At 49.3% G+C, this 57,671-nt stretch carries 43 protein-coding genes (1 of these 43 running past the window's edge); 6 read left to right on the top strand and 37 right to left on the bottom strand.

Going from position 1 to position 57,671, the window contains the following annotated elements; all coding sequences use genetic code 11:
• A protein-coding gene (locus tag HYR79_03355) for a hypothetical protein (GenBank protein ID MBI1820726.1) crosses the window boundary here: on the bottom strand, window positions 1–446 show its 5' end (the start). 2,128 nt of this gene lie to the left of the window's left edge; the window shows 446 of its 2,574 coding nt (coding positions 1–446); it begins with the start codon at window positions 444–446; the stop codon falls past the left edge of the window.
• Window positions 447–758: 312 nt separating this feature from the next.
• Here HYR79_03355 and HYR79_03350 point away from each other — a divergent pair, with 312 nt between their 5' ends.
• Entirely contained in the window at window positions 759–1,721 is a 963-nt protein-coding gene (locus tag HYR79_03350) for a transposase (protein ID MBI1820725.1), read from the top strand.
• Window positions 1,722–1,885: 164 nt separating this feature from the next.
• Here HYR79_03350 and HYR79_03345 read toward each other — a convergent pair whose 3' ends face one another.
• From HYR79_03345 to moaA, 22 genes are all read right to left on the bottom strand, one after another.
• Entirely contained in the window at window positions 1,886–2,338 is a 453-nt protein-coding gene (locus HYR79_03345) for an RNA-directed DNA polymerase (GenBank protein ID MBI1820724.1), read from the bottom strand.
• Between the two features lie 349 nt (window positions 2,339–2,687).
• Window positions 2,688–3,890 (bottom strand): ATP-binding protein, encoded by a 1,203-nt coding sequence (locus tag HYR79_03340; GenBank protein MBI1820723.1) that lies wholly within the window; start codon window positions 3,888–3,890, stop codon window positions 2,688–2,690.
• A gap of 299 nt (window positions 3,891–4,189) precedes the next feature.
• Complete coding sequence (locus HYR79_03335; GenBank protein ID MBI1820722.1) at window positions 4,190–5,602, bottom strand: serine/threonine protein kinase; 1,413 nt, start codon at window positions 5,600–5,602, stop codon at window positions 4,190–4,192.
• Between the two features lie 38 nt (window positions 5,603–5,640).
• Window positions 5,641–6,474, bottom strand: a complete 834-nt coding sequence (locus HYR79_03330) for a type II secretion system F family protein (GenBank protein MBI1820721.1) — start codon at window positions 6,472–6,474, stop codon at window positions 5,641–5,643.
• A gap of 3 nt (window positions 6,475–6,477) precedes the next feature.
• Window positions 6,478–7,245, bottom strand: a complete 768-nt coding sequence (locus tag HYR79_03325; protein ID MBI1820720.1) for a type II secretion system F family protein — start codon at window positions 7,243–7,245, stop codon at window positions 6,478–6,480.
• 109 nt (window positions 7,246–7,354) lie between these two features.
• Window positions 7,355–7,684 (bottom strand): hypothetical protein, encoded by a 330-nt coding sequence (locus HYR79_03320; GenBank protein MBI1820719.1) that lies wholly within the window; start codon window positions 7,682–7,684, stop codon window positions 7,355–7,357.
• A gap of 515 nt (window positions 7,685–8,199) precedes the next feature.
• Window positions 8,200–8,430, bottom strand: a complete 231-nt coding sequence (locus HYR79_03315) for a hypothetical protein (GenBank protein ID MBI1820718.1) — start codon at window positions 8,428–8,430, stop codon at window positions 8,200–8,202.
• Window positions 8,431–8,780: 350 nt separating this feature from the next.
• The gene (locus tag HYR79_03310; protein MBI1820717.1) at window positions 8,781–10,163 is read right to left on the bottom strand and encodes a sigma-54-dependent Fis family transcriptional regulator; all 1,383 of its coding nucleotides are present in this window, start codon (window positions 10,161–10,163) and stop codon (window positions 8,781–8,783) included.
• 23 nt (window positions 10,164–10,186) lie between these two features.
• Complete coding sequence (locus HYR79_03305; GenBank protein MBI1820716.1) at window positions 10,187–11,689, bottom strand: HAMP domain-containing protein; 1,503 nt, start codon at window positions 11,687–11,689, stop codon at window positions 10,187–10,189.
• A gap of 62 nt (window positions 11,690–11,751) precedes the next feature.
• A complete protein-coding gene (locus tag HYR79_03300) occupies window positions 11,752–12,366 on the bottom strand; it encodes a threonylcarbamoyl-AMP synthase (protein MBI1820715.1) in 615 nt (204 codons plus the stop codon).
• Window positions 12,344–12,859, bottom strand: coding sequence for a 5-(carboxyamino)imidazole ribonucleotide mutase (purE, locus tag HYR79_03295; GenBank protein ID MBI1820714.1), 516 nt, complete (start codon window positions 12,857–12,859; stop codon window positions 12,344–12,346). Before purE ends, HYR79_03300 begins: the two co-directional genes overlap by 23 nt.
• A gap of 94 nt (window positions 12,860–12,953) precedes the next feature.
• Complete coding sequence (locus HYR79_03290) at window positions 12,954–13,844, bottom strand: 50S ribosomal protein L11 methyltransferase (GenBank protein MBI1820713.1); 891 nt, start codon at window positions 13,842–13,844, stop codon at window positions 12,954–12,956.
• 67 nt (window positions 13,845–13,911) lie between these two features.
• A complete protein-coding gene (locus HYR79_03285; GenBank protein MBI1820712.1) occupies window positions 13,912–14,505 on the bottom strand; it encodes a transposase in 594 nt (197 codons plus the stop codon).
• Between the two features lie 39 nt (window positions 14,506–14,544).
• Window positions 14,545–15,051 (bottom strand): gamma carbonic anhydrase family protein, encoded by a 507-nt coding sequence (locus HYR79_03280; GenBank protein MBI1820711.1) that lies wholly within the window; start codon window positions 15,049–15,051, stop codon window positions 14,545–14,547.
• 160 nt (window positions 15,052–15,211) lie between these two features.
• The gene (locus HYR79_03275) at window positions 15,212–15,922 is read right to left on the bottom strand and encodes an HAD-IA family hydrolase (GenBank protein ID MBI1820710.1); all 711 of its coding nucleotides are present in this window, start codon (window positions 15,920–15,922) and stop codon (window positions 15,212–15,214) included.
• A gap of 25 nt (window positions 15,923–15,947) precedes the next feature.
• The gene (locus tag HYR79_03270) at window positions 15,948–17,465 is read right to left on the bottom strand and encodes a fused MFS/spermidine synthase (GenBank protein MBI1820709.1); all 1,518 of its coding nucleotides are present in this window, start codon (window positions 17,463–17,465) and stop codon (window positions 15,948–15,950) included.
• A 271-nt stretch (window positions 17,466–17,736) separates the two neighbouring features.
• Window positions 17,737–21,696 carry a VCBS repeat-containing protein gene (locus HYR79_03265; GenBank protein ID MBI1820708.1) on the bottom strand — a complete coding sequence of 1,320 codons (3,960 nt, stop codon included), beginning with the start codon at window positions 21,694–21,696 and terminating at the stop codon, window positions 17,737–17,739.
• A gap of 212 nt (window positions 21,697–21,908) precedes the next feature.
• On the bottom strand, window positions 21,909–23,264 hold the full coding sequence (locus HYR79_03260) for a hypothetical protein (protein MBI1820707.1): 1,356 nt from the start codon (window positions 23,262–23,264) through the stop codon (window positions 21,909–21,911).
• Window positions 23,265–23,372: 108 nt separating this feature from the next.
• Window positions 23,373–26,966: a tetratricopeptide repeat protein gene (locus HYR79_03255; GenBank protein ID MBI1820706.1), complete on the bottom strand. Its 3,594-nt coding sequence runs from the start codon at window positions 26,964–26,966 to the stop codon at window positions 23,373–23,375.
• 248 nt (window positions 26,967–27,214) lie between these two features.
• Complete coding sequence (locus HYR79_03250) at window positions 27,215–28,339, bottom strand: hypothetical protein (protein MBI1820705.1); 1,125 nt, start codon at window positions 28,337–28,339, stop codon at window positions 27,215–27,217.
• Window positions 28,340–28,608: 269 nt separating this feature from the next.
• Window positions 28,609–29,226, bottom strand: coding sequence for a hypothetical protein (locus HYR79_03245; GenBank protein ID MBI1820704.1), 618 nt, complete (start codon window positions 29,224–29,226; stop codon window positions 28,609–28,611).
• A gap of 476 nt (window positions 29,227–29,702) precedes the next feature.
• Entirely contained in the window at window positions 29,703–30,722 is a 1,020-nt protein-coding gene (moaA, locus tag HYR79_03240; GenBank protein ID MBI1820703.1) for a GTP 3',8-cyclase MoaA, read from the bottom strand.
• 872 nt (window positions 30,723–31,594) lie between these two features.
• Here moaA and HYR79_03235 point away from each other — a divergent pair.
• The 4 genes from HYR79_03235 (at window position 31,595) to HYR79_03220 (ending at window position 36,874) form a co-directional block, all read left to right on the top strand.
• Entirely contained in the window at window positions 31,595–32,911 is a 1,317-nt protein-coding gene (locus HYR79_03235) for a hypothetical protein (protein ID MBI1820702.1), read from the top strand.
• 66 nt (window positions 32,912–32,977) lie between these two features.
• Window positions 32,978–34,318 carry a hypothetical protein gene (locus HYR79_03230; protein MBI1820701.1) on the top strand — a complete coding sequence of 447 codons (1,341 nt, stop codon included), beginning with the start codon at window positions 32,978–32,980 and terminating at the stop codon, window positions 34,316–34,318.
• A 25-nt stretch (window positions 34,319–34,343) separates the two neighbouring features.
• Complete coding sequence (locus HYR79_03225; protein ID MBI1820700.1) at window positions 34,344–35,588, top strand: hypothetical protein; 1,245 nt, start codon at window positions 34,344–34,346, stop codon at window positions 35,586–35,588.
• The gene (locus HYR79_03220) at window positions 35,585–36,874 is read left to right on the top strand and encodes a hypothetical protein (GenBank protein MBI1820699.1); all 1,290 of its coding nucleotides are present in this window, start codon (window positions 35,585–35,587) and stop codon (window positions 36,872–36,874) included. The genes HYR79_03225 and HYR79_03220 overlap by 4 nt, the downstream gene beginning before the upstream one ends.
• Window positions 36,875–37,045: 171 nt before the next feature.
• Here HYR79_03220 and HYR79_03215 read toward each other — a convergent pair whose 3' ends face one another.
• The 4 genes from HYR79_03215 to HYR79_03200 form a co-directional block, all read right to left on the bottom strand.
• Entirely contained in the window at window positions 37,046–38,392 is a 1,347-nt protein-coding gene (locus HYR79_03215) for a hypothetical protein (protein ID MBI1820698.1), read from the bottom strand.
• Window positions 38,376–39,728, bottom strand: coding sequence for a hypothetical protein (locus tag HYR79_03210; GenBank protein ID MBI1820697.1), 1,353 nt, complete (start codon window positions 39,726–39,728; stop codon window positions 38,376–38,378). The genes HYR79_03215 and HYR79_03210 overlap by 17 nt, the downstream gene beginning before the upstream one ends.
• A 1-nt stretch (window position 39,729) precedes the next feature.
• Window positions 39,730–43,806, bottom strand: coding sequence for a VCBS repeat-containing protein (locus HYR79_03205; protein ID MBI1820696.1), 4,077 nt, complete (start codon window positions 43,804–43,806; stop codon window positions 39,730–39,732).
• A gap of 626 nt (window positions 43,807–44,432) precedes the next feature.
• Complete coding sequence (locus HYR79_03200) at window positions 44,433–45,386, bottom strand: hypothetical protein (protein ID MBI1820695.1); 954 nt, start codon at window positions 45,384–45,386, stop codon at window positions 44,433–44,435.
• A 25-nt stretch (window positions 45,387–45,411) separates the two neighbouring features.
• On the opposite strand from HYR79_03200, the gene HYR79_03195 reads away from it, so the two are divergent.
• Window positions 45,412–45,606, top strand: coding sequence for a hypothetical protein (locus tag HYR79_03195; GenBank protein MBI1820694.1), 195 nt, complete (start codon window positions 45,412–45,414; stop codon window positions 45,604–45,606).
• Between the two features lie 108 nt (window positions 45,607–45,714).
• Here HYR79_03195 and HYR79_03190 read toward each other — a convergent pair whose 3' ends face one another.
• From HYR79_03190 to moaC, 10 genes are all read right to left on the bottom strand, one after another.
• Window positions 45,715–48,456 (bottom strand): MMPL family transporter, encoded by a 2,742-nt coding sequence (locus HYR79_03190; protein MBI1820693.1) that lies wholly within the window; start codon window positions 48,454–48,456, stop codon window positions 45,715–45,717.
• A 302-nt stretch (window positions 48,457–48,758) separates the two neighbouring features.
• The gene (locus tag HYR79_03185; protein ID MBI1820692.1) at window positions 48,759–49,190 is read right to left on the bottom strand and encodes a DUF3842 family protein; all 432 of its coding nucleotides are present in this window, start codon (window positions 49,188–49,190) and stop codon (window positions 48,759–48,761) included.
• Between the two features lie 227 nt (window positions 49,191–49,417).
• Window positions 49,418–50,677 carry a hypothetical protein gene (locus HYR79_03180; protein MBI1820691.1) on the bottom strand — a complete coding sequence of 420 codons (1,260 nt, stop codon included), beginning with the start codon at window positions 50,675–50,677 and terminating at the stop codon, window positions 49,418–49,420.
• Window positions 50,678–50,806: 129 nt separating this feature from the next.
• Window positions 50,807–51,613 carry an outer membrane lipoprotein-sorting protein gene (locus tag HYR79_03175; protein ID MBI1820690.1) on the bottom strand — a complete coding sequence of 269 codons (807 nt, stop codon included), beginning with the start codon at window positions 51,611–51,613 and terminating at the stop codon, window positions 50,807–50,809.
• 164 nt (window positions 51,614–51,777) lie between these two features.
• On the bottom strand, window positions 51,778–52,812 hold the full coding sequence (locus tag HYR79_03170; GenBank protein MBI1820689.1) for a hypothetical protein: 1,035 nt from the start codon (window positions 52,810–52,812) through the stop codon (window positions 51,778–51,780).
• Between the two features lie 311 nt (window positions 52,813–53,123).
• Entirely contained in the window at window positions 53,124–53,558 is a 435-nt protein-coding gene (locus HYR79_03165) for a hypothetical protein (protein ID MBI1820688.1), read from the bottom strand.
• A 66-nt stretch (window positions 53,559–53,624) separates the two neighbouring features.
• Window positions 53,625–54,266: a histidine phosphatase family protein gene (locus HYR79_03160; GenBank protein MBI1820687.1), complete on the bottom strand. Its 642-nt coding sequence runs from the start codon at window positions 54,264–54,266 to the stop codon at window positions 53,625–53,627.
• Window positions 54,267–54,378: 112 nt separating this feature from the next.
• Window positions 54,379–55,146 carry an ABC transporter permease gene (locus HYR79_03155; GenBank protein MBI1820686.1) on the bottom strand — a complete coding sequence of 256 codons (768 nt, stop codon included), beginning with the start codon at window positions 55,144–55,146 and terminating at the stop codon, window positions 54,379–54,381.
• Window positions 55,147–55,269: 123 nt separating this feature from the next.
• Window positions 55,270–56,553: an ATP-binding cassette domain-containing protein gene (locus HYR79_03150; protein ID MBI1820685.1), complete on the bottom strand. Its 1,284-nt coding sequence runs from the start codon at window positions 56,551–56,553 to the stop codon at window positions 55,270–55,272.
• A gap of 220 nt (window positions 56,554–56,773) precedes the next feature.
• Window positions 56,774–57,277 (bottom strand): cyclic pyranopterin monophosphate synthase MoaC, encoded by a 504-nt coding sequence (gene moaC / locus HYR79_03145; GenBank protein ID MBI1820684.1) that lies wholly within the window; start codon window positions 57,275–57,277, stop codon window positions 56,774–56,776.
• Window positions 57,278–57,671 lie beyond the last annotated feature (394 nt).

Below are 57,671 nucleotides of genomic sequence, written 5' to 3'. Positions count from 1 at the left end.
GCAGAATCAGAAAAAGAGGTGAGCCCTCCGGTTAAATTAAGGGGGTAGGTTGTCAAAATATTGATGCCGAAAAGATGGGTGACATCGTTATTGGCTTCATCGATGGCGGTAAAAATAGATTTCCCTGAATTGATCCTGGCTCCGGCCAGTTTCGCGGCGATTGTGGTGAGCGGGGTAATCATCAAAGATCCGATATCTTTCCCCCCCTCAATATATTTAATGGCCGAAAGAAACTGATCGCGGGTCAAAGAAGTGACCGCTCCGGTCGCTTCATCTACGTAAGTTCCGCCCCGAAGTTCAAGATAAACCGGACCGGAATAACTTTTAATCGTTAAGGAGTATAACCCCTGAGTGTCGGTTTGCGCTGACCCCAGGACCTCTCCTATTTGGCCTGTATTAAAAGAGTAAGCGGTGACATTCCCTCCCTGAACGAGGGAGTCAATCACATTCCCCCGTATTTGAACAGAGAAATCAGGTGCGCTGCTACTGTTGTTTTTAGCGCATCCGGCCAATAATAAAAAAGTCAGAGGTAGAAAAATAAAAAAAGAACGCAACATCATTAAAAATTAAGGTGATGGTTTAAAAATGGATTGAATGAAAAATTTCGATGATCCTAGCGAAGTTATCGAAGGGTGTCAATTGTCAATTTTTGTCACCCCCTTCTTTATATATTTCTCCTTACTTAATCATAAGTTACATGATAACTAAAGAAAGGGTCAGTTCTTGACTTTCCTCTTCTAGTGATATAAAGTCTCTTCATGGCAAGACCATTACGCATAGAATATCCGGGAGCGCTCTATCATCTGACTGCGCGTGGGAACCGTCAGCAGGACATCTATCTTGATGATCAAGATCGGGAGTTTTTTTTAAAATTCCTGGGCCGTGAGATTCAACAACAGGGCTGGAAGTGCTATGCTTATTGCCTCATGACCAATCATTATCACATACTGATTGAAACTCCGGAAGGCAATTTAGTGGATGGAATGCGCAGACTCAATGGGGTCTACACACAAGCGTTTAACCGCCGTCATGGGATGGTTGGGCATGTATTCCAGGGGCGATACAAAAGCATCATTGTTGATCGAGAGAACTATCTTCTTGAGTTATGCCGGTATATTGTGCTCAATCCAATTCGAGCGGGAATCGTTGCGAAAATAGAAGAATGGCCCTGGAGCAGTCTTCTTCCAACAATGGGTTTAGAAAAACCACCGGAATGGTTAGAAACAAAATGGGTATTGAGTCAATTTGGAAGAGGAGAAGGATCAGCCAGAGTGGCTTATCAGAGATTTGTGAAAGAAGGAATAAGGATGAGTTCTCCATGGGAGAATTTACGGGGGCAAATCTGGTTGGGGAAAGAAGAATTTTTAAAGGAAAGCGAAAAACAGATTGAGCATTATTCCTTAAGTGAGGTACCAAAAGAGCAGAGTCAGCCCATGAGGCCCCAAAAAGAAGAAGTTTTAAACAAAATATGTCAGGTATACGGGGTTGGTCAAAAGGATATTTTTAAACGTCACCATCAGGAAGCGTATCATGCTACGGTGTATCTCTTCAGACAGGTGGTTAATTTAAGGTTAAAGGAGGTGGCGAAGATGTTTGGTATTTCTTCCTCACGGGTATCTCACCTTCAACGTCAGGCAGAAAGAAGAAATCCTGATCAGTCTTTACAAAAGTTGATGAGGTTGTATAAAGGTCGAGTAGACCGGTTTCTTCAGGTGTTATAGGTTGAGATTCGTCTTCTCCGTTGCCGCCTGGTTTCCCGGCGGTGCCACAGTATTTCAACCCTACACCCGTTGGCCCCGGCCCCTCACAGAACCGTGCTTGCGCAATTAACGCACACGGCTCCTCAAAATGTCACTTCGCAGGTCAAAATAGCCTAACCTGAATTCTAGGTTGGGGATGAGGATACCGTTTGAGCAAAAGCTGAAACCAGTCCCGCCTGTACCAGTTTATCTTCAAGGCTGGGTATCCCTATTGGCCGTTGTTTATGACTTCCCGGCTTGGGGATATAGACCCTTCTTACCCCTTGCGGTCTGTAAGCCATCCGGTGGAGCCGTTCTACAAGCTCTTCCAGATGTTCCTCCAGTTTATAGCCGTACTGCTCCTTGGTCACCCCGTCAATGCCTGAGGCCGCATCTTTTCGCAACGCCTCAAAACATTCCCGTAATAATTCCCGGTTCATCAGATGATATAAACTGGTGAACCGAAAAGCCGGTTCCCTTCGAGCTTTCTCCGCGATGCGACACAATTTCGTTCCCACCCCTTCCCCGCTTCTGTGAACGGTGAGTGTCTCCTCATGTCGCTGTTCACTTTGTGGCTTCCTTATCCTGATGTCAAACATGCCATGGTCTCCGACCCCGGGGAAGTGGCCTCTTCTTGGCCGTTACGAAGAGAAATCCATTTTGACTTCCGCTTCTTGAACAGCGTCGTCCTTCCCATCGCGTCACTTTCGAGGCTCCGGCCTGTTTGCTTGCTATCCTACGCTTAAAGTCAGAGGTTACCCTCCTCCCTCCAAGGACTTGCTACCCGGTGGCTTGCCTGCCTTCCGGGACGGGATTCTCACCCGCTGGATGATGCGACCTTGCCCGGCCGCACTCAAGAACTGATATAAATTTGCTATAAATTTGTTAGAGCGGAATGCAAGAGAAAAAACCGTCTTGTTGAATTGGATTTTTAAAAAACGAAAAACACTACAGGCTGGCCCAATGAGCCGCGGGGGCTGACAGGAATTCTTCAAGAGGTATCCCCTGTTCGCCAACTAAAAGCGCTTTTGCCGGTTTGAAAAGGTGTAAAAAAGATTCCATTCCGGGATGGCTCTCTTTTTTCAGGCCACTTTTGACTTCAATCGCCACCACGGTCTTGCCTAAACGGAGGATGAAATCCACTTCCTTTCCCCGCTCTCGCCAATAGAATACCTCGACTTTTGTTCCCATTGCACTATTCACCAGATGTGCCCCCACCGCAGATTCCACCACTCTTCCCCAGAAGGCACTCTCCTTCCTGGCCTGAACAAGCGTATAGGAAGAAGAGGCTGTCAGGAGAGCGGTATCAAGGACCAGAAGCTTTGGGCTAGAACCTCGTTGGCGAACTCGCTGGCCTGCAAACTTGGAGAGGCCGGTTAACATTCCGGCCCCTGAAAGGAGTTCCAGGTAATGGGCCAACGTGGTCGTGTTTCCCGCATCCTGCATTTGCCCGATCATTTTTTGATAGGAGAGAACTTGACCGGAATAGTCGCACCCCAGTTGAAAGAGACGGCGAAAAAGAGCCGGTTTGTCAACCCGTGTCAGGAGGAGAATATCCCGGGAAATGGTCGTTTCTACGAGCGAATCCACGATATAGCGCGACCAGCGTTCGGGGTCCTTTATCAAATCCACTCCTCCGGGGTAACCCCCATAGAATAGAAATTGATCAATGTTCCACCCGAAGGCTTTTTGCATCTCCGAAAAAGACCAGTGGGTCACATGAATCAACTCAAAACGTCCTGCCAGACTCTCTGTTAAACCTCTTTGGATCAGCCATGGCGCGGAGCCGAGGAGAACCACCTTAAGAGAAACCTTGTTGGCTGTATCCTGATCCCACAAATGCTTGATCAACCCGGACCAGCCGGGGATCTTCTGAATCTCATCTAATACGATCAATGCGCCCTTGCGCTTTCGGTCTTCTCTTGCCTGTAATCTTCCGATATTCCATTGCTGTTCGATCCAGGCCCGGTCGCGCAGGGTCGGCTCGTCTGCCGATGCATAATGTGTGGAAATCGCCAGATCTTCCATCGCCTGACGGGATAGTATGGTTTTCCCTGTCTGCCGGGGGCCGGACAGGATTTGAATGAAGCGGCGCGGCTCCTGAAGACGGGAAAGAAGGGTTTGGTAAACCCGGCGTTTAAAAACTTTCATAACATTTTACTCAATAAATTAAGTAATTTTACTCAATATACTAAGTCATTGTCAAGCCCAAGATCAGCGATAGACTTCGCACCCACTTATTAATCATGTCATTGCGAGCACCGAAGGGTGCGTGGCAATCTTATCGTAAAGTCTTGAGATTGCTTCACTTTGTTCGCAATGACAGCTTTCTAACTCTGTTCTTGGGTCAAGAATGAAAAGTAAAGACCTGGCCGTTTTGGCACAACACTGCGAGAAGAATAAAAAGAAAAGGGGTCTGCGTTTGCATTGATGATCAGAATTTTTTGCAATCAATTGAGTTGCCAGGTCCCATTCTGGAATACAAGGATTTCCTCGTTTTCAATGGCCGCGGATTTAACCGGAAATTCCCCGCTCACCTTGTTTAAAAGAAGATGATAATGAACGGTAATCGTCGGCCCTTCGCGTTGGATTTGCAGGAACGCCACCTCGAGTTTTGGATTGGTCTCAAAAATCTTTTGGAAATGGGAAAGTTTGTCCGGCGAAAACTGAATGGTTTCCTCAAGGGTTTTGAGGTTCTTGATTTCAGCGTTTGACTTAAAATGATTTAAAAAACTCTCAAGTTCATCATCATCAGGCACCCGTAACGAGGCGTTATTGCTCAGCGGCTCCACCCTTTTTTTCTCTTTTTTCAGATGAGGTATTTCAATGACGGGATCGAGGTTATGGCTTACAGATTCGTTTAATGTCCGAGGCTCCGGCTTGTCCACGCGAGTTTCATTGTTGCTTGAATTTCCTGCGGGCGGAAGGAAGGCGGAGGGAGAAGAAACTAATTCCGGCCCGAAACCGGCGCTCAAGTAAAGAATCAACACCAGGACCGCACCCGCTGCCAGAATCACCCATTTTTCTGAAATTTTCCGGTTGGGGAGATCTGCTTTTAAATCGGAAAGGCGAGGGGGAGCTTTAGCTTCGGGGGCCGAAAAGCGCCGGTGAAATTCAAGCAGGAGGGTTTTCACATCCGGATAACGGTCGCCGGCGGCTTTATTGACTAATTTTCGAATGATGTTTTGAAAAAAACCAGGCGTCTCTTCAGGAAAGGTTAAGTTAAAAGGAGCGGCCTCATAAACCAGCTTTCCCCAGATGACCTGTTTTTCAGCCCCTTCAAAAAAACCCTTACCGTTTAAAAGCGCGTAGAGAACCATTCCCAGAGAATAAAGATCGCTCCTCCCGCCTGGCTTTTCTCCCTTCAACTGTTCCGGAGCGCTATATTCAAGGCTTCCGATCGGGTCACCCAGGGGCGCGGTGTTCCCGTTTGCGCTCTCAATTGCCGAAATCCCGAAATCGGTCAAAAAAAGCTTTTCCCCTTTCGTCATGAGGATATTTTCAGGCTTTAAATCAAAATGGAAAATCCGGTTCTGGTGAAGGTAGGCCAGGGCCCCGCACAAATCTAAAAACATCGGAACAAGTTTTTCAAAAGGAAGCGAACCCCTGAGTTTTAACCACTCTTTTAAATTTACCCCCTCGATATACTCCATGATTAAGCAGAATTCTTTTTGATGATTGGATTCGATTAAATCGCAGCCGATATACGAAACAATATTGGGATGTTTCAACCGGGAGAGGAGTTGAGCCTCTTTTTTGATCTGGCTTTGATAGGCCGGATCGACGGCCAAGGCAGGGTGGACTTTCTTTAAAACGACGCACCGTTTCAGATCGGGGCAATAGGCTTTATAGACAATGCCCATACCCCCTCTTCCGATTTCTTCCACCTGAAGATATTGCATTACAAGAGCCGCAGAAAGCGCAAGACCAACGGTTCAAACAGGAGGATAAAAACCGCGGGAAAGATACAACCGAGAAGAGGGATTAACATTTTCACCGGCATCTGGTAGGCCCGTTTTTCAGCCAGTTGAAACCGGGTGGTTTTCATTTCATCCGACAATTGACGGAGGGTTTTGGTCAACGGGCTTCCGGTTTGATCGGTTTGAATAAATGCCAGGATCACCGAATGAATCTCCGGAAGGTCGATTCGGCCGGAAAATTCCCTCCACGCTTCAGAACGGCTTTTACCCATCTGAACCTGTTGAAGCATCGTTTCCAACTCTTCCTTTAAAGGGCCTTGTTTTGAGTTTTGAAGAATTTTCTGTAAAACAGCTGAATAATCGAGCCCTGCTTCCACCCCCAGCACCATCAAATCGAGATAAAAGGAAAAATCCCTGACCATGTTTTTTTGCCGGGACCGAACGGCGGTGTTTAACTTCACAACAGGAAAAATGAATCCCAGACCAAAAAAGATTAAAACGTAAAACAAAACCCCGCTCCAATCAGGCCAGCTCCCGGATAAAAGAACCAGGCTTAAATTTCCCGCCATTATCAATCCAGTCCCGCTGATGACTTGAATCCATATAAACTCCCGCGGCTCAAATCGCCATCGGGCGGTCGTCATCTTTCGCCGGAGATAGGCGAGATAAGGGGTGACTTGAGGAAAAGGATCCCATGAATAAAATCGGGATGTTTTAATCCGCTCCAGGTTAAATTTGAATTGAGCTTGAAACAAATGATTGGTCAGCCAGGCGACGGAGATAAAAATTAAAAAATCAAGGAGAAGGGGCAACACGATTTAAGCCTCCCCCTGAACAATTCTTTTTATCAGGAAAAATCCGGACATTTCCAGCAGAAGAATCGCAAAAAGTCCGATCCCTCCGGACAGGCTGGTCCAAAAGGGGGTCATTAGCCCGGGGTCAATGAGAAACAGGACAACCCCTAACAAAAACGGGAGACATCCGACCACCCACCCCTGCATTTTCCCCTGCGCGGTCAAGGCGTCAATTTTTCCTTTTAACCGTTTTCTTTCCTCGATAGTCCGCTCCAACCGTTCCAAAACAGAGGTTAATGATCCTCCCGCTTCATTTGAAAGAATAATAGCTGACACCACCAGGCTGATCTCTTCCAAATTCAGCCGGCGGTCCAAATATTTAAAACTCTCTTCAAAACTCTCTCCCATTTTAATTTTCTTTAATACCAGACCAAGCTCCTGCGAAAGAGGCGGCGGAATCTCCTGCACAGCCTTTTTCATCGCCTCCGATACGCTTAACCCGGCGCGAAGCGCACCCAAAATCATTTTAAGAAAATCTGGAATTTGCCGTTCTATTTCCTTTAATCTTTTTTGGGAAATAGCGCGAATGACTTTTTTAGGCAGGTGATAGCCCCCTATCCCAAAAAAGAGGGCGCCCAGTAATCCGGCTCTCCATGAAAGACTCACTCCCAAAAAAAAACCTAAAAAAAGAAACCCAATGGTAGAAAGGGTATAAATAACCGCCGCCTGACTTTCGGTAAGAAACAAAAACTGTTCATCTAGAGAAGAAACCGTTTCGGTTATAACTTTCATTCGGTATTTTTGATAAAAAGGGAGAGCTTTAATGCAGAAAAAAAAAGCTCCAGAGGAAACGGCTGAAAACAGGATGAGTGAAAGAAAAAGGTTAATCACGCGCAGGGTCCTAAGCCGGGTGTTTTCCTTTTTTTGTTTTCTTCTTCTTTGCCGGCGCCTTTTTTACCGGTTTTTTTACAGGTTTTTTCTTAAGAGATTCAATCTGCTTTTTAAGAGAACTATTTTCATTCTGAAGAGAAGCGGTTTTCTCCTTGATTTGTTCGTTTTCTTTTTTAAATTGATCCACTTCATTGAGAAGCGACTTGTTTTCTTCGGTCATTTTTTCAAACTGCTGTTTGAGCTTTGTATTTTCTTCTTTTAACTTTTTCGATTCACAACCCGATATTAAGGGAAGAAATACGACTAACAATAAAACTAAAAAGAACGATGATTTTCTCATTTAAATGACCTTTCTTATTTATATTCGATTCTTAAATGATGGTCTCTTAAAAAGTCTGTGACGGACTTTGGAATGGTCGTCCTTAGACCGTGACGGACTTTGGAATGGTCGTAGTTAGACCGAAAAAAGGGACAGCTTATCATGTTAAAGGTCGTCATTGCGAACGAAGTGAAGCAATCTCGTTGCTTAGCTGACATAAAAAAGGGATTGCTTCGTCGCTCCGCTCCTCGCAATGACACATTACTTATTACGTTTGCTATAGATTCCCGCTTTCGCGGGAATGACGACTTTTTACGAGACCATAAAATAATTTATTTTAGATTTTGTCATAAAGAAATTTATTTATCAACGTCAAAAAAAAAGCACGGTAAAGATACCGTGCTTTTTTGCTGTAAGCTGTATTTTGATCATTCCGGTCTAAGGACGACCATTCCAAAGTCCGTCACGGTCTAAGGACGACCATTCCAAAGTCCGTCACGGTCTAAGGACGACCATTCCAAAGTCCGTCAAAAAAACTATTTCGCCGCTGGCGCAGCTTCTTTCATTTCTTCTTTCTTTTCTTCTTTTTTAGCTTTTTTTTGGGCTTTTTTCTTCTTCATTTTCTTTACAGTTTTTGAAGAAGCTTCAGCCTTAGGAGTTTCTGATGCGGCCGGAGCAGCTGGAGCAGCGGCGTCAGCGGCAAAGGTCACTGTACCGAAAGCAACCAACATCATCATGGCAATAACCAAAGAGTAGATTTTTTTCATTTATTTTCACCCCCTTCCAGGTTTATTTTATTAGTTAAACTCGAAGTAGTATGAGTGCAATAATAATACCATTAAAAAAAATAGATCGTAAAAATAATTTTATTATATTTTTCAAATAGTTATAAAAATAAAACCCTTAGCCATGTCCTTATGAACACCTGTTATAAGGTAGTTTATACCCTAAATAAGGTATGTTTAAAAAATTGTAAGGAATCACACCCAAGAGATAGAAAGTTGTCATTGCGAACAAAGTGAAGCAATCTCAAAACTTTACGGTAAGATTGCCACGCACCCTTCGGTGCTCGCAATGACATGATCAATAAATGAATGCGCCGTCTATCTCTCTTGAGTCACTCCTCACGACCGTTTTTCTTAAGATCGAACTTGTCCAGCCGGTACTGCAGGGTCTTATACGAAAGTCCGAGCATTTTTGCGGCTTTCGCGATAACCCAGTCACTTTTCTCCATCGCTTTAATCAGGAGCTGTTTTTCAAACGCTTCCATTGAAAACCCTTCCGGAGGAAGATCAAAATCAATTTCACTTAAGGGATGGCCGGCCCTTCTGATTTCAAGGGGAAGGTCTTCGAGCCCGATGACTTCCGAATCACATAAGAGAATGGTTCTTTCCATGACACCCTCCAGCTGTCTTACATTTCCGGGCCATGAATAATTCAGGAGCGTTTGAAACGCTTCCTTCGAGAGGCTTTTAATATTCTTTCCCGTCTGCTTGTTGAACTTTTTGAGGAAATGTTCGACCAGTTTTGGAATATCCGAACCCCGCTCTCTTAAGGGGGGCAGATGGATCGAAATAATATTGAGCCGGTAAAAAAGATCCTCCCGGAAGGCCCCTTTTTTAATTTCCTGGGGGAGATTCTTGTTGGTCGCGGCAATCACGCGAACATCGATTTTGACATCCTCTTTTCCACCGATCCGCTTAATCTCCTTTTCCTGCAAAGCTCGAAGCAGTTTGGCCTGGATCGGATGGCCCAAATCTCCGATTTCATCGAGGAAAAGGGTCCCTTTGCCGGCCGCTTCAAAAAGACCAATCTCTTTTCCGACCGCGCCGGTAAAAGAGCCCTTTTCGTGGCCGAACAGCTCATTTTCAATCAAGCTTTCGGGAATCGCCGCGCAATTAATGGCCCGGAACGGCCCGTTTTTCCGGGTACTGTTAAAATGGATGGCCCTCGCGATCAATTCCTTGCCTGTGCCGCTTTCCCCATAAATTAATATCGTGCTGCTGCTGGCCGCGATCTTTTGAACGATCTTGAATATCTCCTGCATGGCGGGGTGCGTTCCGATGATATTCTGGAGCGTAAACTTTTCTCCCAACTGCTGGCGGAGGTTTTTGTTTTCCCTTAACAAACGGATCCGCTCAAACGCCCTTTGAATGGAAATGAGAAGCTCCGTCTTATCGAGCGGTTTAGTCAGATAGTCAAACGCCCCTTTTTTCATCGCTTCTACGGCGGAATCAATCGTCCCGTGCGCGGTCATGATGATGACGGAGGCATTCGGATTCATCCGGAACAGAGCATCGACGCCGCTTAACTCCGTCGTATCGGGCAATTTTAAATCGGTCAAAACAAGATCGGCCTCTCCGTTCTTATAAATTCTTAAACCCTCCTGGCTGTGTGATGCCGTCTCGACCTTATACCCTTCCTGTTCCAGGATAATTTTCAGGATATCCCGTTGAGGCTTTTCATCGTCGATGACCAGAATCGTCTCACCTTTCGCCATTCGACTCAGGGACCCGTGCGGTTTCACTTCGTAAAATCCTCCGATGCCCCCGAACCCCTCGCTCGGCCTGGCCAAGCCAGTTCCTCGCTTCCCGCTTCAGGAACCATCTCGTAATTCAATGGCAACGTCATTAAAACTTTTGTGCCTTTTTCAGGGCTTGAGCTGATCTCTATTGTGCCGTGGTGTTCTTCAATAATGCGTCTGGTGAGGGCCAGCCCGAGGCCGATTCCAAGTTGTTTGGTGGTAAAATAGGGCTGGAAAACTTTCTTTAAATTCTCCGGGCTAATCCCCTGACCGGTATCGGTAATTTCGAGGATCACCTCTTCAGGTCGTTCGGTCATTCGTATCGACAGGGTTCCACCTGTTGGCATTGCCTGAAGGCCATTCGCGACGACGTTCATCAGGCAGGTTTTAATTTTTTCTTCATCACCGTCAATCAAAGGGGTGTCCTCCGGAACATAGCTGATCTCGATTCCCTGTTCAATCGCTTTTTGATTGGCTAAATTGAGCACCTCTTTCAACAAAAGGTTCAGATTCACCTGTTTGATATCGAGTTTTAATGGACGGCCGTATTTTAAAAAGTTTTCGACCATATGGTTGAGACGAAAGGTTTCGGATTTGATGCTGGTCATCAGGTCGCCCATTTTTTTTTGTTCTTCCGGAGAGGCATGACCGATTTTTTCTTTGAGATGATCAATACTCAGGGAAATAAAGTTAAGCGGATTCCGAATCTCATGCGCGATCCCCGATGCGAATTGCCCCAGCGCCGTCAAATGTTCGGTTTCACGAAGCCTCTCTTCGAGGACCCTGTTCTGCCGTAATTTTTCAATCATTTCGTTAAAACTGTGCGTTAACTGGTTGATTTCGTCATCCCCTTTTCTGACAGGGATCGTCTGGCTTAAATCGCCCCTGGCGACTTTTTTCGCGGCTCCCATGATTTGATAAATAGGCCGGGTGTAGCGCCACGAGAGAAAAATCGAAACCATGATCCCGACTGAAAAGACGATCAGGGTTGCCACCAGACGGTCCAAATAGTGGGATTCAATCAGCTTTTCATAATCGTCAAAAACCATGCTGATATGAGCGTACCCCAGCTGTTCGCCTTCAACCACGATCGGGACAAGAAGATTATAGGCCTTCTGAGTGGGAGAAGGAAGCTGATCTCCCAGTTTCGCGGTAATCAACAAATCCTTTCGTTTGGGATCAATTTTTGCCCCCACCCGTTTTGGATTTGAACTGGCAATGACCTCTTTTTCGTTGCTGACAATCGATATTTCCTTTACACCCCTTTTTTCGAGCCGCTTGACGTAATCCTGCAGCCGCTTCTCCGTCGTCCGTTCCGGGCTGGTCAGTTCTTCCACGCTCACTGAAATGGCGTTTGACAACTCGTTGATATGATCTTCCATTTCTTTTACCAGCGCCTGTTCCGTGCGGGCATAAAGATAAAACGACGCTCCCAGCGATAAAAAGGATAAAAACAGCATGATGAGAACTAATTTTGACGTTAAAGTTAACCTGATTTTCAAATTTATCCTTATCGGGCAGGCACATCCTGCTTCGACACAAGGGCAGGCACGGGGACCTGCCCCTACGTATGATTTTCTATTTTTATCTTGCCCTGCCTGATGATCTTGATGGTCCCTCCGGTCACGTCGGCCACGGTAGAGGGTTCGGAAACCAGAGTTCCTCCATCCAGGATTAAATCGACCTGGTTCCCAAAATATTTTTCGGCTTCCGAAGCGTTTTGACAGGGAGGTTCATGAGACCGATTGGCGCTGGTGGCGGTAATCGGGCTTTTTAAAAAAGAGAGGAGACGCTGGACAAGCCTGGAATCGGGGCATCGGATTCCTATTTTTCCGGTATTTCCGGTCAGTCGCGGGGAAAGACTTTCCGAAGCGTCGAAGATTAACGTCAGCGGTCCCGGCCAGAACCGGTCGATAAGCTCTCGCCCCGCGGGGGGAACCTTTTTAACAAGAGGAAATAGATCAGAAGGCTTTTCGATCAGTATTAAAATGGGGCTCCCGCTGTCCCTTTTTTTGATCAAGAAAACCCTATCGATTGCTCTATCATTGTAAATGTCCACGCCGATCCCGTAAAGCGTGTCAGTTGGAAAAACGATTATTTTGCCTTCCTTGACCCGGAGCGCGGCCTCCTTTAAAACAGGATCGGGGTCCTCCCGATTAATTTTTACGATTTCTGTCATGAAGAATTTTGGCTTTTTGTTCCACTTCCCTGGCCATATCCTCTTTATATTGAGCCAGTTTTTTTTCCAGCTCCGGATATTTTCTGGCCAGAACTTGCGCGGCAAAAATTCCCGCGTTTTTAGCTCCCGCTTTTCCAATCGCCATGGCCGCCACCGGAACCCCTCCCGGCATCTGGACGGTCGATAAGAGGGCATCCATTCCCTGAAGGGAGGAAGAATCGATTGGAACACCGACCACGGGTAACGTGGTCAAAGAAGCGACGACGCCGGCCAGATGGGCCGCCCCGCCCGCCCCGACGATAAAGACTTCGACTCCGTTCTCGTTTGCTGATTTTACAACGTGATGCGTCCGTTCGGGAGAACGGTGGGCGGAGGTGACCATCAGATCATAGGGAACGTTAAACTGGCTCAACATTTTAGCGGCCTCTTCCATAACGGGCAGGTCATTGGGACTTCCCATTAAAATCGCAACCAACGGCTTTTTTTTAGTCATATCCATCCTTTTTGATTCATTACAACATTCCTTTCTATTGCAGGGCAGGCACGGAGACCTGCCCCTACGTAATATATTTCATTGTATATGATACTCAAGCGTTCTGCCACATCTGGGTTACCCAGGGTCCTTCCACAATTTCGTCCCTCTTTTTAAGCATCAACTCGTGCAGGGTTTTTTCAAGCTTTTCTTTTTTTTCCGCCAGAATACCCGAAAGAATGAGCCCGCCCTCCGGAAGAAGCGCGCCCTGAAGCTCACGGCTTACGAGGATTAAATCTTCCGCCGTTAAATTGGCCAGGATTAAGTCATACGCGTTTCGATCTGCCTGAAAAATAGACCCCAGCCTTATTCGGATATGGCGATGGACCTGATTTAAAAGGAAAGAATTCCGCATCGACTCTACGGCGTCGCCGTCGATATCCGCCGCCACAATATAGCCGGCTCCTAAACGAGCGGCGGCAATTGCCAGAATACCCGAACCGGATCCCAGGTCCAACACTTTCAGTTGAACAGGATCAGGATGCGCGGAGAGAATCCGGTCGAGAAAGACCAGGCAGTTCCGGGTGGTCGGATGGGTCCCGGTTCCAAAACCCAGGCCGGGATCGATGAGAATAACCTTTTCCTCATTCGTTTTTGGGGTATATGACTCCCAGGGGGGGGAAATGGTTAAACGGGGAGTGACATTGATCGGTTTAAAAAACTTTTTCCATTCGGCGTTCCAGTCTTCATAGGGATGTGTTTGGACGACAACAGCTCCAGACTCAACCTTAACCCCTTCCCGACGGAATTCGAGGAAAAATATGGCGATTTGTTTTTCCACCTGTGAGAGAGAAAAAACCAAAGGATTAAAATATGCCTTGACCTTCCTCTCATCGACCCAGGTTCCCGAGGCACCTCTTTCAATAAGATATGAAGAAAGGGTTTCCTGAAAATTAAGGTCAACTTCGACGGAAACCTCCAGATATTCTTTATGTGCCAGGTCCATGGAGACTCCCTCGTGTAAGGGCAGGCACGGGGACCTGCCCCTACGAATGAATCAAAAAGAAAATATATTATGTAGGGGCAGGTCCCCGTGCCTGCCCTTCCGGATTTTCTTCATCTATATTCCAATTTAAAGGATTATCATGGATATATTGCCGGATGCGATTTAAACTCTCTTCATTTCGGATAACATGTTCATAGTAATTTCGTTGCCATAATTTTTTATGAAAAGGGGGCCAGCCGGTTTGTATGACACCCTGGAGATAATGAGTCGTTGTCAATGATTTAAACCGTTGTATTATATCCGACAAAGATAACAAGGATAATGCAGGAGAAATTTCCTCTGGTTGCCTTTTTTTAATATGCAATTCAGGGCAGGCACGGGGACCTGCCCCTACAGTTAAAATAATAATGCCATGAACGTGATTGGGCATTACCACAAATTGGTCAACATCAACCCCCGGATAATGCCGTGGCAATTCGTTCCAGGAAGTCAGAATCATTTCTCCCGCATCATTAAGGTGTCTTTGATCATTTACCACCTTACCAAACAAACATTCCCGATTTTGGGTGCATATTGTAATGAAATAAGCGCCCGTTTGAGCATAATCAAATCCCTTTAACCTTAAGGAATGGCGTTTGTGGATATCTGGATTATATGTCATATCGAATCATGTATTCAGGGCAGGCACGGGGACCTGCCCCTACGTAATATATGTCCGGGCGTCTTCGACATAATTTTTGGCGGAGAGGGTCAGAAAGGCCTTTTCTTCCGGCGTTAACGGACGTTTCGGCTTTGCCGGCACGCCGAATGCAAGCATCCCCGCCGGAATCACACTCCCCTCTGAAACCAGAGAGCCGGCTCCGATAAAAGCGCCATCTTCCACCACCGCGCCATCCATCACCACCGCCCCCATGCCGATCAGGCATAAATTCCCGATGGTACAACCATGAAGAATCACCCTGTGGCCAACAGTGACATTGTTTCCGATTTTCAAAGGATGGGTTTTCCGGGTAACGTGGAGCATCGACAGGTCCTGGATATTGGTGTTGGAGCCGATACGAATAAAATGAACATCTCCACGAACCACCGTATTAAACCAGACGCTGGAACTCTCTCCGATTTCCACATCCCCGATGATAACCGCTCCGGGGGCAATAAAAACGGACGAAGGTACTATTGGACAAATCCCCTGATAAGGAATAATCATAGGTGCAGACTACCCCAACCGTATTTAATCTCGTTGCCTGTCATTGCGAGCGCCAGCGAAGCAATCTCATAACACCCGTATGGAAAATAGATTGCTTCGCTTTGCTCGCAATGACAGCACTTCGTCGAAAAATCCTCCTCGCAATGACACCCCCTCACTTTTACAGATCATAAAGCAATTCGGTGAGAGATTCAATTTTAATATAATCTTTTCCCGGCTTAAAGAGGTGGTGGCGGTCAATCAGGACGGCCTGGAGGCCTGCTTTCAATGCCCCTTCAACGTCATCCGAAAGACTGTCTCCGACATGAAGGGCTTCAGAGGGTCTGATCTGGTGCGCGTCTACCGCTCTTTTAAAAATAACCGGATGGGGTTTCGGAGCGCCCGTTTCACTCGAAAGGGTCATTGAATCGAGGAGATGAGCGATACCCAACGCTTTGGTCACTTCGTAAACCCGTGTGTCAAAATTGGTAATCAACCCAAGCGAATACCCTTTCTTTTTTAAACTGGACAAAACTTCAATCGTTTCGGGAAAAAGCTCCCACCCCTGACTCCCTTTAAAAACAGTGTAAACCTCCTGAAAATAAGAGTCAAAAGAAGGGATCATCCCGACTTCCGTGAAGACCTGTTTGACCACCGTGCGCCACCAATTCTTTTCAATTTTTATTCGCTCGGACGGGGAAATATCCTGAGAAATCACAGCAGGAGGAGATTTTTTAAAACCGTTAAAAAAAGCCTCGTCAATCGCCTCTTTTGAAGCTCGCGACCCATATTTCCTGGCAATCTTTAAATAGATGTCTCCAACCGAACCCCTTGTTTTAAAAAGGGTTTCAGCCGCGTCAAAAAATATGACTTTAACCGGCAATTTTATCATTCGCGCCGCTCCCGGCCTTTCGGAGTCAATCCAGCAGAATCTCGGAGACGGTTCCCCTCCAGATCGCCAACCGCCATTCCAGGGCAACCTTTTGTTCCAGATAATCCGCCGGATTATAATCATCGGTAAGGACTAACCCCGCTTCATCTTTTAAATGGACTTCTCCGGAAAAAAGTTTTCCGGAGGAAGCAATCAAAGGGTCCAGAGGCCGGTTCGAAGCCAGCATGATATAATTCGTGAAATTATCTCTGGAAGAAACAGTTAAAAGCGCTCTGTGGGGAAATTTTTGTTGCAGGGTTTTATAAATCGATTGGGTAAACTCCGAACCCTCGCCGGTAAAAAGTCCGATGGTGTTCATCACCAGAATGCCGTCGTCCGTCAAACTGTTCCTTACCTGTTCAAAACACTCCTGACTCAATAAATAAAAAGGAGACGATTCTCCCGCGAAAACGTCCAGAACAATGTAGTCATATTTTTTTTTGTTCCCATTTAAAAAATGACGGGCATCTTCGAGAATGAGATTAAACCGTTCGGGATGAAATTCAAAAAATTTTTGAGCGACGACCGGCATTCGGGGATCGATTTCGACAATATCAATCGAATCACCCGAATGATACCCCGATTCCGGAATGATCCCCCCTCCCAATCCGATGACGGCTCCATTGAGAAACCTGGTGGTCGATTGCTCCCGGTAAGCTTTTAGAACCTCTTCAATCATCGCTGTGTAAGGAGCTTTGGATTGATGGAGGTCTATCTGATAGGCGGTCTGAATCGCCCCGTCGACCATCAACAGATGCGTGTTTAGATCATTGAGAACCTTTAACTGGCCGTAATAACTTTCTGATTTAAAAATAATTTTCCCGGCCTGAGTTCTTTGAGAAAAATAAATCATCAAGACTCCGCTGATGAAAATGACCGAAAGACAGCCCAGCGCCGGCATCCAGTTTTTGGTTTTCATAAAGTGAATTGCCGGCAAAATAGAAAGGGAAATAGAAATAACAAATAAAATATTTTTCAGCCCCAGATTGGGAATCAGCCAGAAACCCACCAACAATGTTCCCATGATCCCGCCAAGGGTGGAAAGCGCATACAAATTTCCGGCAATCTTTCCCGCCCGATCTATTTCCCTGAGAGAAAGTTTTAAGGAAAACGGGGCCACCATTCCCAATAAGGTCAGGGGAACGGTGAAAAGGGTAAAAGCGGTCGTTAAACATCCCAACCGCGGGCCGAACGAGGTCATCGCGAGAGAAACCGGCTTTTGAATCAACGGAATCACCATGACAAAAAATCCCGAAACCAGGATCAGAAGATAAAAAAGATCCCGGTTTTGATAACGGTCTGAGAGAATTCCCCCAATCCAGTACCCCAGAGAGAGCGAAATCAAGGTAACCGTAATGAGCGAGGTCCAGATGAATAAGGAGATCCCAAAATAGGGGCTCAGGATTCGTGATCCCAGCACTTCAAGGACAAGCACGATCATCCCGCAAATAAAGATAGTCAGCAGCAATAAAACAAAATCAGCGCGGTTTTGACCAGAAGGCATTAATGACTCCTAACTATTTCCATGTTTTAAGCTATTCCAAGAGAGAGATAGGATTTACAATCCCTTGTTTTGCCTGTCATCGCGAGCACCCGCAGGGTGCGTGGCGATCTCGGTTCAAAACGGCTAGATTGCTTCGCCTTCGGCTCGCAATGACAAACTATGGTGTCATTGCGAGAAGGTTTTTTTCGACGAAGCAATCTTTTTTTCCATGCGGATGTTGTGAGATTGCTTCGCTTTGCTCGCAATGACACATTTATCGTTGTTCTTGGGGCTATTTTTGAAGTTTAATCAAAAATGAGCTTTTTGCATCAATATCAACGTTAAAACCGGCATTGACAGGATCAGAAAACGTCCCGATGCCTGTTCCCAAAAATGAAATAGAAACCCCTTCCACAAATCTTCCGATCTGGTTTCCCACGGGATTGATCGTCTTTCCGGAAAATTGAATTTTTCGAAAATCGGGCGGAACGGCGGAGATATTCCCAAAAGTGGCGCTTCCCGCGTAAGAAGTCATGAACCGGTTTCCTGAAGCCCCCCCTGTCGCGTGAACATTGGTAAATCCCGGAGGCACATTAAAAACCAAAAATTCCCCCGACGGCCCTGTGACTGACAGGGAAGGATCCACGTTCCCGGCGCTGTTCAGATATCGAACGCCTCCCACACCGTTTCCGTTTAAATCCGAGGCGGCCAGTCGAACCCCCGGCAAAGGAACTTCAATCCCCGCCAAAAACGCCAGTTTTCCGGAGGTTTGAAAAACAACCAAATCCGTATACAGATCATCGTTGTAATCCGCCAGTACAAAATTCGCCGCGTTTTCACCCGGTCCTGCCGAATAAGGGGTTTCGGAAGTAAACGTTCCGTCTCCCAGGCCCGACAGGAGTGAAATTGTCCCGGAGGGAATTCCGGAAGGAATGATCGAAACGACAAGGTCTAATCTTCCGTCAAAGTCAATGTCATTCAACGCGATAAATTGAGGAGAACCGGATAAAGTTATGGGAGAATTCTTCGCGGGCGTAAAAATCCCTCCCCCTTTATTTAAAAGGATATTTAAAGAATTCGATCCCTGGTTTGCGATAATCAGATCATCTTTTCCGTCATTATTGATATCGTTCGACGCGATGGCAATGGGTGATTTTCCGATAAAGATGGGGCTGTTGGGAGCCGGTGTAAAGCCCCCGTTTCCCAATCCCAAGAAAATGGAGACTAAATTGGCGCCCGTATCGATAATGGCCAGATCAGGGTTGCCATCTCCATTGAAATCCCGGCTCAACATGGTCCCGGGTGAAATTCCCCCCAATGAAAGATAGATGGGAGGATTAAATCCCCCGGTTCCTGCCCCTTGAATCCAGGTCAACAAACGGTTTCCGGAATTGAGCACAACCAGATCGGTTTGTTGGTCTTTATTGAAATCCGCGACGGAGATCGCCACAGGACGAGATCCCGGAAGAAGGTGGATAACGCCTCCTGGAACAACATCCCCCCTTTTTGTCCCAAATAAGATGGTAATGGAATCATCATCGAAATTCGCCACGGCAAAATCCAGGATCCCGTCTTGATTGAAATCGGCGCTCTTAACCGAAACAGGGGTCGCGCGAGTATTACAGCTTTGCCCCGGCAGTAAGCGGATGCCAGTCGGCATGCAGTAAGGAGATCCGGGGGTCGAAGTGAATGTTCCATCTCCGTTTCCCAGGAGAAGGGTCAAAGTCTGATCGGTACTATTGATAACAGCCAAATCCACTTCGTTATCATCGTCAAATAAACCGGTTGACACCCTTTGCTGAGAGAGATTCAATAGAGGAGCCGAATTAAACCCTGACACGGGATACCCGGAGAGTTGAACGGGAGGTTTGAACCCTGAAGTGATGACTTTTCCTCCCAACGTGCCATTGGTCGAATCCCAGAGAAGGGGGGGAATTCCTTTTGACGCCTGGGCCTGAAGGGTCGCCGCATGAACAGTTTTTAATCGTAAATCCGAACGATTGGCGTCGATGGTTTCAATTGAACTATACGTATCAATCCCGTCGGGCTGTGACGATTTTGCTTTTACAACAAAACGGCTAAACGTCTCGAAAGGCTGAGAAAACGTTCCGTCCGTCGCAGACTTAAATCGGGTTTTTTCTCCCCTGACAGTCAAAGTCACACCACCCACCGGGGTTTTGTCCAGTTCTTCCGTTATCCCTGAAACCTGAATGAATGGAGGGGGGCTATTATTGACCTGAAGGTCAGACAGAACAACGCCGTTGGCATACATATCCATTAAGATATTACCCGAATCATCCGGGGAGACCACTCGAATCTGAGTCAACCCCGGCGGGAGATTAAATATCATATACCTCCCGTTTTTTGATGAAAACCGGGAGAGGGTTGGAAGACCCAAAGAATCAAAATAACGGACATCCCCCACCACATTACCGGAAAGATCGGTTGCTTCCAGAGTGATTCCCTCCGTTCCGCGGTGGCTGACATTGTCATAAATAATCCCCGTTAAAATCCCTCTCGTGGAATCAAAGGCAGAGGGGAGGCCTGCCGCGCTCAAATATTGACTCATAAGGGTGACCGGAAAAAGAACCAGGTTTTTAAAAGAAGAATCCACTTTGATATTCTGGTAGGTATCGATAAAAAAATCCCGGCTGACCTTCAACGTATAATGGGTTTGATCCAGGAAAACATTCGAATTCAAAGGAAAATTAAAATTCCCTGAAATATCAGCCACCCCGTAAGAGTTAGACTGGCCAAGCGCATAAGTCCGCGCAAAACTCACGGGTATATTACTGTCCGAGGCAACCACCTTTCCGCTGACAGATTGATAAAAATAATTTTGTCCTAATGTTATTTTATTCATTTTAATATTTTTTTTCGTCGCGCCTCCCGGGAAAATTTCAACGGTTTCCCGTCCTGTAAAATAATCCAGGCCATCTTCCAGTTTTTCTTTTGCCGTGGCAGAAAGATGAACCACCCCGGGGGGAAGATTAAAGACCACAAAGGTGCCATCCGTCTTTCCCCTATAAATAGAAGGACAGGTATCCGCCGGATCACAGGGCAAGGTCTGAATATTAAACTGGGCGTCAAACCAGCTCACGTGAGTCCCATCGGAATCAAAAAAGAAAAAGGTAGGGGTATTGATTCCGGTCGATACATCGTGAGAGGTCCCCGGATAGTAAATTCTCGATACCCGGGTCACAGGATCAAAATTTAACAGATCGCCCGAATCGTTGGTCAAAAGAAGATAGGGATACTGTCTGATCGTGTCATCCTGATCGATCATAGATCCCACCAGAATTCCGGCTGAGGGATCGAGACCGGAATAGCCCGTCTGTTTTAGAAATCGCGTATTCCCTAAATAATCGGTTAAAACAGACCGGGAAAGAAAATAGAGATTTTGGGTTAAATCGACGCCGCCGCTATTACAGGGACCGAGGTTAATAGACGGCGGAGCGCAATTCGCGCCGGTACAAAAAGTCGGCGGAGGAACAATACAACTATTGAGGTCCGTTGCTATCTCCTGGTACGTCGGAAGGTAGCCCGACGCCGTTCCCTGAATTAAAAATTGGCTGTCAGACCCCAACCGGGGAAATCGATACCTCCCTCCGGAAGAAACTACTGAGAGGCCTTTTAAACCGACGGGAGAAAGAATCGCTCCGCTGATCTTTTCATTTCCCGGGTAACCTGACACGTCGCCCGTTATTCCGAAAAAGGGCGGGACAATGGGACGAACCGGGAGGGAAATGGTTGAAACGGAATCCAGAAATGAGGTCGCCACCGTATTGCCCCGGCCCCCTTTCACCGCCCTGATATAAACTTCTCCCGGCGGCGTATTCAGGACCGTAAATCCGCCGTTGTCACTTGTCCCTGCCGTGCTTGAAAAATCAGGAATTCCTCCCAGACTATTGTAAAAAAGATCCCCTATTTTATTCCCATTTAAGTCGGTGACTTCAAGGACGACATTGCTGATCGTACCGCCGGAAAAGGAAACCACGCTTCCGTTTATCGTGCCGGTTCCCGGGATCCTGGAAATGTTAGCGGCGTTAAAGAGATTATTCAGATCCCCCTGTGAAACAATCCCTAAAAAGGTATTCGCCCCGACAATCGGGGTAAATCCGGTGCCGAAACTAAACAAATAGGTCGTGGAATAGGGGACGTTCTTGTCGCCGGCCTGTCCACAGCAAAAAGGGAAATCGGAATTGGCGCAACCCGCCAGAAAAATAGAAATGAACAGTAAAATCCTTCTCATCGTCACTCTTTTATACTCAGGGGCCCGTGCGGCTTCACTTATTCATTTTATAATAAATCCCATCAATCTCAAAGAAAATTGGGATTTCCAAGCACAGCGATAAAATGTGTCATTGCGAGCAAAGCGAAGCAATCTCACAACATCCGCATGGAAAAAAAGATTGCTTCGTCGAAAAAAACCTCCTCGCAATGACACCCCATGTTTCCCGCCGGTTAAAAACTGTAAGTGACGTCAAATTCAAAACGGCTCTCATTCTTGAAAAATCCGACAAAATGAAATTCTCCCGGAAGGGGCCCTCCGATGTCCCCGATCATCAGGTCGAGTCCCGTAGAAAGCTTTAAATGGTCCGTCAGATTATATTCCACTTTCGGCCGGAGAAGGGTGTCATTATCCACCATAAAATAAAGGGCCAATAAAGAAGGAACGAGCCGGTCGTTTAAAAAAGGTTTTCTTCCAAAAAAGCTCAAAACCGTATCGTATTCTCTCTGAATAATCGTCGAATCGTACCGGAGAATTTTCTGTTGCTGCATCTGGACAGAGAGATCGGCGGAATAAAACGTAAAATCGATTCCCGCGGCATATTTGAAATAATTCCTTTTAAGTTCTCCAAAAATAAATTGACCGGGATTCGACGGGTCTGTTCCCTCACGCGTCCCGAAATATTTGTCCCGGACTAAAGCCCCCTCCGCGTTTAAAATAATAGAACCCAACGATTTTGAAAATGTCCCTCCAAACACCCGCACTTTGGTATATCGGGGCTGGAAATCGACCGTCGGAGAAACACCAAAACCGCCCAATCCGAAAACAGACCGGTAGGAGGCGGGAAAAGGATCCCACATATAATAATAGCTGGCGGATAAATCAACGCCGAACACCGTTTTTGAAACCCGGACTCCCCAGTCGGCATTCTGCGGGGTGCTTTCGGGAACGACCGTCCCGGATAAAATCTGGAACTGTTCAAACTGACTCGTCCGCGGCGCCGGCTTATGAAATTGTAAATCAGGGATATAAAGCCCTTCCACGGCATAATCACCCAGGTAAAGATCGGATTTAACCATCCAGCGTGGAATATAGCGGTCGGCAACTTCACGGAAGATAAACTCTTTAAAATCAAGGGGATTGATTTCATCCAGGATTCTCGCTCCCTCGACCACTCCCCACCGGACGATCTGTTTTCCGACGCGGAGGTCGAGAAAAGAAAGATGCGCGTCCAGATAAACTTCTCTGATCTCGGCCGCTTTATTTTCAATATCGACTCCTCTTAAGTTTCCGATCTCCGTCCCCGCGATCTGGCTCACGGAAGGGTTGTCTGTTAAAACCGTGCGCGGGCCGATAATCCTGCTGACGGAATCAATCTGTTCGAGATCGGGCGCAAGGTCATAATAAATCCTGGGGATGACCGTGATCTGAACCTTTGGAGAAAAAGTATAATGCGCTTCAATTCTGACGATGGACATGATTTTGGTAAAGACGACCGGCGTATATATCCGAAGGGCTGTTTCTTCACGAAAGTAACCGGTATAACTAAACAAGACCAGCGATAGACTTCGCACCCACTTATTAATCATGTCATTGCGAGCACCGAAGGGTGCGTGGCAATCTTATCGTAAAGTCTTGAGATTGCTTCACTTTGTTCGCAATGACAGCTTTCTAACTCTGTTCTTGGGCCTCAGTCGTTAAAATGAGTAAAAGAGGCTCAATCCAATCGTAACCTTTCGGTAACCCCCGTTAGACGAGGTCAGACCGTTACGGATATCATTGATGTCCCGATCAATTTTGACGGGCAAACTGGAAGAAATCATATGATAGCCCGCGGACCCGGAAAGCGAAATGTTTTTAAAAAGAAAATAGGAAAGAGCGCCGGAAAGATCCAGGGACTGATTTTTTCTAAAGACCTCTCCCCGGCCATCCTGCAAGGTTGAAGAGTCGGGATTTTTAAAATAAGTTTGCCCGTATCCAACGGTCAATGATCCGCTCAAATAATTGATTAAAGAAACAAAAAGGGGCTGGCGGTAGGTCACGGAACCATTCCAGGATACGTTGCTATCGTCTCTGGCTGCCACATCTCTGTTTTCAAGCCCGATCACGGTTGTTAAAGCTCCCGAAAAAAACCGGTCCTTCTGGAGAGTCCAGCTGATTCCCGACTGGATAGAATTTAAAAATGAATTGCCGGCGGAAACCGAGTAGGTATAGTCAACGTGGGTTATGACAAAATCAAACCAGCGGCCCGAGCTTTTGTTTTCCTGTAAATCCAATGAAAGTTGACTGTTCCAGCCTGAAATTCCGCCGCTTCCAAAATTAACCGACAGAGACGGGGCCAGAGAGAGATCAAACCCTTTCAGATCAACCCATTTGCTTTCAAAAGAAACCCGTTCACTATTCGTGAGAATCTGGGAATAGTAATAAACGGAATTAAACGAGCTGAAATTGGTCGAAAGCAAAAGCTTCAGCGACTTATAATGAAAATATTTCAAGCTGAGGCCGTAGGCGGTCGATCCATCTCCCACCGGGTCTGAATCAGAGCCGTTGGCGTTGCTGTCGAGGTTCAGGAGGGTTAAAGAGAGAGATCCCGACAGTCTCTTTTCATAAAAATCAATCCTCTGCCGGGTTAAAGAGGCTTCCGGAGAGGTTTTATTCACTTCGTAGCGGTTGGCGTTTTTAAAATTCTCGTAGGCCTCTTTAATTTTTCCTTTTTTCTCCTGGATGATTCCAAGATAAAAATAGGGCTTCGGCAAGTTGGGGCCTGTCCGGATCGCCTCCGCATAATCCTTTTCAGCCAGATCATCCCGTTTAATCGCCTCGTCATAGGTTCCGAGGTTATACCAGAAGTCGGCGTTTCCCAGAGCGAGTTCGGTCGCTTTGGTCAGAAGGGGCCCCGCCTCCTTGAATTTTCCGACGCTAAAGAGAAAAGAACCGATTACTGCATACCCTTTGGCTTCTTCATTGACGGCGATTTTCGTTTTCAACTCGGCCTCTTTTAACTTCGCTTCCTTCACCTCTTCATCTTCCGGTTTCCCCAGCTCGATCACCCGTTCATACTCCTTGAGAGAGGAGTCGGGCGCTCCCGCCAGATCATAGAGGACCGCCAGGCGGAAATGGGCGATCAGGAGATCGGGTTTTATTTCGATGGCTTTTTTAAAGACATATTCCGCGGAAACCAGATCGAACTTCTGAACATAGGCAAATCCGAGGTTATAGTAGTAATAGGGGTTATCCCGGTTCAATTTAATCGCGGACTCTAACTCCCGGACCATCTTTTCGACCAGGCTCGTTTTTTCATTCACGAAGTTCTCCGCGGAAAGGTTTTTTTTATTTTTTTCCAATTCATCCAGATTCTTTATCGTCCCGATCCCCGCGTTGAAATGCTCTTCCCCTTCGGCTTTTTGTTTTAAAGCGTCCAGCTCTTTTTTGGCCGTCTGAACCGGTTTTCCTTCTTTTCCCAGGGTTAAAACCGTTTCGAGCTCTTTCGCCCCTTTTTGATATTCTCCCCGGGCCCCCAACATTAAACCGAGCTGTAAATGGGCTTCCAGATGATCAGGATCGTAGGTCAAAAGCGTTCTCAGGGTCTTTTCGGCCTCCTGCCCCTGCTTTTGCGCCAATTGGATGAGCGACAAGGAATAAAGGGCACGGGTCTGGCCGGGAATGATCTCAAGCGCCTTCCGGTAATCTTTTTCAGCTTCTCCCCATTTTTCTTCTTGAAAATGCTTGTTCCCGCTCTTTAAATAAACCGCGACCTGTTCAGCTTTCTCTTTGGTCTCACCCAATTGACCGAGAAGCTTTTTCGCTTTCTCCACAATTTCAGACCCTTTTTTATCCAATTGACCGAGGCGTATCGCCTCTTGAAACTGAAAAATGGCCTTTTCATAATTTTCCCGGCTGGTTTCTATGATCCCCAGCTCGAGCCGGGGCGCGGGAAGGTCGGGCTGAAGGGCGGTCATTTTCTCGAAAACCTGGCGCGCTTCCTCAAGATCGAGGGAGGTCTCACGAAGGTCGATCAATCCGAGGTTTTCCAAAATCGTCATATTATCGGGCGACAGGGCTAACGCCTCGCGAAACTTTTTTCTTGCCCCCTCGTACTCCTCTTTTGTTTTAAGGTCGTTTCCTTCGGAGATCAATTTGCCGATTTTTAACCCGGTGGTCAGATCGTTACCCATCGCGGCAAGCTCTTTTTCAGCCTCTTCAATCTCTTTTTTAAAGGAGATCGCGTTGATCGATTTTTTTTCTAACTCTTTGACTTTGGTAAACGCTTCAAACGCCAATTTAATTTCTTTTTCCTGCAGGTAAATTTTCCCGAGGAGAAAATAAGCTCTTAAGAGATCGGGATCGATTTCGACCGTCTCTATAAATAGTTTTTTGGCCCTGGAGAACTCCTCCTTTTTATATAATATCGAGCCGAGCCCGAATTTGGCTTTTACATTTTTCGGGACGATCTGAAGAACGGTTTCATACTCTTTTTGAGATCCTTCCAGATCTTCTTTCTCATAAAGTTGAATCCCGTTTTTCATCCGTTTATCGACTTCGACCGCCGCCTCTCTTGAAGGCCCCATCTGGTCAAGCCTTTCCCTGGCTTTGGACACCTCTTCGAGTCCGGGTGTTTTACCTCCGATCTGCATAATCAATTGGAACTCTTCCCATGCCTCTCCGATTCTCCCCAACCCCTCGTCAATGTTTCCGATAAAGAGGTGAGCCAGAAGAATGTTAGGATCGATTGAAACAATTTTTTTAAAAAGTTCCAGAGATCGATCTGCCCTTCCCGTTTCGAACAAAAGAACCGCCGCGTTTTCAAGGGCTTCCAGATTCGCTGGAACCTGTTCCAGCGCCCTTTGATATTCTTTTAAAGCCTCTTCCTTTTTTTTATCTTTTAGAAAAGCCGCCCCTTTTCGGAGCAAGTCCGCCACGGAAAGAGCGATTTCAGGGGTTTCGCCTATCTGGGAAAGACGAAACCGGGAAATAGCCACATCGGTCGCAAACGCCTTGTTTTTGCTTTCCAGAGAGATCGCTTTCTGATAATTCAAGACGGCGCCGGAAAAATCTTTTTTCAGTTCAAAAACCTGCCCCAGCCCCCTAAAGGCAGGCGCGTAATCAGGCTCAATTTCAAGGGCCGCCCGAAACGATTTTTCCGCGGATTCAATCTTGTTTTTTTGAAGATAGACCAGCCCTAAACCAAAATGGGCCCGGTGCAATCTGGAATTAAGGGAGAGGGTAAATAAAAATTCTTTTTCCGCCGTGTCGATATCTCCGGAAAACAAAAATTGGGTCGCTTTATGCAAATGCCCTTCCGCGTTTTGTTTTGAACCAGGCTCGAGATTTTGAGAATAAGAAGGGAAACGAAATAAAAAGAAAAGGGTAAAAAAGAAAAAAAAACAAACCAGAAGAAAATGAGAAAAAGATCGAGTGCTCACTTAAACCATAATACCATAATTTCAGACAAAAAAAAGGGGAGAATCGGATTTTGCGATCTTATTTCCGATTCCCCCCTTTAAAAAATCAAGACTCCATTAATTCTAAACCACTGAATTTATGGAAGTCCTGCTCCTGTACCCACAGGGGCTGCGCCGATTAAGAGCGGAGCATTGTAGACGGTGATCGCTCCCGTAGGAGTGGGCACCGCAACTCCGGTACCCGGAGTGTTGGCATTGCGGAAATCCTGTCCATAGGAACCAAACGCACCTGAAGCGCTGTCCCCTACTGACTGTCTCACCACACCGCTATCCGCGGTGTAGCAGGTGCCCAGATATAAGGCCCCACCCGCGAGTGCGCAATCCGCGGGAAGATTATTTGCGGGATCGGCATTTCCTAAATAACCAACTGCTGTGGCACCATCCGGCACAAAACCAGCCCAATCGGAACCAGCGCCAGCAATAACTTGCTGACCTAACACCACATTACCCACTCCAACGTTGTCGACACCGCCGACACCTGGCGTTGCTTCCGTGGAGGTGTTTTGTGACAATCTCTGGTCGATATAGTCGCCATCGGAACCAGGAATTGCAGTGAGCGCATGATGAATCGTTCTCAGGCTCAGACGATTGGTCATCGCGTTTTCAACCGTTAAGGTCACATCCGCGACTCTACCCGCGGCCTGGGCAAAACCTGAAACCAGACCGGTTACGAACGTTCCCTGGTTAAAATCGGCAGTTCCCAGAGGCTCGGTATTAAAGGCACCCCCTTCTATACCACCTGTAGCCTCTCTCGCATCCACGAGGACGGCGGCCGGAGTCGGAACCCATTTCGGACAGGTCACCGCACCCACGATAAGACCGTTAGCACTCGGATTGTTACCGCACATTCCAAACAGCGCGTTACCAGCCGCGGTTGAAACCATATTATATCCTGACGTAGGCCCTACCCCTAATAAACCCGTCGCCGGATCAGCGATATAGACACCATTAACGGTATCAAAAGCCACCTGGGAAGGCATAGCTACAGTGCCAAACCCTGTTCCTGATGTTCCCACACCCGCAATTGTATCCGCCGCGAATGCCGCAGCAAGGGGGGAGGCACAGTTTGTTCCGCAACCATGAGCATATTCCGGCGTATCGAGAGTTGCCGTGTTAGTGGTGATCGTTGTGGCCGCGAAAGCGCCACCGGCAAAGACCATAATAGCGGCCATCGCCATCATAAAAATAGATTTTAGTTTCATATGTTTCTCCTTGTTAAGTTGAGTTGTGTTCATTAATAATTTTCGCATATTGTTTTCACCCCCTTTTCCATGCTTAGATTTTTGTTGTTCTACACCAAGAGCGACAAAGCCGCTTCTTGCTGTTTTCTTCGGCCTATCGCCAACCAAAAGAAACTGTTGTTGTCATTGCGAGCAAAGCGAAGCAATCTCATACGTAATACACATCAAGATGTGATAGATTGCTTCGTCACTCAAACCGTTCCTCGCAATGACACCTTCTCTCTCAAAAGCTATTTTGTGGTACACCCCGGCCCCTGACCCGTATTTGTGCCGGAGGTGTTGGTATAATTCATCAGCGCTCTTCCCGCGGAATCAAACATCTGTTTTCCTGTTACAAGGTCAAGAACCGGCTCTGTCGTAAACGTTCCCACACAGGTGGTCGTTTGAACCGCGCCTGCCACGAGGTCCTGGCGGGTCTGGATAAAATTTCCATTCGCCTGTCCTATCAGGTTTCCCGAGGAATCGGTCATCGACGTAATACTGAATTTATTGTTAAAGATATACCCGGCCTGGGATTGATTTTGATTAATTTCGGTTTGCAGTTGATTCACCCGGCTGGTTCCAGAAGGAGTGGAATTGATCCGGTTGATCACATTCTGAAAATCCCCCACTCCGGAAGAAACGGTCACATCCAAAAGCCCCACCTGGCTAAAACCCTGGGGAAGGTTTCTTCCAAACTGCGTGTCCGCCTGAGTTCCGCTGACCGTTTGAGGGAAAGAGGTATCGGGATGCGGATCAGTTTCTTTACGGCCCGGTAAAATCGGAGCCCGCCACGGAGTAAAATTGACCCGACTGGTCCCGGCAACGGTGGCCGTATCGGTCGCGTAAACCGGGAAAGAGATCAACATCGACAATAACGCGAAAAAAAGATTGCTTCGTCGAAAAACCCTTCTCGCAATGACACTCCGCCTGTCATTGCGAGCAAAGCGAAGCAATCTCTCTCTGCTCGGCTTGAAAAAAAAGATTGCTTCGTCGAAAAACCCTCCTCGCAATGACACTCCGCCTGTCATTGCGAGCAAAGCGAAGCAATCTAAGGTTGCTTCGCCGCTAATGCTTTTCGCAATAACACCCCGTTTGTCACTGCAATGGGTTGATCTGTTGAACTGTTGATTTGTTGAACTGTTCATTTTTTTCCTGTAAAGCAGGGGGGGACCCCCACCGGGTTCCCCCCTGCCATCCTGATCCGTTGATAAGAACCCATCTGCGGCGTTCTCGCCTTTCGGTCTCCTTCAACGTACCTACTCTGTACGCTTCAGTCGTCCTCAAGGCTGCGGCCTTGCAGCTGGGCACTTCTCAACGGCCAGGTTATTCTACGTTGAATAACTTACCCACCGATACTGATCATTGATTTTAACATTTTTTCTTCAGCAAACTGCTCCAGCATATGGCCTTCGGGTTTAATCTGAAGCGCCTGATCATATAAATCATCGAGCTCCTCATCGGAACAGTTTCTTCTTAAGGCTTCTCTGAAATTCACTTCGATATCCGAAAAGAGGCAAGGACGGAGCGAACCATCTGCCGTTAACCGTACCCGGTTACAGGTATCGCAGAAATGGTCGCTGATGGCATGAATGAATCCAACGACCCCTTTGCCGCCCGGGAGCTTGAAGTTATAGGCGGGGCCGGAGGTCCCCTCATTTCCACCCTTGTCTTCCATATTCATTTCAAGTTTGCCGAACTCGGCTTCGATCCTGGTCATCACCTCGTCCATCGGCATATATTTGGACTTCCAGTCATCGAAGTCGCCGCAGGGCATATATTCAATAAACCGGACATGAATATTCCGGTTTAAAGTCATTTTCACAAAATCGATGACTTCGTCGTCGTTACACCCTTTTTGGAGGACCATGTTTATTTTAAGAGGACTAAAACCAACCCGCTCTGCCTCTTCGATCCCTTCCCAGACTTTGCGGAAGCAGTTGCCCCGGGTCACTTCTTCAAACCGTTTGGGATTAAGCGAGTCCAGGCTGATATTCATTCTCCTCAAGCCGGCTTTATAAAGAGGTCCGGCCATGGTTTTGAGTAAAACCGCGTTGGTGGTCATGGCAAGGTCTTTTAATCCCCGTTCCCTTAAAGCGGCAACCTTGGCGATAAAATCAACGACTCCGCTCCTGACCAGAGGTTCTCCACCGGTAATTCTGATCTTTTTCAGCCCCCGAACGACGGCCCTTTCGATCAGCCGGTAAAACTCATCGAAGGACAGGATATTATCCTGCTGCATCCAGTTGACGCCATACGCCGGCATACAATAGGTACAGCGAAGATTACATCGATCGGTCACGGAGACCCGCATATAATTGACTGTTCTATTGAAGCTATCGACTAAAGGTAAAGGCTGGGACATCGGGGAAACCTCCTTCATGGGGGTATCTGTTGTTAAGTTCCGGCGTTCGGATAGGAGGACCGGATATTTAAATTTCAATTTTCTTCTTAATAAAAAGTTCTAAAAAACAATTCGCCCTTCGGGGCTTTTACTTACTTCGCCTAAAATATTGTGCAAGTTAGATACCAATCTGTTGCAAATCTGAACTACAGGGCTTTTAATTATAAGGTGTTGAATATACTATATTTTTTTTATTATTTTTCTTAATAATTTTTTATTTTTTTAGAAAAAACCTTACATATGGAACATAAATGGGAATCAAAGGAAAATTTTTACCCAAAAAAGGAGGTATTAATTTCCTCTTTTATGCCAATTTTGTTGAATTTTATATTGGCTGGTGACCCCCCAAGACCAGCGATAGACTTCGCACCCACTTATTAATCATGTCATTGCGAGCACCGAAGGGTGCGTGGCAATCTTATCGTAAAGTCTTGAGATTGCTTCACTTTGTTCGCAATGACAGCTTTCTAACTCTGTTCCCCAGGAACAGAGATTTGCAACTCCTTGTTTTGCCTGTCATCGCGAGCGCCCGCAGGGTGCGTGGCGATCTCGGTTCACGATGGCGAGATTGCTTCGCTTCGCTCGCAATGACAACTTTCTATCTCTCTTGGGTGTTCGAAAACTCTTTACATGCCGGATAAAAAGTCTTATAAATAGACCCAAGAACAGCGATAGAAAGTTGTCATTGCGAGCGAAGCGAAGCAATCTCGCCATCGTGAACCGAGATCGCCACGCACCCTGCGGGCGCTCGCGATGACAGGAAAAACAAGGAGTTACAAATCCTATCGCTGTTCTTGGGTAACCTGTTAATTTGAAAATGATGCAAACGACTTATGAGAATGGTGACGATTTTCGGGGGAGTGAAGGTCCCCGTGATGAGGGCGATCCTCATCCTCTGTTTTTGTCTGGATTCCGACCTGTCGGCTCTGGAAAGCGGAAAAGAGACTCCGTTTGTTATTCATCAAATCGTCGGCCATCCGACCCATAAAGAAGAGGTCTTCGCCATCACCAGCAATTACGGTGTTTTAAAGAGCGAAGACGCGGGTTTAACCTGGAAGACGGCGAACCATGGCCTGAGGAGTTTCACCCATCACGCCCTCGCGGTGACGTTCACGAAGCTCTATGCGGGGGGCTGGGGAGGGGGAATCTCCAAAAGCGGGGACGACGCCGAAACCTGGGTTGAAATGAATGACCGGCTGGGTAATACCGCGATTGACGCCATCGCAGTCGATCCCGGATCGCCCGATCGGCTTTACATCGCCGCCTCGACTCAGTTTTATCGGACCGCCGATTCGGGAAAGGGATGGGTTTCTTTTGGAGAAGGGCTCCCCCCTTTTCCCGATGAGATCAAATTTAAGAGTCTGGTTATTTCACCCGGCCCGCCCAAGACCCTCTGGTACGGGAACTCTCAGGGACTCTTTCAGCGCGCCATTCATGCTCCCCGGTGGAGCGCCGAGGAAAAGTTTCGAGACACGCGTGTGAGTGCCCTGGCCTACGATGAAAATAAACGGGTGCTGTGGGTCGGGACATTGGCAAAAGGCCTCTTTACGCGAGAGGACAAAAAAAAAGAATGGAATGAAATGAAAATCGAGAAGGGATTGTGGATCAACCAGATTGTCCTGGACCCGTCCGATTCCCGCGTTTTATATCTGTCGACACGCGGGAGAGGCATCTTGAAATCGACCGACGGCGGAAAATCATGGAAGCCGTCGAATAACGGATTGAACGATCAAGACATTCGCAGCCTGGCGATCCACCCGCTCAACCGATTTCTCCTCTTCGCCGGAACAACCAGCAACGGGATTTTCCGTTCGGTGGACGGCGGCGCGCAATGGTACCCGGTCAAACCGATGCCTTCCTTCACGATAACCGAAATCCTCTCGCTGTTGTCGAATTCTTCCCCGTCGACTCAGAAGCCTCCTGCAGTGCCGGAGGCCTTTCTAAAATGCAATGCCTGTCATGGATGGACCGATTCGGCGCTGAGTCGGAAACAAACCTATTGGCGGGTTCCGCCCAATCAACGGGATTGGAAATATACCGTCGGCAGGATGGCAAAGCGGGCCCGGTTGACGAAACAGGAGGAATCGGTGGTGGTCAACTTCTTGACCGCTTATAGCCATCAGCCCCCGCATGCTCAACGGACTCCGTAATATTATGATGAAAACCTTTTCAAAGATGACCGTTACTATTCGGTCGACGGTTCTCAAGGGCCCGGAATGACCGTCTCTCCGACGCCGGCGATGTCTCCGTTCAGGTCACACCAGGCCCTTTCGCGTGGATCACCCCGTTTTACCAAAGGGTTACGGCGGGGCATCGTCTTTTTCCCTTTGCTCTTGCTCTTTTTTCTGGATATTCGGATTGTTCCCGCCTTCGGCGAAATCGATGGTCGGAGCCTGATCGTCACGCGTTGCGGAAAGTGCCATGGCATCACCCTGGAAGGCCAATGCCTCTCCGGAGAATGCGAAGGAGGACGTTCGCATCCCATCACGCGACGGCCCTGGGATCTGGTGATTCCGTGGATGCGCGCAATGGGATGCGAGATGACCGATACCGAGCAAAAAAAACTGACAGAACATCTTATGCTCCATTACGGTATAAGCTATTCCATCCGGTGGGAGCGGACCGGGAATGTGCCCGGAGGGTGGAATGTGGTCGCTCTGGGCGCCTTTCGTCACCGGCTATTCGCGGGAATCGAGGGAAACGGAAGCATCTTCGAGTTCGGTGAAGATTCGACCTGGAAACCCGCTTTGACGACTTCCAATTATACGGTCTACGGGTTGATCCCTTTTCAAAACAGATTATATGGCGTGACCAATGACCCCGCGGCAGAGATATGGAGCAGTGCGGACGGGAAGAGGTGGCATTTGAGCGCGCGTTTGCCGGAGGAAAAAGGAGCAACCAGCCTCGGCGTTTACAAGGGGGTCCTCTACGCCGGAACCACGCGGGCCTCCCTTTACCGGTCATCGAACGGAACAAGCTGGACGAGGGTGAGCGACTTGATCCCGAACGCCGGGGCGGACTTCACCCATTGGGTGCGATTCATCCTCCCTTTTGACGGGGCCCTCTATGCCGGAATCGAGAAGGGGGGGCTTTATCGATCAGAGGACGGGATGACCTGGAAACGGCTCTGGCCATCCGGCGGAGACCGCCCGCAAGAAAAATATTTTCAGGGCGTGCGCGGCGCCGCCTTTTTCAATAGGGCGCTCTACGTCGGAACAACCGGCGGAGGAGAGATTTTTAAATTCGAACTGGCGGGAGGGGCGCCGACCCGCGTCTTTTCAGCCGACCCTAAAACAACACGGGGTTACATCGGATCGATGGCGGTCCTGAACAAGTTTCTCTATGCCGCTGTCGGCGGCGTAATTTTTCGGACAGGGGATGGGGATCGATGGAAAGAAGTCGGACAACTGGGCCCTTTCACCATTGAGGCGATGACGGTGTTCGACAAACACCTTTACGCCGGGACAACCCTTCCGCCAAACGCCTGGATTTACAGAACGACGGGAAATGACTCTAAAACCGATTTTGATTTGCCCGCGGGAGGGTCAAAAAAATGATTCAAAAAACGGGGGTCGTCGCTGAATGATTATGATTTTGCGGGTTCTTCTCTGGATCGTTCCGATCCTCCTCTTCCCGATTGAGATTGGAAGGGCGTTCGAACAAACCGTTCCCATGATCGGAAAAGAATTTCCCATCTCCGTCCGGGCCGGCGAAGAAGAAGAAGACCCGGTGGCCGCCTGGGATGGACATCACGCGTTGATTGTCTGGCAGTCGACCCGGAACGGTCTGCGGCGCGTCTACGGCGCTCAACTGACCCCCGCCGGGGAAAGGATTCAGAAAGAAGGTTTTCCGGTTTCCTCCTCCGCCTCTCAACAACTTTTTCCAATGCTCGCGTGGGGAGAGAAACATTATCTGGTCGTCTGGCAAGATCTTCGACGCCGTAAAAATCTTGAAATTTTCGGAAGGCTCATCGATGCGGGAGGACGGCCTCTCGATTCAGGCGACATTCCGATCGGGGTCGGCGCCGCGAACCGGAAACATCCGGTCACGGCATGGAATGGGGAAAACTTTTTGGTCGTCTGGACGGAGGAGAGCGCCGGAACGGGATGGGATATCGTCGGCGCGCGGGTGACTCCGGGCGGAAAAGTTCTCGATCCGAAAGGGATCTCGATCAGCCGTGAAAAAGGAGACCAAACCTCTCCCGCGGTGGTCTGGAACGGAAGGGATTTCGTTGTGGTCTGGATGGATGGGCGCCTTGATCAATCAAAGGATATTTATGGCGCGCGAGTCGATCGGAAGGGAAACCTCCTTGACCCGGCCGGTATCAGCGTGGCGTCGCTCCCCGGGGAACAGGGATTTCCGGCAGTCGCCTGGAACGGGAAGCATGTGATTGTTGTCTGGGTCGATCGGAGGGACGGCGCGCAATATACCCTCTACGGCGCCCGGATCGATTCGAAAGGGAAGGCGCTGGAGCCAAACGGGGCGCCGCTCTCCACAACCCCTCGTTTCCATATGTTTCCGGACATCGCCTGCCGGAACAAAGAGTGCCTGGTAATCTGGGAAGAGGAGAACGGGTCTAAAGAGAAAATGACCGGAATCCAGGATGTCGTCCGCGACATCAACGGCATTCGTCTGAAAGATTCTGAAAAGGCATTTTCCAGCCGGGCGGCTGAGCCTCTATACCCCCGAACGACCTTTGTCTCCCGGTCGTTCGGAAACCATTTCGCGAAAGTCTCCACGGATGGGCGGCGCTTTCTTCTCGTCTGGAAGGATTACCGGTCCGGACTCGCCGCCAGCCTGGGTCGATGGATTGAATTTCCTCCATGACCCTCGTCTCCGCTCACCAGCAACAACCGCTTTGCCTCGCCATGTCCGCGCTCTTTCTCCTTTCTACGGCGTCGTTCGCCGGGGAGCCGCTGATGATCAATCAGATCCTCATCGATCCGAATGAGCCCGCGATCCTCTACGCCGCGGCCCGGCCTCAAGGGGTGCTCAAGAGCGCCGATCGCGGAAAGAGCTGGTCGCCGGCGCGGAACGGCCTCAAAAACACCAGCGCCTATCACCTGGCTCTTGATCCGGCAAACGCTAAAACCTTGTATCTGGGGACGTTCGGCGGGGGAGTCTTCAAAAGCGCCGACGGAGGAGAACATTGGGTTGAAATCAACGATGGATTGGGCAACACCAATATCCACGCCCTGGCCGTCGATCCAAATAATCCAAAACGAGTGGTCGTCGGGACCTCAACCGGCGATCTCTTCCAAAGCCTGGATGGCGGAATCCATTGGTCGGCCTATGGGGAGGGGCTTCCTTCCCTTGAAGGCGAGGTAATCGCGACCCTCCTCTTCGAGACGGCGCCGCCGTCTCGTCTCTTCCTCGGCCAGGAACTCCTTTACGCGCGCGGCGCGGCCGGTCCGTGGGCGCCTCTGGGAGAAGGGCTGAAGAAAGAGGTGATCACGACGCTGGCGTTCGACCGCGAGCATCAGATTCTCTACGCCGGAACCCTTCATGCCGGTCCCTTCCTCTCGCGCGACCGGGGGAGAAGCTGGATTCCTGTCGAGGGACCTTTCAACAGAGCGTGGGTCAACACCATCGCGGTCAGCCGGAAGAAACCCCGCGAGATATACGTCAGCGCCTTTGGAAAAGGATTTTTTAAGAGCCTCGATCAGGGAGCGACCTGGATAAGAATGTCGGGCGGCCTGCCTTTAGACGACGATATCATGAGCGTTGCGATTGATCCGGAGGATCCCGACCGGCTTTACGCCGGAACCCACAATAAAGGAATCTTTATTTCACGGGACGGAGGAACGACCTGGATCGCTCCGGAGATTACGCGGGAACCGGTTTCATCGATCATCAACTCGCTGGTGCCGGATGAGGCGCCGACTCCGGACAGAGCGCCGGTCATTCCCGCCCCCTTCGTCAAGTGCACAAAGTGCCACGGCTGGACCGATCTTTTTTTAACCCGGAAGAAAACGTTCTGGCGGGTGCCTCCCAATCGCAGGGATTGGCGGCCAACGGTCAAAAGGATGAGCCGGGGGGCCGGGCTGACCCCGGCGGAAACAGAAGAGATTATCTCTTTTTTAAACACTTACAGCCAGAGGAAACCGCCTTAAAAACAGTCCCACCGTTGGAAAAACCATTACCCCTAGAACAGAGTTAGAAAGCTGTCATTGCGAACAAAGTGAAGCAATCTCAAGACTTTACGATAAGATTGCCACGCACCCTTCGGTGCTCGCAATGACATGATTAATAAGTGGGTGCGAAGTCTATCGCTGGTCTTGGGATTACGGGACACGGGTTTCCGTAAAGCGTTCAAGAAATCTCGTGATCTCTTCCTCTTCTTCCGGACGGATATCGGTCCCGCCGGTCATGCGCGCGACGGTTTGTTTCCAGTCCCTTCGGTTCGCCGCTACGCGCCACGGGGTTGCCTTTTGATTCAGATTGAGATCGGTCCAGCCGTGGCAATGATTGCACTTTCGGAACGAAGCCGGCGCCGCGATGTCCGGTTTTTCCCTGTTCGCCTGGGCGTTGAGAAACTCCAACTGACGGCTTAAATCAAGAAAGGGAAGACCGCTTTGGTGTCGCCACGACGTTCCACCGTTGATCGACTTGAAAATCCCCGCCCCGTGTGTTCCGGCGAAGAGAATCTCCGGGCGTCTCGGGTCGATCGCCAGCGCCCGGACATCTTGATCGGTAAGTCCGCGATTGACGACCCTCCATGACTTTCCCCCGTCCCGGCTTTTAAAAATTCCCGATACGCTGGCAGCCGCGTAGATTACCCCGGCGTCAGAGGGATGGATCGCGATGGCCCGTATCCACGCCTTTTCCAGGCCTATTCCGGTTCGAACCCAGCTTTTTCCCTGATCATCGCTGACGAATAATCCGCCGCCGAGCGTCCCCGCGTAAAGCAAATCAGGTTTTGATCGAGCCGTCAGGACCGTGATTTTTATTCCCCGGAGCGGTTTCACCGCTCTCCAGCCGGAAATGCCGATGGTTTTCTGAAAAAGACCCGATTCCGATCCCATCCACAGAGAGCCCGGATCAGACCCTCCAATGATCAGGCTTTGAAACTGCGGACCGTTCCAGAACGCCAGTCCCCCGGTCATGGACCGCCACACGGTCTCCTCGGCCCGGCGTTCGTAGAGGTCGGTCGATGTTCCGATGGTGATCGTCTCCGACCGCCCTTTTGAATCGGCCTGCAGCAGAATGACGCCAATCGCCGTGTTCCCCAGCCCGGCATTGACTTCCCGCCATGATTCCCCTCCATCCTCGCTTTGATAAAAACCGGAACCCCAGGCCGCTGCGTAAATTCGACGGGGCGTGATCAGGGAGATTTTGACATCATACACGAGATCATCCATGATTCCGGTGTTGATGAAACGCCAATGGCCTCCTCCATCGACGCTTTTAATCAGCCCTTGATTATCGGTGGCGGCATAAAGGGTTTCAGAGGCCGCCGGGTCAATAGCGATGGCACGGATAAAATGAAAGGGCCGCTCGCCGGGGAAGGCAGAAGGAGAGTAAATCGAGAGAAGAATCAGGGGGATCAGGACGACCGGTATGGGCCAGCGGAATAGATGAGAAGTCCGGTCAGGGATTCCCGGTGTAGAAAGTTCATGGCGCATTGCCATAGGCGCCGCTATAGGCGTTGAGAAAGTTGGTGATGATCTCTTCTTCGTTGTCGGTCAGCCCGGCGCCTCTTCTCATCCGCTTCACGGTCAAGCTCCAATCCCGCCTGTTCGGAGTTACCAGCCAGAAGCCGTTTACGGTGTTGAGAAAGGGATCGGTCCAACCGTGACACTTGTTGCATTTGGCGAACGCGGCGGGGGGAGAAAGATCGGGTTTCTTTCGATTCGGATCCGGGGTGGTTAATTGCGCGATGATCGCTTTTCCCTCCAGCATCGGAATATTGTCAAGATGGGTCCATGTCGCGGCGCCGTCCGTCGACTTAAAAATGCCTTCTCCATGCGCGCCGGCGTAGAGGATATTGGGGTTGGAGGGATCGAGAACCAACGCCCTCAGGTCGGTCGCGTCCAACCCTTTATTCGACTCCTTCCAGGTTTGGCCCCCGTCCAGACTGACCAAAACCCCGCGAAATGAGGTGGCAAGATAGAGCCGCTTCGGATTGCCTGGATCGAACCGGATCACGCGGATCCAATCGCGCTCAATCCCCTTTCCCACCTCTTTCCAATGGACGCCGAAGTCGTCGCTGGCAAAGAGCCCCCCCCCTTTTAAGGTCTGACTGTTTCGAAAGATGGCGGCGTAGATCCGTTTTCCGCCTGGATCAACCGCCAGGGCGCTGACCATCTTTTCTTCCAGCTCTTTCGAGGCCAATCTCCATAAGGGATCGTCCTCAGCCCGGGTGTAGAGGCCATGTTTGGAGGCGAGGAAAAATTTATCGGGCGCTTTGGCCCCGCCCGGGCCAGGCTTTCCCGGGATGATCAGAATATTCTGAAATTCCTGGCTGGTGGTAAAGGTGTCCCCCTGGTTCCATGCCTCCCAGCTTTTTCCGCCGTCCGGGCTTTTGTAAACCCCGGTGGCGGAAACGACATAAATTTTATCGGGATCGTTGGGGTGGAGAAACATCTGGCCGATATCGGTGTCCTGGAATCCATCATTCCTCTCGACCCAATGATTTCCCCCGTCGACGCTCTTATAGAGGCCTCCGCCTCCCGCGCCGAGATAAATCGTGTTGAGATCCCTGGGATGGACCGCAAAGTGATAGAGGGAGTAGCTCTTGATCCCATTATTGATCAGGGACCAATGCTGACCGCTGTCCGTGCTTTTGAGAAGGCCGATACTGTAGGTGGTGACGGCGTAGACGATCCTGGGATCGAGCGGATGAATGACAATCTGGGTGACGAAGAGGTTATTCCGCCCGGCGGCGTGAGAGGAGAGCGGCGCTAAAGAAATGACGAGGGCAAGCCAGATCAGGCAGGCCCTCACGTTGATCCGCGTACAGGTCACTCTATTGCACGACAAACCCGCCGGTCAAGGTGACCGACAGACCTCCCACAGACGCCGGGTTGGTTACCGTCACGTTGTATGTCCCGACGGGAAGCGACATATTGGGCCACCAGAAGTAGAGCGCTCCGCTATTGTAATAGGTATAGCGCAGGGTGGCGTTAGCCGTTCCCGACGACGTCACGGTCGACCCGGTAAGGGAACCGACCGTAATCGTTGCTCCGGTGACGAAATTTGTGCCGTTAATGAGGATAGCCCGGCTGGTCGTGACCCCATACGAAACGGTCGCGGGGTTCAAGCTTGTAATCGTCGGCTGGGGGGCCGCGACGGTAAACCCGTTGGTCAGGGTAACCGACAAACCTCCCTGCGAGGCCGGGTTGGTTACCGTTACGTTATAAGTCCCGATCGGAAGCGAGGTATTGGGCCACCAGAAGTAAAGAATACTACTGCTGTTGTAGCTGTAGGGCACGCTCGCGGTCGCTGTTGCCGACGTAACGGTTGTCCCGCTGAGGGTTCCGACCGTGATCGTTGCCCCCGACACGAAATTCGTGCCGTTGATGGCAATGGCCCGGCTGGCGGTCACCCCATACGAAACGGTCGCGGGGTTCAAGCTTGTAATCGTCGGCTGGGGGCCCGCAACGGTGAAGCCGTTGGTCAGGGTAACCGACAAGCCTCCCGCCGAGGCCGGGTTGGTCACCGTTACGTTGTAAGTCCCGATCGGAAGCGATGTATTGGGCCACCAGAAGTAAAGAAGACCACTGCTGTAGTAAGTGTACGGGTTGCTGCTGTTGGCTTTTACCGTCGACGTGATCGTCGTACCGGTAAGGGTACCCACCGTAATCGTCGCACCGGTGACGAAATTCGAGCCGTTGATGGCGATCGCCTGGCTGGCCGTAACCCCGCCAGACAAGACGGTGGCGGGAGTAAGATTTGTGATCGTCGGCTGGGGAATCTGGACTGAGAACCCGCCGGTCAGGGTGGCTGACAATCCTCCCACGGAAGCCGGATTGGTCACCGTCACGTCGTATGTTCCGGCGGCCAGCGAGGTATTGGGCCACCAGAAGTAGAGCTTTCCATTACTATTGTAACTGTAAGGAGAGCTGGCCGTGGCGATCGTCGACGTCACAGTCGTCCCGGTGAGGGTGCCGACGGTAATGGTCGCCCCGGAAACAAAATTTGTGCCGTTAATCGCAATCGCCTGGCTGGCGGTGATTCCACTAATAACGGTCGCCGGACTCACACTCGTAATGGTCGGCTGGGGAGGTATTGACGAAGAGACTGTGAAGCCTCCGGTCAAGGTGACCGACAGGCCTCCCACGGACGCCGGATTGGTCACCGTCACGTTGTACGTCCCGACGGGAAGGGACGTATTGGGCCACCAGAAGTAAAGCCCCCCGCTATTGTAATAAGTATATGGATTTGTGCTGTTAGCTGTTCCCGACGAGGTAATCGTCGTCCCGGTGAGGGTCCCGACCGTAATCGTCGCACCGGATACGAAATTCGTCCCGTTAATGAGGATGGCCTGACTGGCGGTAGTCCCATACGAAACGGTCGCGGGCGTGAGGCTTGTAATCGCCGGCTGAGGCGTCTCAACGGTAAACCCGCCGGTCAGGGTGACCGACAAACCTCCATAGGAAGCCGGATTGGTCACCGTCACATTGTACGTCCCGGCGGGAAGCGAGGTGTTGGGCCACCAGAAATAGAGCTTCCCACTGCTGTTGTAACTGTAAGGAAAGGCGGCGGTGGCGATCGTCGACGTAAAAGTTGTCCCGGTGAGAGTGCCGACGGTGATCGTGGCCCCGGAAACGAAATTCGCGCCGTTGATAGCAATGGCCTGGTTGGCGGTGCTCCCATATGCGACGGTCGCGGGACTGACACTCGTGATCGCCGGCTGTGGGGCCGCTACGGTAAACCCGCCGGTCAGACTTGCCGACAATCCACCCGTCACCGAGGGGTTGGCAACGGTCACCGTATACGAACCAACGGGGAGCGCCGTATTGGGCCACCAGAAGTAGAGCTTTCCACCGCTGGAGTAACTGTAGGGTACGTTGGCGCTGGCTATTGGCGACGTCACAGTCGTTCCGGTGAGGGTTCCGACCGTGATCGTCGATCCGGCGACGAAATTTGTCCCGTTGATGACGATCGCCTGGCTCACGGCGGTTCCATACGATAGGGTTGCGGGACTGACACTCGTGATCGTCGGCTGGGGAGGTGTCCCATAAACAGTGAGGGCGTTATGAACCGTCGCGCCTCCCGCGCAGGCGTCATGATCGGCCACGCTGACATCGTAGGTTCCCGCGGGCAATTCGGTCCCGGACCAGTAGAATCCTATGGTGTTCCCGTTAATCAAAACAAACGGGGTCGCGGCGGACGGCGCTGATCCGGCAACCACTGTTCCCGTGAGACTTCCCAGAGGGGTCGGACCGATTGTGACGGTCGCTCCCGCGGCAAAGGCAGTAGCGGTTCCGCCATAAGAGTTAGGGACGCCTCCAACGATATAAATCGTTCCGGCGCTTCCATAGGCCACCGGACTGCTCGTGGTGTAATTCAGCTTAAGAATGCGGGGGGAGATGGTTATGGGAGGGCTTACGCCAGTTTCCAACCCCAGGGTCGCCACCACCGTGTGGACTCCAGCGGTCACGCCCGAAGGGAGGGTCGCGATCACCGTGGTGGAGTCGGCGGAAGTCGACTTCACCGACAGCGTCGTCCCATCCTCCAAATGGAAGTAGGTCAGACCGTCAAAGAGATTCGTGCCGATAATCGTTAGATCGAGCGGTAGAGCCTGACACTGTATGGAGGGAAGGCCGGTCACTGCCGCGGAGGTAATGGTCGGAACAGGACCGGTGGAAACGCTGAGCGACAGGGTAGTGACCGGGGGGGTGGCAAAACCGCCGGTTCCGTCCCCCTTAAAAATTAACACATGCCCGGCTGTCCCGACGGTGGCAACCGCGAGGTCGAGTTTGCCGTCATTATCAAAATCTCCGGTCACAACCGAGGTCGGCGGATCGACCAGGGGGATCGTTGTCACCGGCGTCGACTGGAAAGCCGGGTTAGCGGAAGTTGCCGTTCCGGTCCCTAAAAAGATGGCGACATTCTGTCCGGTTCCCGTCGCGCCGAAATTGGCGACGGCAAGATCATCTCTTCCATCCCCGTTGAAATCCCCTTTGACCCCCCCGGAGGTGATGGAGAGCGGCGAGGTTCCCACGTTGGCGAGGGGCGGTCCCGGAGTAAACCCGTTTGCTCCGTTCCCTAAATAAGCGATGACCTGATTCTTTCCGCTTACGCTCACCGCGAGATCCAGATTGGTGTCGGCGCTGTAATTACCAACCGCCAATGAAATGATGGTTCCGACGGTACCGCCTCCTCCACCGCCCCCGCCGGGCGAAGTTAGAAAGCTTTGGGCCGCGGAGTAGGTTGCCGTCGCCCCCCCGCTTTCGGCCGACCGGTGGACGAAATAATATTTGGTAAGGCCGGCGGTCAGGCCCTTTAATACAACCGCATGGCTCGTGACGAGTGTGGCATTCGTGGCGTCGTAGTTTGGATCGGAGGCCGTGCAGGTATCCCCCGTTAATGAAGTCGCGCTGGTCCCGTAGGCAACGCAAGTGGTGGCGGGGACTTCGGTCGTCCAATTAATGGTGGCGCTGTCGCCGGCGATTCCCGAAACGGTCGGACTGCTGATGATCGGTCCCAGACAGGAGGGACAATAATTCGTATTTAAATAGGCCGAAAGCTTGGCCGAATCGGCGACGGCGCCCTTGAGAATCATTTGATCAATGATAAACGTCCAATCCGTGACCCGGGGATCGAGGATATGCCGTTGAGCGCTTGCGCTGAGGTTAATATAGCGATCTGTCGTCGCGACGCCTCCGCTGCGGTTTCCTCCAGCGATCTGCATACTGTGGCATTGGGTGCAGCCGTCCAGGGTTTTGTCTTCGGAACAAGGGACGGTCGCCCCGGCAGTATCGCACGAAGCGGCTTTGGCCGTTGAGGGGGCCAGAGCGGTGAACGCCGCCATCCCGACGAAGAGTAAGAAACCCAGGACCACTGTTTTTTTCCACGCGACCACCGATTGCCTCGCCATTTTCAGATCTCCATTTTCTAAAATCTCTATAAAATAATGGTATCCAATCTTTTACAATTTCCAGATCTCCCTAATTACTTTTTTGCATAACCGATAGCACATCTTTTATAACTGAAGACCAGCGATAGACTTCGCACCCACTTATTAATCATGTCATTGCGAGCACCGAAGGGTGCGTGGCAATCTTATCGTAAAGTCTTGAGATTGCTTCACTTTGTTCGCAATGACAGCTTTCTAACTCTGTTCTTGGGTCAAGAAAAAAGTAAGACCCTAAAAGATAGAAAGTTGTCATTGCGAGCGAAGCGAAGCAATCTCGCCATCGTGAACCGAGATCGCCACGCACCCTACGGGTGCTCGCGATGACAGGCAAAACAAGGAGTTGCAAATCCTATATCTATGTTCCTGGGTAAGAAAAGAAGTAACTCTTCAGTCAAGGGTTCTCAAGGGCCTGGAATGACCGTCTCTCCGACGCCGACGAAGTTATCCTCATTTCTGGACTTTACATTATGGCGGGATCAACAAACTTCGCCGAAGTCTCCTTTCAGGTCACACCAGGCCCTTTCGTGTGTATCGCCCCGTTTCACTGAAGGGTTACGGAAGGGTTACAAAAAGAAAAACTCTGTTTTCTAGAAATGAAACTGGATATAAAACGTGACGTCAAAGCCATCCAGGTCAAGGGCGAGGTCCTGAGGGGTCCCCTGCAGAACATCGGCGGCCCCTATGGTGGTCACCGGAACATAGGTAATGGAATCTCCCGGGACAGGAGTTTTGGCCGGCTCCGGAATGTGGATGGTGGGATCGGGAGGGAGGGAATCAGGAGGGGCGGGGGGCGGCTCCGCAAAGCCGCTGGCAAAAAACCGGGTGACCTTGAGTGTCGAGATTTTGCCGACGACGTAATTGACATTAGCCCCGACGGAGAGCCATTTTTGAAAATAGTATTCCCCCCCCGCCCCGAAGCGGGTGGTAAACCCATACCCCGAAGCCTCCGTCACGCTGACGGAATCAAAGCTGAGGTTGTTGTTGGTGATCACCCTTTCAAGGGCATCCATCGTAAAGTCAGCATGTGAAATCCCGATAATTCCGATGTTAAAATAAACCTTTTTAACCCCCGGCTCATTGAATAAATGATACCTTAATCCCCACCAGAGCTGTTTAATGGTGACATGGTAACGGGCATCCCGCGGGACGATGCTGGGAGGCTGGTTAGACCGGGTGAAGATGGTCGCTGAATCTTCCGCGCGGGATTCCCCCGCCCATTGGGAACCGGCAATGGAAAACGAATATTTTGGATTGATCTCCAGGTTAACCTCGATTCCGACTTCTGCCAGACCGAAAATATCTGGAGCGACAATATTTCTTCTGGTACTTGGAAAATCCGGGTTCCCGGGAAGAAGGAAATTGGGATCTTGAAGAATCCCAATACGGTTATCGGAGAGTATGTGATTTAACGTTTCCAGCGACGGGTGATAAAGGCCCACCAGAAGGCCGACGCTCCATTTGCTCCACTCCAGCGGTTTTAAGGGGAAATCTTCCAGCGGAGGGAGGGTCGCCTGCGCCGGAGAGGTCGTCGCGTAACCCAATGAAGTAGGAGAAAAAGCGGGTGTTGTGGAAAAAGAGGGGCCCGCGGTTCCTTTTTCCGCAGGGGTCGAAGAAAAAGCAGGAGTCGATCCTTCTGAGCCCGGAGCAGAGAAAAAGCCGGGTGTAGCGGCAAAAGGAGGAGAGGTGGAAGAGTTTTCAAAAGTTGTAGAAAAGGCTGGCGTCTCAGGAACAGAGGGAGCAAATTGTCCTAAAACGGGCTGATTGGAAAACGTTAGTACAATGAAACTCCAAAATATGAAGAAAAAAAAATTCACAAAGACCCTACATGATCTTTAATCTGAAAGAACAAACGCATGAATCCCGTTACGCCTACATCATTTTTGCGGGGCCGAAAATGAATTTAGGGCGAAGCCAGGCCATCAGAGCGGGAATCAGCGAAATGGCGCCTAAGGAACTTGTTAACATCGCCAGCGGAACTAAAATCCCTTCGGCATGCAAATAATAGCCGGGAAATATCAAGGTGGCACACCCGGCTGAAATGGCAAAGGCGACGTACAGGATCGATTTTCCGGCAGTACTCATGGTTTTTGAGATTGCCGATTCCAAAGGGGCTTGCGTCGCCCCCCCCACCGGCAAAGCCGGATGGAGCCCCCCCCTCTCGCTCGCTTTGCTCGCTGGATCTATATCTGAAAACTTCTTAAACTCTTCTTTAAGGCGGAAAATGAAATAAATCGCATAGTCCGCCCCCAAACCCACCGACATGGCTGAAATGGTCGCCGTTCCAATTCCAAGGGTGAGGCCTGAGAAACCCATAATGCCAAAGTTAATAAATACCGCTAACAGCACCGGGATGAGGACCAGGAGCCCCCCTAACAATGAACGAAAAACCAGAGAGGCGATGACAAAGGTTAAACCGCTGACCTGAAGGATATTTTGAACTTTTCCCTTCACCATGGTTTCGTTGAGCGCGACGGTCACGGGAGAGCTTCCCGCCACCCCGACCGAAATATCGGAGTCAAAATGACCTGGTTTATACGCTTCGACCTCTTTAATGAGCCGCTCCGCCAGATCGGTGCTGTCTGTTTTTAAAAAAGTCCAGATGACCGCCTGCTGGTAATCGTAATTGACCAAACGGTTAAAGTCCGCCGGGTTTCCGGAGATCGAATAGAGAAAAAGGTATTCCGCCGCGGCTTGGCGGGATTCCGGTATTTTCTCCCAGACCGGGTCTCCCCCATGAATCGACCGGTTCATCTTTTTTAAATAATCGACGTAAGATTGGGTTTTTCCAACCCCCGGAATCGATTCAAGAAGGCGCTGAAGCCCCTCGATGCCCGCCATAATGCCGGGGTCTTTTAACCGGTCGGCTTTTTTGCCGTCGATCAAAATATAAAAGGTAGAGGTGCCGCCAAACGCCTGGTTGATGGCCCGGTCGCTTTGACGGAGTTCTGTTTTTTCAAAAAACTGATTTTTGAGGCTGTTGTTGACCCTGACCTGGGAGGCCCCCACCAAGCTGATGACTAAAAATAAGACCCCGGCCAGAAGAATCTTGAATTTTTGCCTGGGTATCGCGGCACCCCATGACGCCAAAACCCGGTCCAGGGACGAGGGAGTTTCACGCGCGGCTTTGACTCCTGGTTTAATCATGATCCTAAAAGCCGGAATAAAACTCAGCTCCAAAACCACGGCCGATAAAATGCCAAAGGCGGTTAACAGCCCAAAGGCCTGAAAGGTTTTTAAATGAAAGGTCACCAGAGAGGCAAAACTGGCCGAGGCGACCAGGCCGGCAGTCAGCATGATGGGGGCCATTTTTAAAGTCGATTCTCTTACCGCCTCCCGGTGGTTTTGAGAAACGGCATATTCCTCATAGTACCGTTTTAAGATCTGGATCGAATGGCCCGCGGCAATCGCGACAATCAGAAGCGGGGTTAGGGTTTTCGTAAAGGGGTCGAGGGGAATCCCCAGAAGGCCGACAAGGCCAAGCGCCCAAACAACGCTTAATAAGGCTGTCAGGATCGGAATAACCATCCCCTGGAGGCTTTTAAAGGAGAGGAAAAGAACCCCCATGATGATGACAAAAGCAATTGGAAAAACAATGCCATTCATGACGTTGGTATCGGCTTCAAGAAAGGAGAGCGCCACCGGAAGGCCTCCAAGGTAAACCTCTGTGTTGCCGTCTTTTTCCAGATCGATAATCGAATGCAGTTTCTTGTAAATGGTCGAATCGCTGGTCCAGTAGGGGTTATCTCCTCCAATGGGCCAGGGACTGCTTCCATAGATCAGTCTGTTCACCATGCCGAATAAAACGTCGTAAGTCGTACCGCCCTTGGCCGTCGGGGAAGATGCCCCTTTTTTGTCGCCGTTCCACCATTTATTAGGGGCTTGCGTCGCCCCCCCCACCGGCGAAGCCGGCTGGAGCCCCCCCCTCTCGCTCGCTTTGCTCGCTGGATCTCCTTCGATGCCCCCGGACCCCGGCTCGCCCCCAGGCGAAACCGGCTGGAGGTTTTTTTTATCCGGGGTCCCGTCGGGGTTCCACCAGGGGTTTCCTCCGGCCGTCGAACCCGGCTTCGAACCGGAGCCTGTTGGAGATAAAACCCCCGACCGGAAATCGGTAATAATCGCCGCCGATTTCCCATCTTCCGAAACCAGGCTTTTAACATAAAGGTCGTTGGAATAAAGGTTTTTCTTAAGCTCTTCCAAACCTTCTTTGGTCGCCGGGACCTCGCTCATCATCGGGCGGATATCCATCCCTCCCGCAGAGGCGTTGATAAATTTTATTTTGCGGTCGGCGATCGAAACAACGTTTTCCTCTAAAATTCCGGGAACCTTTTTAACCGCCTCGGTAATCCGCTTGATTTTGGCGAGCGTGACGGGATTAAAAATATCCCCCTCTTTCACCGAAACGCCGATAACCACCACACGGCTTCCGCCAAAGGTCTTCTCGATCTGATTATTGAGCTGAACAAAAGGGTGATCCTGGGGAAGGATCCTCTTGGGGTCGAGAATCATAAAAAGGTTGTGAAGCTGGAAGGCAAAGAAAAGGGTAATCAACGTCACGATAAAGATGACCCGATAAGGGTGATCGACTAACCAGTTCACATATTTTTTAATCATTTAATTTTTAAAAACCTCCTAAATAGGCTGTTAAAAAACCCCGGCAATGTCATTGCGAGAAGCGATTTTAGCGACAAAGCAATCTAAACATGAGATTGTTTCCAAGACCAGCGATAGACTTCGCACCCACTTATTAATCATGTCATTGCGAGCACCGAAGGGTGCGTGGCAATCTTATCGTAAAGTCTTGAGATTGCTTCACTTTGTTCGCAATGACAGCTTTCTAACTCTGTTCTTGGGAAAAGACGCAATGACAACAAAAAGAGTTTTTCAACATCATGCTTAACACATAGGGCGTAAGCTCATCCCTCACGTTTTTTTTCGTTTCCCATAAGTATTTTGACGCGATCAACCAGTTTGAGAATCATGTGAGGAATCGGTTCTTTCTCCACACCAATCAGATCGGTATTTTCAAACCCGAGGGGAAGAAGGACCTTTTTGACCTTACTGCTGGAAATCGCGTTAGCCATATTAAACGTCAACTCGCCCATCATCGAGTTGCCCAGAACAATAGAAAGCGTTCCGATAATGAGATGGACGTTTCCTATGGAATGAATAATGGCGTTTTCTCCGGAGGCTCCCTTATTGGCCCCGGCCCTCATCATGGACGCAGTCGCGATGGCATTGGTTCCCAGAGCTATAATTTCGGTCTCTTCAGGGAGGTAGTCGCGGAGTTTCTTAATCACTTCACTCCCGATCCCTCCCCCCTGTCCATCGATCACCGCGATCACCATAATACCTCTTTTACTAATACAAACGCATTAAACCCAAGACCAGCGATAGACTTCGCACCCACTTATTAATCATGTCATTGCGAACACCGAAGGGTGCGTGGCAATCTTATCGTAAAGTCTTGAGATTGCTTCACTTTGTTCGCAATGACAGTAGGGGCAGGCCCCTGTGCCCCTGCCCAGGGCAACCACGGGGGGTTGCCCCTACAAGAAATATGTCACACCATTCTCTAAAAGCTATACTTCACTTCCGCATATAGTCTATCATGATCTTTAAAAAAACCAATAAAACGAAATTCAGAGTTCAAATCGGTTCGTCTTTCCCCCGAAAAAAAATCCCCTCCGAAAGAAAACTTAATCAAATCGGTCCATTTATAATCGATCCTGGGCCGGATCAGAGCCTCATTGTGATTAAAAAAGTAAAGGACGGAAAATTGCGCGATCACACGGCTGTTGAGCATCTCTTTACGGATAAAGAAGCTTCCTCCGCTTTCGACCTGGTCGGTCAGCATGGTCGGATCATAATGCGGAATCAGGGTTTGAGAATATTGAAACGTGATGTCCGAATCCAGCCAGTTGATATCCATGCTGAGGCCGTATTTAAAATAATCCTGGCCGATTTCGCCGAACGTGTCCGCAGAATCGAGAACCCCGTTTCCGTTCGTATCGACTCCGGTTTCAAAGTATTTTCCATGGACGTAAGCCGCTTCAACCCCCGCAACGGCCCCGGAAATGTTTTTGGTGGTTGAGAATCCCAGCGTATGCAGCCGGGTATACCGGGGCTTAAAGGTTAACGTCGCTTCGTTTCCAAACGCGCCGCGGAAAGCGGCCGGGAAGTCGTCCCACGCATAAAAATAGCTGACACTGGAGTCCCATCCCGTAATGTTGTCGGAGAGCCGCACCCCCCATTCCCAGTTCATCGGGCTATTGGTCGGCGTTTCAGTTCCCGGGGGAATCTGAAATTCCTCCCATTCCGTGCCCGGCCGGGCAGGCTTATGAAACGTTAAATCCGGAATGAACAGGGTTTCAAGATTCATGTCGCGGATATAGAAATTCCCTTTTACCATCCAGAGCGGAATGTACCGGTCTCCGACGTCCCTTAAAATGAATTCCCCAAAATCCAGAGGATTGATTTCATCCGTAATCCGGAACCCTTCAATCAAACCCCATCGGACGATCTGCTTTCCGATTCTTAAATCGACGAATTCGCTGTTCGAGTCAAGATAAAGTTCCCGAAGCTCCGCATCGGTTCTCCCGGGACCAAAACCGGCGATTTCCGCCGGAGTCCGCTTGAATTCGGGCCGAAGCGGGTTAACGTCATAAAAACTTTCAAAATCATAGATGGAATTATAGGTGACTCTTCCGATGGAAATAAGACGGGCCTTCTCGGAAATAAAAGCGTGTAATTCGAGTTGAAACAAATTAAGAAATTTTGAAAATGCCGCATTTTGGGGATAACGATAGGCCACCTCAGCTTTATAATATCCCATGACCTCGGCGCCCGGATAATGAGGAAAGGTTTCGCCAAAAGCCTTTTGCGCTCCACCTGAAAGCTGGAATATTAAGCTAAAAACGAAAGAAATTAAAAAGAGGAAGGAGATGGGTAGTCCTTTCGTCTCTTATTGTCTGATCCCGGTTTTTAAAGTTCTTTCTGTGAAAATATCATTGGAAAGGCCCGGGTTGATCTTTAAGTCCGAAATCTCAAAAATGGTCTTATGCCCGGTTTGAACATTAATCACCGTTGAGAGTTTCCAGGCTTTATGTTTTGAAATTTCCTGCCATTCTATCGTCTGCGTTTTCAGGAGATCCCCTTTACGGTCATAATATTCGGTCTTCATGGTTCTGAAATCCTTCTGGGTAATCCAATGGACCTTCTTGCTGTAAACCCCTTCTTTTTCTTTAGAGACCGATTCGACGACATAACAGGTCTCATCGCCGCAGGCCTCTTCTCTTAGTAATTTGTGATCATCTTCCTCCAGCCTCCGTTGCCCCATGTCGCCGAAGGTCAGATCCGATCCCATAAAGGCGTCATCCTGGCCGCGCGAGGAGACATGGCGAGTCTGCCGAAGCGATGGGAGATAAAGCCACAGGTCGTCGGTTTTTCCCGCCGTTGAATAGTTCCAGATTAAAAACCCGGTCCCTTTCGCGTCAGGAGGCCAGTCGGTAAAAAAGAGGGTCTTGGTCGCCATTCCTTCTTTTCCCGCGAAATTTTTCCAATATCTTTTGGTGACAATCTTCTTTTCGTCTCCCTCTTTGGTGAAAAGACGAAGCGTGACGGTGTTGATCTGGTCATTCGCGAGGTAGGCCTCGTTTTTTTTCTTCATGACTTCAAGGCCGTCCATTATAGGGGCTGGCGTCACCGCTTCCGCCAGAACAAAATTTACCAAAAGCATGAGTGTTGCTGCAGACCAAAAAAATAATTTCATTCAGACTCCTGTCTATCTCAAAAGATTAAAACAAACATATTTAGTCGCGTTGCCTGTCATTGCGAGCGCCAGCGAAGCAATCTATAACATGAGATTGCTTCGTCGAAAAAACCTCCTCGCAATGACACTTCATTGATTACGTTTGCCATCGTTTTTTCATGGGTTTATTTAATGCCCGTCAAAACCGTAAAAGGACTCGGCTCCCGCAAATCAACGCGGGCAACCCTGGTGAAGCCGACTTCTTTCATCCATTGAGCCACTTCTTTCTCAGAATGAGCCGCTCCGCCCGGCGTATGGAGAAGCTGGTTGACGCCGATCAGCGCTGACAAAACAGGGCCTGTTTTATTGGGGTTCAGCATCTGGTCCTGGGCAATCAACAATCCTCCCTTTTCCATGGAATAATAGGCTTTTCTCATGATGGTTTTCACCATTTCAGGTGATTCCTGATTGAGCATCGAAGATAAAAGGACCACATCGTTCCCTTCGCCGAATTCATCTCTAAAATAATCGCCTTCACGGGTTGCCACCCGATCGGATATTTTATAACTTTCAATGATCTCCCGCGTAATTTTTAATGTTTGAGGCGTGTCAAAGACAATTCCTTTTAAATTCTTATTGGCCTTGCACATCATGATGGTGAAAATACCCGGACCGCCGGCAACATCGAAAAACTGTTTTTTCCCCTTCAGAGAAATTGTTTTCGCCAGCAACTGGGCCTGAGCCAGACCCCGGTAATGCATTCCCATAATATAGGCCCGTGTGGATTCATCCCCCTGTTCATGCGGTTTCTCAACAACGGGTTTTCCCGTCAGCACGGCGTCATAGAGTCTGCCCCATGTCGGGTACCACTCCTCAAACATCAACGGGATCCCGCCCTGATATTGCGGACTTGTTTTCACAAGAAACGTTTTAGAGAGCGGCGTATTTTTATATTTACCTGTTGAACTTCGATCCAAAAGACCCAGCGCGACACACGCAATCAACAGAATGTCGAGACCCCGCATGTCAACCTGACATTCTTCGGCAAGGTCATCCGCGGTTCGCGACTGCGATCCTAAATGATTGAAAACATCCAGCCTGACGGCTGTTTGGATCACTTTGGACGTCCAGTAGGCAGAACTCATTCGAGCAACCGTCATCGGATCTAATACAGATTTCTTTGGCCCTTTGGTCGGTTTCTTACCTTTTTTTGTCGTCATTATTTTTCTCCACCCTGACTTTCCATCTATATCAGGGGCCCGTGCGGGTTCACTTCGTGAACTCCTCCGATGCCCCCGAACCCCGCGCTGCGCACCCGCATAGCCGGATGCTTCGCTTATTCTACTTTTCAGGGGCCCGTGCCACAAAGCTTGCTCGCAAGCGCTTCCGCAGCGAAGCTATGTTTTTATGCCCCCGAACCCCGTGCTGCGCACCCGCATAGCCGGATGCTTCGCCAGGCCTTCACAACGATCACAAGGTTGACTCTTTTTGCAGGAGCATGCCTTCACACTCCTGCGTTCTGTTTTTAGGTTTAATGGGAATGGCCATGCTCGGTATGTTCATGTTCGGCATGTTCATGGTCATGATCGTGTTCATCGTGGTCATGGTCATGATCATCAAACTTTAGCCCGCTTAAAAACATTTCGGACTGAACCTCATCCATTTTATTAATGAGTTTCATTAACGCGGCCGCGTGCCTTTTCTCTTCTCGAATAATCTGAGACAGGACGGCAGTCACTTCGTTCACCAATGGAAAATCTTCCGATTCAATGACCGGAACCTGGGCTTCAAGCTTGGTGATGCTTTTTAACTTTTCGACGAGATCGTCGCGTAAATCAGCACAAACTTTTTCCTGATCGGACCTGACACCGTGCGCATGACCGTTAGAATGGGTATTACACATTGTTATTCCTCCTTCGTTGTTAATTGCCTGATTAATAACACCGTTAATGTTATTGCATTTCATTGTAGGGGCAGGCCCCTGTGCCTGCCCTGGGCGACCACAGGGGGTCGCCCCTACAAAAAAGATGTCTTATGGAACCTGTTCAAAGGGAATGACTCCCAAATAATAAAGATTCCCCCAGTTTTTCGTATAATCAATCCGGGTGGCGGAACCGTATCCTAACACAATCCTTTTATGATTTTCATCCTTTATTTCCATTGCCCTGCTGACAAGGACGCGAATCGGTCCCACATGGGTGACCACCGCCACCCGCTGATTGGGATGGAACTCTTTGATTTCTTGCACGGTTTTCATGACCCGTTCTGCGAACGCGACCCAGGATTCTCCCCCGGGGGGAGAATATTGGAGAAGGTCGCCCTTCCATTTCAAAAATTCTCGCGGAAACCGCTCCCTCGCTTCGGCAGGGGTCAAACCATCCCACTCTCCCATTGTCCGTTCTTCCAAACCCGTTTTGGGAAAAATTTTCAAGTTTAATCCTTTCGAAAGATAACCCGCTGTCTCGATGGTCCTTTTTAAGGGAGACGAATATAACGCCGAAAAAGAGGACCCCTTGACCCAACGGCCCAGCCTTTCGGCCTGGCTCTTTCCTTCCACATTTAACGGAGGGTCATCCACCCGGCTGTAAAACCGCTCTTCCGGGAAACCGGTCTTCCCATGCCTGAAAAAAACCAACGTGGTTGCCTCTGCTTTTTCCCGGATTTTTTCTGACATAACCCTTATATCTTTGTCTTTGCGAGAAGGCTTTAGCCGACGAAGCAATCTCATGTTTTAGATTGCTTCGCTATCGCTCGCAATGACAAATAACTGTGGACATGTTCGCCCTTTAATCCTCTTGTTGGCGAATAAACATCCGCGTCGCCCACACCATTGTTAAAACCGCAAAGAAGAAGACCGCAAAAAAACTGAATAAAAAAGGAACCGTGAATTCTCCGTTTAAAGAAAGACGAACCGCATCGACCGCATAACTCACCGGGTTAAGCACAGCCAGGTTTTTAATCCAATCGGGCATAAAGGACTGAGGAATAAATGCCGACGAAAAAAACATGAGGGGAAGGGTCAACATGTTCCCAATGACGACCAGCGGCTCTTCTCGTTTCAGTTTCATCGCAAATCCATTTGAAAGGGCGGCAAAACCAACAGCCAGGAGCAGGATCAAAAGGGTTACGGTCGTAAAGGCCGCCAATCCTCCATGCACTTTCGCGCCTAAAAACCAGGCCAGGGTAAAGATAATGATGATCTGAATGATCACCGTCACGGCTGAATGCAGAACCCGGCTTAAAACAATCGACGTCCGTTTGACAGGCGTCACAAGAACCTTATTCACCGTGCCGAAATTAATTTCTCTGAGGAGACTGACCCCCGACCAGGAAGACCCGAATAAAACGGTCATCACTAAAATTCCGGGAGTGAGAAACTCAATATAAGAAGTGGCCGGGAACCCGCCTAACTGGGTCATGTTTCTAAACAGTTCGCCAAAAATCACAAGCCAGATCAAGGGTTGAATTAGCCCGAATAAAGTCCACAACGGCATCCGAAGCGTGATTTTCATGTATTTCGCAAATTGAAACCATGTGTCGAATATCAAAGACATATGTAAGAAAATTTCTTTCTCATTTTGTCTTTGCGAGGAGGCCTTAGCCGACGAAGCAATCTCATGTTATAGATTGCTTCGCTACGCTCGCAATGACAATTTTTTTAGAGCGTTAATAACAGTTCAGGATTCTGTCTTGGACTGTTTGGTCCACCATTCTTTCATCTCCGCTTCAGTCCATTTACCCGACTTCCCGTTCCATCCAGAGGGGCTCGCGTCGCCCCCTCCACTGGCAGAGCCAGATGGAGCCTCCCCCTCTCCCTCGCCTTGCTCGCTGGTTTGATCAGAGGGGCTCGCGTCGCTCTCTCCCTCCGAGTTGGCGCCTTTTTCTCCCTCTTCGGTTTTTTGCCATTTTTTCCAATCATCACTTCCGCCGCCGGTTTTTTGCCATTTTTTCCACCAGGGCTCGGCTTCGGCGGTTTCTTTTTTGTTTTCAAGACTTTTACCGGTGTATTTTAGAAAAACATCGTCAAGGCTGGCATGGGAAAATGAAAGGGTTTCCACCTCAAGTTTTAAAGCGTCGGCTTCCGCCATCACTTTTAAGAGGGCGTCTTTGCCGTTTCTGACATACATCCTGACTTCGTTCCGGTCGTAAACCAGATGGTCAATATACGGTTTAAATTTAAACAGATTCCATTTTTCAGCTTGAGTTTCTCTTTTTTCGGCGGATTCACAGATGAAATTAATCGAATCGCCCCCCATATCAGCCTTAAGTTTTTCAGGGGATCCGACGATCTTCAGTTCGCCCTCATCAAGAATACCGATGCGCGGGGCCAGTTTTTCAGCTTCTTCCAGGTAATGGGTTGTTAGAAAAATGGTCATGCCAAATTCTTTATTGAGCCTGCGGATATAATCCCACAGGGTCATTCGGCTTCTTGGGTCGAGCCCCAGAGTCGGCTCATCGAGAAATAAAACCCGTGGGCGATGGACGAGAGCTGTGGCAATATCGAGTTTACGCTGCATTCCACCCGAATAAGTGGAAACCATCGAATCGGCTACCTCGTTTAGCTCAAACAAATTTAACAACTCTTCGACCCGCTGATAAATCAATGCCGTGGAAAGACGGTAAAGACGGCCCTGGAGGACGAGGTTCTCCCTTCCCGTAAGAAAATAGTCAACCCCCGCTTCCTGGGCGACATAGCCAATGGTTTCCCTTATCCGGGTCGGGTTTTGAATCGGGTTGATTCCCGCGATTGAAAAAGTCCCTCCCGTAGATTTGGTCAGGGTCGTCAGAATTTTAATGGCCGTGCTTTTCCCCGCGCCATTTGACCCTAAAAAACCAAAAACTTCTCCCTCTGAAACTTCCAGAGTCAAGCCCTTAAGGGCCTGAACGCCGGACGCATATGTTTTTGCCAATTGATTCAGTTTGATCATTAATGCAGCAGTAAGAAGTCTGAAAAAACTCATATCTGTCATTCCCGTGTAAACGGGAATCTAGTCTTTTTAGATCGTTACGCTCCCTCTGGATTTCCGCTTTCGCGGGAATGACGATTTTTTACGAGACCGTCATCATTAAGTTTACTTATATTTGGGCCCGTGCGGAGAAACAATTAAAACCATATGTCCGCTGCGGAATCGCTCCCAAAGCAAGCTCGGAGGCTCGGACAGGCATAGCCTGATCCTCGCTTTAATCTTCTTTACGGACGAAAGTTCCTGATTTTCCACCTGTTTTTCGAACCAGGCCGACGTTTCCGAAGCTCATCTCCTTATCGATCGCCTTGCACATGTCGTAAATCGTTAAAGCGGCAATTGACACAGCGGTCAGGGCCTCCATTTCAACCCCGGTCTGGCCTTTTAATTTTACCGTGGCAGAGATCTCAATCGAGCATTTCCCTTTTTTATCGGGCTCTCCATTTTCTTTAAAATCGATGTCCACACTGGTCAGCAACAAAGGATGGCACATCGGAATCAAATCAGGTGTCCTTTTGGCTCCCATCACACCGGCAACCTGGGCGACAGCCAGGACATCTCCTTTGGCAATTTTTCCATCTTTTATCCGCTTAAAGGTCTCGGGCTGCATATAAACCGTTCCTTTTGCGAGAGCCGTCCGTTCCGTTTCTTTTTTTTCACTCACATCGACCATTTTTGCCCGGCCTTCGGTGTTAAAATGCGTAAGTTCAAGATTTGACATGTTTCACCCTTTCCTTTAAGTTACCCTGATTAAAGGATCTATTTTAACAAAGTGTATGATTTTGTCCACTTCTTTTATAAATTTACGAAAAATTATTAACAGATAATCATGCAATTTTCATACTAATACAAACGTAAAAATAATTGTGATATGTTTCTTGTAGGGGCAACCCCCCGTGGTTGCCCAGGACAGGCACAGAGGCCTGCCCCTACAAGGTTAAATTAACCCGAAGAATACCTAAATAAGGAATATTACTAGTGTAGTGTCCGCTAAATAACTGGACAACTACTTTTTTGTTTTTCTCCTGCGCGGGAGCGTGCAGCCTGGCTGAATCTGTTCCAGGGTTTGGCGGCAGCGTGAGAGTTTTTCAACGATAGATTCCACTGTGGCGGTC

It is taken from the genome of Nitrospirota bacterium (genome assembly GCA_016178585.1).
GTDB lineage: Bacteria > Nitrospirota > Nitrospiria > JACQBW01 > JACQBW01 > JACOTA01.
Note: the sequence above shows the minus strand (reverse complement) of the source record. Positions and strands in the feature narration are given on the sequence as shown.

What these genes read in the sequence shown, in the direction of transcription:
- HYR79_03350 (MBI1820725.1), top strand. Translation starts at nt 759, where the DNA reads ATGGCAAGACCATTACGCATAGAATATCCGGGAGCGCTCTATCATCTG.
- HYR79_03345 (MBI1820724.1), bottom strand. Translation starts at nt 2,338, where the DNA reads ATGTTTGACATCAGGATAAGGAAGCCACAAAGTGAACAGCGACATGAG.
- HYR79_03340 (MBI1820723.1), bottom strand. Translation starts at nt 3,890, where the DNA reads ATGAAAGTTTTTAAACGCCGGGTTTACCAAACCCTTCTTTCCCGTCTT.
- HYR79_03335 (MBI1820722.1), bottom strand. Translation starts at nt 5,602, where the DNA reads ATGGGCATTGTCTATAAAGCCTATTGCCCCGATCTGAAACGGTGCGTC.
- HYR79_03325 (MBI1820720.1), bottom strand. Translation starts at nt 7,245, where the DNA reads ATGAAAGTTATAACCGAAACGGTTTCTTCTCTAGATGAACAGTTTTTG.
- HYR79_03320 (MBI1820719.1), bottom strand. Translation starts at nt 7,684, where the DNA reads ATGAGAAAATCATCGTTCTTTTTAGTTTTATTGTTAGTCGTATTTCTT.
- HYR79_03315 (MBI1820718.1), bottom strand. Translation starts at nt 8,430, where the DNA reads ATGAAAAAAATCTACTCTTTGGTTATTGCCATGATGATGTTGGTTGCT.
- HYR79_03310 (MBI1820717.1), bottom strand. Translation starts at nt 10,163, where the DNA reads ATGGCGAAAGGTGAGACGATTCTGGTCATCGACGATGAAAAGCCTCAA.
- HYR79_03300 (MBI1820715.1), bottom strand. Translation starts at nt 12,366, where the DNA reads ATGACAGAAATCGTAAAAATTAATCGGGAGGACCCCGATCCTGTTTTA.
- purE (MBI1820714.1), bottom strand. Translation starts at nt 12,859, where the DNA reads ATGACTAAAAAAAAGCCGTTGGTTGCGATTTTAATGGGAAGTCCCAAT.
- HYR79_03290 (MBI1820713.1), bottom strand. Translation starts at nt 13,844, where the DNA reads ATGGACCTGGCACATAAAGAATATCTGGAGGTTTCCGTCGAAGTTGAC.
- HYR79_03285 (MBI1820712.1), bottom strand. Translation starts at nt 14,505, where the DNA reads ATGACATATAATCCAGATATCCACAAACGCCATTCCTTAAGGTTAAAG.
- HYR79_03280 (MBI1820711.1), bottom strand. Translation starts at nt 15,051, where the DNA reads ATGATTATTCCTTATCAGGGGATTTGTCCAATAGTACCTTCGTCCGTT.
- HYR79_03275 (MBI1820710.1), bottom strand. Translation starts at nt 15,922, where the DNA reads ATGATAAAATTGCCGGTTAAAGTCATATTTTTTGACGCGGCTGAAACC.
- HYR79_03270 (MBI1820709.1), bottom strand. Translation starts at nt 17,465, where the DNA reads ATGCCTTCTGGTCAAAACCGCGCTGATTTTGTTTTATTGCTGCTGACT.
- HYR79_03265 (MBI1820708.1), bottom strand. Translation starts at nt 21,696, where the DNA reads ATGAGAAGGATTTTACTGTTCATTTCTATTTTTCTGGCGGGTTGCGCC.
- HYR79_03260 (MBI1820707.1), bottom strand. Translation starts at nt 23,264, where the DNA reads ATGATTAATAAGTGGGTGCGAAGTCTATCGCTGGTCTTGTTTAGTTAT.
- HYR79_03250 (MBI1820705.1), bottom strand. Translation starts at nt 28,339, where the DNA reads ATGAAACTAAAATCTATTTTTATGATGGCGATGGCCGCTATTATGGTC.
- HYR79_03245 (MBI1820704.1), bottom strand. Translation starts at nt 29,226, where the DNA reads ATGTTGATCTCTTTCCCGGTTTACGCGACCGATACGGCCACCGTTGCC.
- moaA (MBI1820703.1), bottom strand. Translation starts at nt 30,722, where the DNA reads ATGTCCCAGCCTTTACCTTTAGTCGATAGCTTCAATAGAACAGTCAAT.
- HYR79_03235 (MBI1820702.1), top strand. Translation starts at nt 31,595, where the DNA reads ATGAGAATGGTGACGATTTTCGGGGGAGTGAAGGTCCCCGTGATGAGG.
- HYR79_03230 (MBI1820701.1), top strand. Translation starts at nt 32,978, where the DNA reads ATGACCGTCTCTCCGACGCCGGCGATGTCTCCGTTCAGGTCACACCAG.
- HYR79_03225 (MBI1820700.1), top strand. Translation starts at nt 34,344, where the DNA reads ATGATTATGATTTTGCGGGTTCTTCTCTGGATCGTTCCGATCCTCCTC.
- HYR79_03220 (MBI1820699.1), top strand. Translation starts at nt 35,585, where the DNA reads ATGACCCTCGTCTCCGCTCACCAGCAACAACCGCTTTGCCTCGCCATG.
- HYR79_03215 (MBI1820698.1), bottom strand. Translation starts at nt 38,392, where the DNA reads ATGGCAATGCGCCATGAACTTTCTACACCGGGAATCCCTGACCGGACT.
- HYR79_03205 (MBI1820696.1), bottom strand. Translation starts at nt 43,806, where the DNA reads ATGGCGAGGCAATCGGTGGTCGCGTGGAAAAAAACAGTGGTCCTGGGT.
- HYR79_03190 (MBI1820693.1), bottom strand. Translation starts at nt 48,456, where the DNA reads ATGATTAAAAAATATGTGAACTGGTTAGTCGATCACCCTTATCGGGTC.
- HYR79_03185 (MBI1820692.1), bottom strand. Translation starts at nt 49,190, where the DNA reads ATGGTGATCGCGGTGATCGATGGACAGGGGGGAGGGATCGGGAGTGAA.
- HYR79_03180 (MBI1820691.1), bottom strand. Translation starts at nt 50,677, where the DNA reads ATGGGATATTATAAAGCTGAGGTGGCCTATCGTTATCCCCAAAATGCG.
- HYR79_03175 (MBI1820690.1), bottom strand. Translation starts at nt 51,613, where the DNA reads ATGAAATTATTTTTTTGGTCTGCAGCAACACTCATGCTTTTGGTAAAT.
- HYR79_03170 (MBI1820689.1), bottom strand. Translation starts at nt 52,812, where the DNA reads ATGACGACAAAAAAAGGTAAGAAACCGACCAAAGGGCCAAAGAAATCT.
- HYR79_03165 (MBI1820688.1), bottom strand. Translation starts at nt 53,558, where the DNA reads ATGAAATGCAATAACATTAACGGTGTTATTAATCAGGCAATTAACAAC.
- HYR79_03160 (MBI1820687.1), bottom strand. Translation starts at nt 54,266, where the DNA reads ATGTCAGAAAAAATCCGGGAAAAAGCAGAGGCAACCACGTTGGTTTTT.
- HYR79_03155 (MBI1820686.1), bottom strand. Translation starts at nt 55,146, where the DNA reads ATGTCTTTGATATTCGACACATGGTTTCAATTTGCGAAATACATGAAA.
- HYR79_03150 (MBI1820685.1), bottom strand. Translation starts at nt 56,553, where the DNA reads ATGAGTTTTTTCAGACTTCTTACTGCTGCATTAATGATCAAACTGAAT.
- moaC (MBI1820684.1), bottom strand. Translation starts at nt 57,277, where the DNA reads ATGTCAAATCTTGAACTTACGCATTTTAACACCGAAGGCCGGGCAAAA.